This window comes from Chryseobacterium sp. HR92, from assembly GCF_045689405.1.
GTDB lineage: Bacteria > Bacteroidota > Bacteroidia > Flavobacteriales > Weeksellaceae > Chryseobacterium > Chryseobacterium viscerum_A.
Genome location: NZ_CP139139.1, coordinates 892,228 through 949,898, shown reverse-complemented (window position 1 = coordinate 949,898; position 57,671 = coordinate 892,228). Strand labels below are relative to the sequence as shown.

The 57,671-nt window shown below is 36.8% G+C and carries 50 protein-coding genes (2 of these 50 only partly in view); 33 read left to right on the top strand and 17 right to left on the bottom strand.

Annotated elements, in window-relative coordinates; translation table 11 throughout:
- Both SFA27_RS04210 and SFA27_RS04205 read left to right on the top strand, forming a co-directional pair.
- On the top strand, positions 1–1,194 hold the end of the coding sequence (locus SFA27_RS04210; protein WP_047378947.1) for a CusA/CzcA family heavy metal efflux RND transporter. It extends 1,902 nt beyond the left edge of the window; 1,194 of the gene's 3,096 nt are visible here — the last part of the coding sequence; the start codon falls outside the window, past its left edge; it ends in the stop codon at positions 1,192–1,194.
- Positions 1,184–2,449 (top strand): TolC family protein, encoded by a 1,266-nt coding sequence (locus tag SFA27_RS04205; RefSeq protein ID WP_407296549.1) that lies wholly within the window; start codon positions 1,184–1,186, stop codon positions 2,447–2,449. Before SFA27_RS04210 ends, SFA27_RS04205 begins: the two co-directional genes overlap by 11 nt.
- Positions 2,450–2,638: 189 nt before the next feature.
- Here SFA27_RS04205 and SFA27_RS04200 read toward each other — a convergent pair whose 3' ends face one another.
- Entirely contained in the window at positions 2,639–3,094 is a 456-nt protein-coding gene (locus tag SFA27_RS04200; RefSeq protein WP_407296546.1) for a DUF1801 domain-containing protein, read from the bottom strand.
- A 149-nt stretch (positions 3,095–3,243) separates the two neighbouring features.
- Positions 3,244–5,736: a GEVED domain-containing protein gene (locus SFA27_RS04195; RefSeq protein ID WP_407296543.1), complete on the bottom strand. Its 2,493-nt coding sequence runs from the start codon at positions 5,734–5,736 to the stop codon at positions 3,244–3,246.
- A 214-nt stretch (positions 5,737–5,950) separates the two neighbouring features.
- Between SFA27_RS04195 and SFA27_RS04190 the strand changes: the two genes are divergently transcribed.
- From SFA27_RS04190 to proC, 4 genes are all read left to right on the top strand, one after another.
- The gene (locus SFA27_RS04190) at positions 5,951–7,156 is read left to right on the top strand and encodes a pyridoxal phosphate-dependent aminotransferase (protein ID WP_047378951.1); all 1,206 of its coding nucleotides are present in this window, start codon (positions 5,951–5,953) and stop codon (positions 7,154–7,156) included.
- A 10-nt stretch (positions 7,157–7,166) separates the two neighbouring features.
- Positions 7,167–7,652: a hypothetical protein gene (locus tag SFA27_RS04185; protein ID WP_407296541.1), complete on the top strand. Its 486-nt coding sequence runs from the start codon at positions 7,167–7,169 to the stop codon at positions 7,650–7,652.
- Positions 7,653–7,656: 4 nt separating this feature from the next.
- Entirely contained in the window at positions 7,657–8,670 is a 1,014-nt protein-coding gene (gene murB / locus SFA27_RS04180; protein WP_407296539.1) for a UDP-N-acetylmuramate dehydrogenase, read from the top strand.
- Between the two features lie 199 nt (positions 8,671–8,869).
- Entirely contained in the window at positions 8,870–9,673 is an 804-nt protein-coding gene (gene proC, locus SFA27_RS04175; protein WP_047378954.1) for a pyrroline-5-carboxylate reductase, read from the top strand.
- On the opposite strand, the gene SFA27_RS04170 is transcribed toward proC, so the two are convergent.
- Both SFA27_RS04170 and SFA27_RS04165 read right to left on the bottom strand, forming a co-directional pair.
- The gene (locus tag SFA27_RS04170; protein WP_407296537.1) at positions 9,663–10,076 is read right to left on the bottom strand and encodes a VanZ family protein; all 414 of its coding nucleotides are present in this window, start codon (positions 10,074–10,076) and stop codon (positions 9,663–9,665) included. The genes proC and SFA27_RS04170 overlap by 11 nt on opposite strands.
- A 129-nt stretch (positions 10,077–10,205) precedes the next feature.
- Complete coding sequence (locus SFA27_RS04165) at positions 10,206–10,574, bottom strand: nuclear transport factor 2 family protein (RefSeq protein ID WP_407296535.1); 369 nt, start codon at positions 10,572–10,574, stop codon at positions 10,206–10,208.
- Positions 10,575–10,667: 93 nt separating this feature from the next.
- Here SFA27_RS04165 and SFA27_RS04160 point away from each other — a divergent pair, with 93 nt between their 5' ends.
- Complete coding sequence (locus SFA27_RS04160; RefSeq protein ID WP_047378958.1) at positions 10,668–11,009, top strand: helix-turn-helix domain-containing protein; 342 nt, start codon at positions 10,668–10,670, stop codon at positions 11,007–11,009.
- 70 nt (positions 11,010–11,079) lie between these two features.
- Positions 11,080–12,714, top strand: a complete 1,635-nt coding sequence (gene lnt, locus SFA27_RS04155) for an apolipoprotein N-acyltransferase (protein WP_407296532.1) — start codon at positions 11,080–11,082, stop codon at positions 12,712–12,714.
- A gap of 165 nt (positions 12,715–12,879) precedes the next feature.
- Here lnt and SFA27_RS04150 read toward each other — a convergent pair whose 3' ends face one another.
- Positions 12,880–14,589, bottom strand: a complete 1,710-nt coding sequence (locus tag SFA27_RS04150; protein ID WP_407296529.1) for a T9SS type A sorting domain-containing protein — start codon at positions 14,587–14,589, stop codon at positions 12,880–12,882.
- Between the two features lie 243 nt (positions 14,590–14,832).
- Between SFA27_RS04150 and rpmB the strand changes: the two genes are divergently transcribed.
- The 6 genes from rpmB to SFA27_RS04120 all read left to right on the top strand — a co-directional run bounded on the left by rpmB (position 14,833) and on the right by SFA27_RS04120 (position 17,297).
- Positions 14,833–15,075, top strand: coding sequence for a 50S ribosomal protein L28 (gene rpmB / locus SFA27_RS04145; RefSeq protein ID WP_002976757.1), 243 nt, complete (start codon positions 14,833–14,835; stop codon positions 15,073–15,075).
- A gap of 6 nt (positions 15,076–15,081) precedes the next feature.
- Complete coding sequence (rpmG, locus tag SFA27_RS04140) at positions 15,082–15,264, top strand: 50S ribosomal protein L33 (protein ID WP_027373683.1); 183 nt, start codon at positions 15,082–15,084, stop codon at positions 15,262–15,264.
- A gap of 20 nt (positions 15,265–15,284) precedes the next feature.
- Positions 15,285–15,437 carry a DUF4295 domain-containing protein gene (locus tag SFA27_RS04135; protein ID WP_002976755.1) on the top strand — a complete coding sequence of 51 codons (153 nt, stop codon included), beginning with the start codon at positions 15,285–15,287 and terminating at the stop codon, positions 15,435–15,437.
- Positions 15,438–15,526: 89 nt separating this feature from the next.
- On the top strand, positions 15,527–15,994 hold the full coding sequence (locus SFA27_RS04130) for a RidA family protein (protein ID WP_407296525.1): 468 nt from the start codon (positions 15,527–15,529) through the stop codon (positions 15,992–15,994).
- Positions 15,995–16,009: 15 nt separating this feature from the next.
- The gene (gene ftsY / locus SFA27_RS04125) at positions 16,010–16,963 is read left to right on the top strand and encodes a signal recognition particle-docking protein FtsY (protein ID WP_264517025.1); all 954 of its coding nucleotides are present in this window, start codon (positions 16,010–16,012) and stop codon (positions 16,961–16,963) included.
- Positions 16,964–17,036: 73 nt separating this feature from the next.
- Positions 17,037–17,297: a GlsB/YeaQ/YmgE family stress response membrane protein gene (locus SFA27_RS04120; protein ID WP_047378967.1), complete on the top strand. Its 261-nt coding sequence runs from the start codon at positions 17,037–17,039 to the stop codon at positions 17,295–17,297.
- Positions 17,298–17,373: 76 nt separating this feature from the next.
- On the opposite strand, the gene sppA is transcribed toward SFA27_RS04120, so the two are convergent.
- The gene (gene sppA, locus SFA27_RS04115) at positions 17,374–19,131 is read right to left on the bottom strand and encodes a signal peptide peptidase SppA (protein ID WP_407296522.1); all 1,758 of its coding nucleotides are present in this window, start codon (positions 19,129–19,131) and stop codon (positions 17,374–17,376) included.
- A gap of 20 nt (positions 19,132–19,151) precedes the next feature.
- Here sppA and folK point away from each other — a divergent pair, with 20 nt between their 5' ends.
- The 6 genes from folK to fmt all read left to right on the top strand — a co-directional run bounded on the left by folK (position 19,152) and on the right by fmt (position 27,006).
- Complete coding sequence (folK, locus tag SFA27_RS04110; RefSeq protein WP_047378970.1) at positions 19,152–19,568, top strand: 2-amino-4-hydroxy-6-hydroxymethyldihydropteridine diphosphokinase; 417 nt, start codon at positions 19,152–19,154, stop codon at positions 19,566–19,568.
- Positions 19,569–19,585: 17 nt separating this feature from the next.
- Positions 19,586–20,701 carry a hypothetical protein gene (locus SFA27_RS04105; protein WP_047378971.1) on the top strand — a complete coding sequence of 372 codons (1,116 nt, stop codon included), beginning with the start codon at positions 19,586–19,588 and terminating at the stop codon, positions 20,699–20,701.
- Between the two features lie 50 nt (positions 20,702–20,751).
- Entirely contained in the window at positions 20,752–22,278 is a 1,527-nt protein-coding gene (locus SFA27_RS04100) for an OmpA family protein (RefSeq protein WP_407296519.1), read from the top strand.
- Between the two features lie 210 nt (positions 22,279–22,488).
- Positions 22,489–23,928, top strand: coding sequence for an OmpA family protein (locus tag SFA27_RS04095; protein WP_047378973.1), 1,440 nt, complete (start codon positions 22,489–22,491; stop codon positions 23,926–23,928).
- A 77-nt stretch (positions 23,929–24,005) separates the two neighbouring features.
- Positions 24,006–25,910, top strand: a complete 1,905-nt coding sequence (locus SFA27_RS04090; RefSeq protein WP_264517023.1) for an ATP-dependent DNA helicase RecQ — start codon at positions 24,006–24,008, stop codon at positions 25,908–25,910.
- Positions 25,911–26,058: 148 nt separating this feature from the next.
- Positions 26,059–27,006 carry a methionyl-tRNA formyltransferase gene (gene fmt, locus SFA27_RS04085; protein ID WP_407296515.1) on the top strand — a complete coding sequence of 316 codons (948 nt, stop codon included), beginning with the start codon at positions 26,059–26,061 and terminating at the stop codon, positions 27,004–27,006.
- 88 nt (positions 27,007–27,094) lie between these two features.
- Here the strand turns inward: fmt and ribB are convergent, their stop codons facing one another.
- Entirely contained in the window at positions 27,095–28,216 is a 1,122-nt protein-coding gene (gene ribB, locus SFA27_RS04080) for a 3,4-dihydroxy-2-butanone-4-phosphate synthase (RefSeq protein WP_047378976.1), read from the bottom strand.
- A gap of 68 nt (positions 28,217–28,284) precedes the next feature.
- A complete protein-coding gene (locus tag SFA27_RS04075; RefSeq protein WP_047378977.1) occupies positions 28,285–29,289 on the bottom strand; it encodes an LLM class flavin-dependent oxidoreductase in 1,005 nt (334 codons plus the stop codon).
- Between the two features lie 188 nt (positions 29,290–29,477).
- Here SFA27_RS04075 and SFA27_RS04070 point away from each other — a divergent pair, with 188 nt between their 5' ends.
- Both SFA27_RS04070 and SFA27_RS04065 read left to right on the top strand, forming a co-directional pair.
- A complete protein-coding gene (locus SFA27_RS04070; protein WP_264517020.1) occupies positions 29,478–29,927 on the top strand; it encodes a hypothetical protein in 450 nt (149 codons plus the stop codon).
- Positions 29,928–30,179: 252 nt separating this feature from the next.
- The gene (locus tag SFA27_RS04065) at positions 30,180–31,028 is read left to right on the top strand and encodes a M12 family metallopeptidase (protein ID WP_047378978.1); all 849 of its coding nucleotides are present in this window, start codon (positions 30,180–30,182) and stop codon (positions 31,026–31,028) included.
- A 35-nt stretch (positions 31,029–31,063) separates the two neighbouring features.
- On the opposite strand, the gene SFA27_RS04060 is transcribed toward SFA27_RS04065, so the two are convergent.
- Positions 31,064–33,190, bottom strand: coding sequence for a helix-turn-helix domain-containing protein (locus SFA27_RS04060; protein WP_407296510.1), 2,127 nt, complete (start codon positions 33,188–33,190; stop codon positions 31,064–31,066).
- A gap of 82 nt (positions 33,191–33,272) precedes the next feature.
- Between SFA27_RS04060 and SFA27_RS04055 the strand changes: the two genes are divergently transcribed.
- A complete protein-coding gene (locus SFA27_RS04055) occupies positions 33,273–33,725 on the top strand; it encodes a hypothetical protein (protein WP_047378981.1) in 453 nt (150 codons plus the stop codon).
- 274 nt (positions 33,726–33,999) lie between these two features.
- Here SFA27_RS04055 and SFA27_RS04050 read toward each other — a convergent pair whose 3' ends face one another.
- Positions 34,000–34,536 (bottom strand): gamma carbonic anhydrase family protein, encoded by a 537-nt coding sequence (locus SFA27_RS04050; RefSeq protein ID WP_047378983.1) that lies wholly within the window; start codon positions 34,534–34,536, stop codon positions 34,000–34,002.
- A gap of 167 nt (positions 34,537–34,703) precedes the next feature.
- Between SFA27_RS04050 and SFA27_RS04045 the strand changes: the two genes are divergently transcribed.
- The 3 genes from SFA27_RS04045 to hemH are packed head-to-tail and all read left to right on the top strand — an operon-like array spanning position 34,704 to position 37,166.
- A complete protein-coding gene (locus SFA27_RS04045) occupies positions 34,704–35,582 on the top strand; it encodes a NifU family protein (RefSeq protein ID WP_264517018.1) in 879 nt (292 codons plus the stop codon).
- Between the two features lie 12 nt (positions 35,583–35,594).
- A complete protein-coding gene (locus SFA27_RS04040) occupies positions 35,595–36,122 on the top strand; it encodes an NADPH-dependent FMN reductase (protein WP_407296507.1) in 528 nt (175 codons plus the stop codon).
- A 15-nt stretch (positions 36,123–36,137) separates the two neighbouring features.
- Positions 36,138–37,166, top strand: coding sequence for a ferrochelatase (gene hemH, locus SFA27_RS04035; RefSeq protein WP_407296505.1), 1,029 nt, complete (start codon positions 36,138–36,140; stop codon positions 37,164–37,166).
- A gap of 84 nt (positions 37,167–37,250) precedes the next feature.
- Here the strand turns inward: hemH and SFA27_RS04030 are convergent, their stop codons facing one another.
- Both SFA27_RS04030 and SFA27_RS04025 read right to left on the bottom strand, forming a co-directional pair.
- Positions 37,251–39,215, bottom strand: a complete 1,965-nt coding sequence (locus tag SFA27_RS04030) for a M4 family metallopeptidase (protein WP_407296503.1) — start codon at positions 39,213–39,215, stop codon at positions 37,251–37,253.
- 367 nt (positions 39,216–39,582) lie between these two features.
- On the bottom strand, positions 39,583–40,803 hold the full coding sequence (locus SFA27_RS04025) for a DUF5103 domain-containing protein (RefSeq protein ID WP_407296500.1): 1,221 nt from the start codon (positions 40,801–40,803) through the stop codon (positions 39,583–39,585).
- Positions 40,804–40,873: 70 nt separating this feature from the next.
- Here SFA27_RS04025 and SFA27_RS04020 point away from each other — a divergent pair, with 70 nt between their 5' ends.
- Positions 40,874–41,512: an MBL fold metallo-hydrolase gene (locus SFA27_RS04020; RefSeq protein WP_407298159.1), complete on the top strand. Its 639-nt coding sequence runs from the start codon at positions 40,874–40,876 to the stop codon at positions 41,510–41,512.
- 205 nt (positions 41,513–41,717) lie between these two features.
- On the opposite strand, the gene SFA27_RS04015 is transcribed toward SFA27_RS04020, so the two are convergent.
- From SFA27_RS04015 to SFA27_RS04005, 3 genes are read right to left on the bottom strand one after another with little or no spacing between them, the layout of a single operon-like run.
- Positions 41,718–44,147, bottom strand: coding sequence for a TonB-dependent receptor (locus tag SFA27_RS04015; protein ID WP_407296497.1), 2,430 nt, complete (start codon positions 44,145–44,147; stop codon positions 41,718–41,720).
- Between the two features lie 22 nt (positions 44,148–44,169).
- Positions 44,170–45,651: a trehalase family glycosidase gene (locus SFA27_RS04010; protein WP_407296494.1), complete on the bottom strand. Its 1,482-nt coding sequence runs from the start codon at positions 45,649–45,651 to the stop codon at positions 44,170–44,172.
- Positions 45,652–45,653: 2 nt separating this feature from the next.
- On the bottom strand, positions 45,654–46,883 hold the full coding sequence (locus SFA27_RS04005; protein WP_047378996.1) for an MFS transporter: 1,230 nt from the start codon (positions 46,881–46,883) through the stop codon (positions 45,654–45,656).
- A gap of 123 nt (positions 46,884–47,006) precedes the next feature.
- On the opposite strand from SFA27_RS04005, the gene SFA27_RS04000 reads away from it, so the two are divergent.
- Positions 47,007–47,912 carry an AraC family transcriptional regulator gene (locus SFA27_RS04000; RefSeq protein ID WP_407296491.1) on the top strand — a complete coding sequence of 302 codons (906 nt, stop codon included), beginning with the start codon at positions 47,007–47,009 and terminating at the stop codon, positions 47,910–47,912.
- A 440-nt stretch (positions 47,913–48,352) separates the two neighbouring features.
- Here SFA27_RS04000 and SFA27_RS03995 read toward each other — a convergent pair whose 3' ends face one another.
- Positions 48,353–48,907: a thioredoxin family protein gene (locus tag SFA27_RS03995; protein WP_047378998.1), complete on the bottom strand. Its 555-nt coding sequence runs from the start codon at positions 48,905–48,907 to the stop codon at positions 48,353–48,355.
- A 320-nt stretch (positions 48,908–49,227) separates the two neighbouring features.
- On the opposite strand from SFA27_RS03995, the gene SFA27_RS03990 reads away from it, so the two are divergent.
- The 4 genes from SFA27_RS03990 to SFA27_RS03975 all read left to right on the top strand — a co-directional run bounded on the left by SFA27_RS03990 (position 49,228) and on the right by SFA27_RS03975 (position 56,154).
- A complete protein-coding gene (locus tag SFA27_RS03990; RefSeq protein WP_047378999.1) occupies positions 49,228–49,824 on the top strand; it encodes a TetR/AcrR family transcriptional regulator in 597 nt (198 codons plus the stop codon).
- A gap of 363 nt (positions 49,825–50,187) precedes the next feature.
- A complete protein-coding gene (locus tag SFA27_RS03985; protein WP_047379000.1) occupies positions 50,188–51,348 on the top strand; it encodes an efflux RND transporter periplasmic adaptor subunit in 1,161 nt (386 codons plus the stop codon).
- Between the two features lie 39 nt (positions 51,349–51,387).
- Positions 51,388–54,570: an efflux RND transporter permease subunit gene (locus tag SFA27_RS03980; protein WP_407296488.1), complete on the top strand. Its 3,183-nt coding sequence runs from the start codon at positions 51,388–51,390 to the stop codon at positions 54,568–54,570.
- A 171-nt stretch (positions 54,571–54,741) separates the two neighbouring features.
- Positions 54,742–56,154: an efflux transporter outer membrane subunit gene (locus SFA27_RS03975; protein WP_407296485.1), complete on the top strand. Its 1,413-nt coding sequence runs from the start codon at positions 54,742–54,744 to the stop codon at positions 56,152–56,154.
- A 262-nt stretch (positions 56,155–56,416) separates the two neighbouring features.
- Here the strand turns inward: SFA27_RS03975 and miaA are convergent, their stop codons facing one another.
- Positions 56,417–57,337, bottom strand: a complete 921-nt coding sequence (gene miaA, locus SFA27_RS03970) for a tRNA (adenosine(37)-N6)-dimethylallyltransferase MiaA (RefSeq protein ID WP_407296482.1) — start codon at positions 57,335–57,337, stop codon at positions 56,417–56,419.
- A gap of 178 nt (positions 57,338–57,515) precedes the next feature.
- Between miaA and SFA27_RS03965 the strand changes: the two genes are divergently transcribed.
- Positions 57,516–57,671: the beginning of a YicC family protein gene (locus SFA27_RS03965; RefSeq protein ID WP_047379005.1), read on the top strand. It continues 702 nt past the right edge of the window; 156 of the gene's 858 nt are visible here — the first part of the coding sequence; it begins with the start codon at positions 57,516–57,518; its stop codon lies off the right edge, out of view.

Genomic DNA, 57,671 nt, shown 5'->3' with positions numbered 1-57,671 from the left:
AAAGAACTCGCTGCAGATTATAAAAATATGCCGGGCTACACCGTAGGTTTTTCACAACCTATGATTGATGGAGTAATGGACAAAATCTCCGGTGCTCACAGTGAACTGGTGGTAAAGGTTTATGGTGAGGATTTTAAGGAAACAAGACGAATTGCCGAAAATATCTTATCTACTTTAAACACAATTCCGGGTTCGGCAGACCTTGCCATTGATCAGGAACCGCCATTACCACAATTGCAGATTATTGCCAACAGAGACAAGATTGCCCAATATGGTTTGAATGTAGCAGATGTTGCCGACCTTATTGAAGTGGCATTAGGAGGAAAAGCGATCTCCCAGATCTTTATTGGTAATAAAGTATATGATATTTCCTGCCGTTATACGGAAGATAGCCGTGACACTCCGGACAAAATAGGAAACCTTATGCTGACCTCAGCTTCCGGAGCGAAAATTCCACTATCTCAGGTTGCAGAAGTAAAATTAAGTACCGGTGAAAGTACTATTACCAGAGAAATGAACAAACGACATCTTACGGTAAAGTTGAATCTTAGAGGTACCGATCTTTCTTCTTTCCTGAAAAAAGCACAGGAAAAAATAGAAAAAGACATCCAATATGATCATGAGAAATACCAGATCAAATGGGGAGGGCAGTTTGAAAATCAAAACAGGGCCTATTCCAGACTGGCATTTATTGTTCCGCTGGCCTTGGCAATTATGTTTCTGCTATTGTATGGTGCATTCGGAGATTTCAGACAGGCTTTGGTTCTGATGTCTATTGTTCCACTGGCTTTATTTGGCGGAATGCTGGCACTCAATATAAGAGGAATGTCTCTGAATGTGTCTTCTGCAGTAGGATTTATTGCACTCTTCGGAGTTGCTATCCAGAACGGAGTCATTATGATTTCTCATATCAATGATCTGCGTAAAAAAGGATACGAGCTGAAACAGGCGGCTATCAAAGGGGCAAAAGACCGTTTCAGACCGGTACTGATGACCGCAACGGTTGCCGTAATAGGATTATTCCCCGCATCATTGGCCACAGGAATCGGTTCGGATGTACAGCGTCCACTGGCAACAGTAATTGTCTACGGACTGATGTTCTCTACTATTTTAACACTATTCGTGCTGCCGGCTATTTATTTTATGGCCGAATACCGCAACGAAAAACAAAATTTGAAATCAGATGAAAATTAAAGTTCATATTATCATATTATCTGTAGTATTATTGAGTATCACAAGAATAAAGGCACAGGAAAAAGAGCTTTTACAATTTGAAGAATACCTAAGTCTTGTCGGAAATAAAAATCTTGGGTACGCCTCTCAGAAATACAATGTAAGTATGGCTGAAGCAGCAATCCAGACTGCCAATATGTTTCCTGATCCTCAACTGGAAATGGAAACTACCAACAACGGAGTACATCAGAATATGGGATATGTATATGGAGCTTCCATCGGCTGGACGCTTGAACTGGGTGGTAAAAGAAAAGCAAGGATAAATCTGGCCAGAAACCAATCCGAGCTGAGTAAAATACAATTGCAGGATTTTTTCAGGAATCTCCGTGCAGACGCCAGTTTAGGATATATTGATGCTCTAAAGGCCAAAGCTTTGCTTGAAGTACAGCAGGATTCTTATAAAAATATGCGGCAGTTGGCAAAATCCGACAGTATTCGCTACAAATTGGGGACCATATCATTAGTCACGTCCAAACAAAGTAAATTGGAAGCGGCTTCTTTGCTCAATGAAGTATATCAGGCTGAAAGTTCAGAAGAACAGGCTCTCACCAGTTTATCAGTATTTCTAGGAGACGGCAAAATAACAGGAAGAGAGATTGCCGGGGATTTTAATGCCTTCAACAGGGATTTCAGTATGGATGATCTGATTCTTCAGGCATTGAATGAAAGAGCAGATCTTCTGGCAGCCAAACAAAATACAGAAGTTGCCAAAAGTCAGATCAATCTCGAAAAAACCAATCGTATTATAGATTTAGGCATCAGCGCCGGAGCAGAACGGCATACGGAAGCCACCAATGAAATTGCCCCTTCCCCAACCGTAAATGCTGTAAAAATGGGTATTAGCATTCCTCTGAAGTTTTCCAACAGAAGAAATGCAGGATTGAAAATTGCAGAAATGGTACATTCACAGGCAGAAGTTGAATACAAACAGATTGAGCAAGGCATAAAGGCAGAAGTAATGCAGGCTTATCAGCAATATACAGCCACTCAGAAACAGCTCAGACAATTTCATAACGGAATGCTTTCAGAAGCACAAAGCATTTTGGAAGGGATTACATACAGCTACAAAAGAGGAGAAAGTTCCATTCTGGAAGTTCTGAATGCCCAGAGAACATATAACAATGTAAGAAAGGATTACTATCAGGCTCTTGCAGATAATGCTGCTGCTTTAATTGAGCTTGAAAGGAAAGCCGGAATCTGGGATATTCATTTTTAGTTGGAAGAGGGAAGTTTCTGGAAGTCGATGGATAAATAGATGACAGTTTTATTGACCTTTTTATATTCAAAAATACCTGTCAAATACCACCAGTAATTCTAAAAACACAAATATTACTTCCAGCTTCACTTCTTCCCGCGTCCAGCATAAAAAAATGCTCTGAAACCTATCTGGTTTCAGAGCATTTTTTTATTTCTTATACTGAGATACATAAATTCCGATCCAGTCATCAGGAGTCATTTTCTGGCTCAGTTCAGCAATCAGTTCGAAGGGAATATCATCCACTTTTTTGAAACGGATACAGGATTTACCCATATCCAGTTTCTTTTTGGAATGTTTTGGATATTCTCCAACAAACCAGTCGAGAAGTTCAGGTTTTGAATAAAGTCCCATATGGTATAGCGCTATAAAATTCTTCTGGGAAGCAAGATTGATGAATGGCAGCGGTGTACCGGGTGCACAGTGATATCCGGCAGGAAATGTTGTCAATGGAACCACCCAACCTATCATTCCATAATTCGTTGCTTCTTCAAAACCTTGCGGCAAATTGTCATTCACCGTATCAAAAAGTTTTTTAAAGGCATCCTGTCTTTCTTCAGTAATTTTCGAGATATAATCTTCTATAGAAACTGACTGAATCTGCATTTTTTAATTTTTTCTAAAATACGATTATTTTATAAAATTATCCAAATTGAGGTTTATTTCCTGATAGTTCTGATTATCATTTAAACAAATCATAAAAAAGGCAGCCACACGAATGCAACTGCCTACAGAAATTATTAACTCAAAAAATTTTATTTTTTAATGGCTTTTACTGTTGATTTTGAACCGTCTTTAAAGTTCATTGTCACTAAGTATAAACCGGCATTCAACTCCCCTAGCTGAAGTTCTGTAGTTGGGTTGTCAATAGTTTTCACTACTCTTCCCGCTACATCTGTAACCGTTACAGATTTAACATTCTTGATATCAGCAACATGCAGAACATCTTTGAATGGATTAGGATAAACATTCACTTCTTTTTTCTTCAGATTGGTTTCTGAAGTTGATAAAGAGGTTGCTACTTCAAAGGTAAAATCAATAAACTCTCCTCTTGAAATAGCTCCACACGGGTTTGATGGTGCTGTACTGTTATAATCAGTCACCACTCTCATTCTATAACTTCCCAGAGGAGTTCCCGCAGGTACAGTAATAGTTCCGGAAGCATTTGTTATATAAGTAGAAGTCACAAACATTCTCTCTGAAGCTTCAAAAGTTAAATTATTATTCCAGTCTACCCAAACTGCAATTCCGCATGTAGGACCTCCTGCAGTGAAAGACACTGAAGTATCGGATCCTGGAGCATTTATGATCTTGTTATTACTTGTTATTAAATTTTGATATCCACCTGCAATACCTGAACCGGATGAATAAGCCATATTGATCAATCCTCCGGTAGAGCTGAAGTCAGCAAGCCATGAATTCTGAGAAGAAGAAGATGGCAGACAATATCCTGTTCTGAAAGCAATAACATCACTCCAGATACTCTTATCGGAAGCACTGCATACAGATCTTACCCATGCATAATAATTCGTATCAGCAGACAGTGAATTCAACTGTGCGGAAGTTGTAGCAGAAGTTACAGAGTTTGAAGCGTTTAAAACGGTAGTAGCATCAGGTGCAGTATTCGTAGTACTGTAATACACCTCATATCCATTTGCAGGAACTGAAGCAGGAGCTGTCCAGGCAAGTGTTGCTGAGCCTGATGTTACGGCTGATGTTGTAACTGCTGTAGGCTCCAGACAAGAAGGGATATTCTGAACAGTAATATTATCAATATAAAGAGAACGGGCTGAACCTCCTAAACCATGTTTAAATGCTAACTGCAAATCAGATCCCGCAGGAATATTAACAGTATATTGAGTGTGCGTAGTTGTCAGACCAATAGGAGTTCCTATCTGTACAAAAGAAGCAGGATCTGCAGGGTTTGATAAAGTACCCACTAGCAATGTGTACCCATTTGATCCGGATCTTGCATAGAATCTCACCCGTTTAGTACCGTCTGAAAGGTTTACAGTTGGAGGCGAAACTAACATCTGGCTGCCTGTAGTAGCCGTAGAGTTATATAAATAATAAGCATTAGGTGCTGAATAGTTATTCGTTGTAGTTACATATCCATACCCTGCAAATGATGCACTTTCTAAATATACCCAACAACTTGGTGCATTCGTGTTTGAACTGGAACCTGTACTTGTACTATCAAAGTTTTCTGTATACGGAACAGTGAAAGTAGAACAGGCTGTTTTAAATGTACCTGCAAAAGACCATACACTTTGGCCTGTCGCCGTGTTACAGTTGGATCTTACCCAATAATAATAGGTTGTATTTGAATTAAGACCTCCAATAGTTGTACTTGTACCCGTTATTCCCGGATAAGTAGGTGTTACTGAGCCCGCCGGTGTTGTGTTTGAAGTACTGTGGTATACATCATAACTGGCAGCATTCCCTGTCCATGAAACTAAAGCTGAGTTTGCTGTGATTCCTGAAACCGCCTGCAATACAGGAGGCATACAATCCGAATAAGCGTCTGCTGAAAAAGCAAAGATATTAGGCAAACCTGAACCACTGGCTTTGGTAACCGTTACACTTTGTATCAGTTTTGCTTGGTTTGCGGCATCTATAGCCAGTTCAATCTGATATAATCTTGGGTTCGTTCCGCCTTCAGGAGAAGGAACATCATCACCAGCCGCAGGAGTAGCTCCCGGCTTTTTAATCCTTCCTATTCCCTGGATGGCAAAATTGGATCCTCCATACCAGTCTGAAAGACTGATACTTGAAAATGTCTGCGAACTGCCATCTGTAAAATTCACTACTGCATTTACCGTAGAAGTACCACTTCCACTCACGGCAAGCATATACAGTTTGGTAACAGGTTTGGGTGTTGTAAATGCCATAGTTCCGGTATCATTTACAGCAGCCAATCTTAAAGAATTGTTAGCATTCAGATCTGCTAACTGAAACTTCAATCCGGGAGTTGTTGCCACTACAGAATTAATAATTCCATCAACAGGAATCCCATACGTAATAGCAGCACTTGAGGATGTAAGCTGAAAATCTTTAGCTACAAAAGCGTAAGAAACTCCATCTACGTCATTATTTGTACTAATTGTTGAAGAACCTATCCCGTTGGCAATCACATCAGCTGTAAAGCCTGAAGAGACCGGCATAGTTTGATAATTCTGAGCCATCATTACACTGGCTGAAAAGAGAGCGATAGCGGGTACCACTCTAGAAAATAAATTTATTGCCATTTTAATCACATTTGAGGCGAAATTTAGTAAAAATAACAATACAAAAAGATTTTTTTTAAACAAAAACCAACATAAAATAAAAACAAACCAAATATCAACATTCCAAACTATGAAAATTATTAGAGTTTAAAAAATATTGAACCACTTCTAATTGATCCTTAATTTTATTATTGAGAAATTAAATCCTATTTTTGTCATACAAATTTTTTGAACAATGCCGAATATTTCAAACAGAGCGCTGCATATGCCGCCATCGCCGGTAAGAAAACTGGTTCCCTTTGCATTACAAGCAAAACAGAAAGGAATAAAAGTATACCATCTTAATATCGGACAGCCTGATATTGAAACTCCGGAAACAGCTTTAAATGCTTTAAAAAACATCGATTTAAAAGTATTGGAATATGCGCTTTCTGAAGGAAATATAGAATACAGAAAAGCCCTTACAGAATATTATCATTCATTAGGTTTTTCAGATCTTACCCCTGATAATTTCATTGTTACCAATGGAGGTTCTGAAGCTCTGAACTTTGCTATTTCTACTTTATGCGACGAAGGCGATGAAGTGATTATTCCTGAGCCTTACTATGCTAACTACAATGGCTTCACCAGTACATTTGATGTGAATGTAGTAGCTGTATCTTCTACTATTGATACAGGTTTTGCTTTACCTCCTATTGAAGAATTTGAGAAAAAAATCACAGACAAAACAAGAGCAATCATCATCTGTAACCCAGGAAACCCTACCGGATATCTGTATACCCGTGAGGAACTTCAGAAGCTTGCAGACATTGCTTTGAAATATGATATCGTAATCATTTCTGATGAAGTATACAGAGAATATGTATACGACGGAAAACAGCAGATTTCTATGTTTGATTTCCCTGAATTAGCTGAAAACTGTATCATCATTGATTCTGAATCCAAACGTTATTCTATGTGTGGAGTAAGAATCGGATGTATGGTTACCCGTTCCAGCAAAATCCGTAATGCTGCCATGCTTTTTGCACAGGCGAGATTGAGCCCTGTTCTTTTAGGACAGATTGCCGCAACAGCAGCACACCAGAATGATGGTGCCTACATCAGAGCGGTAAGAGAAGAATATACTCACAGAAGAAATGTATTGGTAGATCTTTTAAATGCCATTCCTGGTGTTATCTGCCCTAAACCAAGAGGTGCTTTCTATTGTGTTGCTGAACTTCCCGTAGATGATACTGAAAAATTTGCACAGTGGCTGCTTGAAAAATATTCTCTTAACAACGAAACCATCATGGTAGCTCCTGCAGGAGGGTTCTACAGTGATCCGGAATTAGGAAAGAAACAGGTAAGAATTGCCTACGTTCTGAAAGAAGAAGATTTAAAAAGAAGTGCTGAAATTCTTAAGGAAGCTTTAAAGAAGTACAGAGAAGAATTCAGCCTGTAAAATATATCCTATGCCGACAACAAAAAAACTCTATCTGAAAATACTTTTTTCGATTCTTTTGCTGTCGGCATTTTTTTCCTGTGATTCAAAAAAAACGGAACAGGCTGCTTCTCACAAAAATCCGCACGAGATTACTTTCATCAGTGTATCCGAAATCGGAGGACATCTTGGAAATTACAGAATTATTAAAGTCACAAAAGATTCCGTTTCTGCAGAAAAAGGAATGACAGCCAATCAAACCCATAAAAAATGGGTATCTGCCGTCAGTTCCAACACATGGAAACAGCTTGTATCGTCGATCAGGATTGTAGACCTCGACCATATAAAAAGTTCTCCCAGCCAGCAATCGGTAGATGGAACAGATGAGACTTTCCAGATCCGGACTCCGAAAAAATCACACATCTATGTGAATGCTTATGTGGACACTTTACATTACAAGCAGTTACAACAACTTAAAGAACAACTAGACAAAATTCTTCCCAAAGAATACAAATAAAAACATGCAGGAAAATTTTTCACTAAAGCCTTATAACACATTCGGGGTTGAAGCCAAAGCCCGTTATTTTACTGAAGTCAATACTATTGATGAATTAAAAGAAACACTCGTTTTCTCAAAGACCCAATCTCTTCAGCTTCTGCTTTTAGGAGGCGGAAGCAATATTCTTCTGACAAAAGATTTTGACGGTCTTGCTATCAGACTCAATTTAAAAGGAATTTCCGAAGAGCGCATCAATGAAAATGAAGTATTGGTAACAGCAAACGCAGGTGAAAACTGGCATAAATTTGTGATGTACTGTCTGCAAAAGAACTTTGGAGGACTGGAAAACCTTTCTTTAATTCCCGGAAATGTAGGAACTTCTCCTATGCAGAATATCGGGGCTTACGGAACGGAAATCAAAGATATTTTTGTCAGCTGCCAGGTATTGGATCTGGAAAGTCTTGAACTTACAACTTTCAATCTTGAACAATGCAGGTTCGGTTACAGAGATTCTATTTTCAAACAGGAAGGTAAAGGAAGATACATAATCCTGGAAGTTACTTTTAAGCTGACCCAAAAAGATCACCATATCAAAACAGAATATGGCGCTATCAAATCTGAACTGGAAAATCTTGGTATTGAAAATCCAACTATTCAGGATATCTCGAAAGCGGTTATCAATATAAGACAAAGCAAACTGCCGGATCCTAAAGAAATTGGAAACGCCGGAAGCTTTTTCAAAAATCCTACTATCCCTTTAGTTCAATTTGAAGATTTAAAACAAAGGTTTAAAAATATCCAGGGTTATCCAAATGGTGATATGGTAAAAGTTCCTGCCGGATGGCTGATTGAACAATGCGGATGGAAAGGAAAACAGATTGGAAATGTAGCTTCACACAAACTGCAGTCTCTGGTGATCATCAATGCTACCGGAAATGCTACCGGAAAAGAAATTTTTGATTTTTCTACTGAAATCATCAACTCTGTGAAAGAAAAATTCGGAATTGAACTTGAAAGGGAAGTGAATATTATTTAATCTAAAAATATATAAAGGCTGATTCGATTGGAATGCAGCTTTTTTTATTAATAATTTTCCGCGAATATGATGTGAATATACAGGTTGGTAAGCGCAAGGACGCAAAGATTTTGCGTTTTCCAACAATAACTCATCACAAGTTATAGTTATTCATACATTCCAAAAAATCATTATTTTAGCTTAAAAATTACAATTCACGATGAAAATAGCTATTCTTGGAGCCGGAAATATGGGACTTTCTTTCTCAAAATCATTTTTAAAATATGAACTGATCAAACCTGAACATCTGCATCTTATCATCAGAAATCAGGAAAAAATATCCAAAATAGCTGAAGAATTCCCCAAGTCTAAAATTTCCACCTTTGAAGAAGTAAAGGAACTCGATGCGGATTTGATCATCATAGCTGTAAAACCTCAGGATTTTCATTCGGTTGCCCAAAATATCCAATTCACTTTTAAAGAAAACCAGATGGTTTTATCCATAATGGCCGGAATTAATATTGAAAAGATTCAGAAATTACTGAATCATCCGCTTGTTGTAAGAGCAATGCCGAATTCCCCTACTCTTCTGGGAATGGGAATCACGGGATATACCGCTGCAAACGGAATTTCTTTCAGCCAGTTAATCAATATAGAAAGATTACTGAACAGCACGGGAAGATCAGTTTATCTGGAAGAAGAAGAGCTTCTGGACGGTGTTACAGCACTTTCAGGAAGTGGTCCTGCTTATTTCTATTACATCATTGATGCAATGATTAAGGCCGGAATTGAAATGGGAATTGAAGAAAACCTCTCCAAACTTTTTGTAAAACAGACGATGCTGGGAGCTTATCATTTGATCAATAATTCAGAAAAAAATCTTGAAGAGCTGATTAAAGATGTTGCATCCAAAGGCGGAACTACAGAGGCTGCTTTAAAAACATTTGAAGACAACAGTTTCAAAGAAATTCTGAAACAGGGAATTCTGAACGCCGAAAAACGCGCTAAGGAACTTAATAAGTAATTTTTTTTTCAATACATCTGCAAAGCAACCACCCCAGATACACACCAAAAGTATTCAGGATGATATCGTCTACCTCAAATATTCCCATTCTTGTAAAGTATTGAAGGGCCTCAACAATGATGATACACGAGATAAAACTAAATAGTAATGGCTTTAGTTTTCTCAGGTCGGGAAAAATCCAGCCCAAAAATCCAAAAGGAATAAACATAATAATATTTCCTAAGACAATGGTAACAATATCTATCGTCCTGTTTGGACCCTGAATAAATTTTATTGTAGAAAAAACGGGTTCCAAAGTAAGGAGATTTTCTTCATACTGAAACCTGCCCATTCCCAAAAACATCAGGTAAAGCAGAAACAAAGTATACGGAATAATAATGATTTTATATATTTTCTTTAACATTGAACTGCTAATATATTCATTTCAAAAAACATGATCAGCATTCCTTAAAAACAGATTTCTTTAATTTACAAATACAAAAAGAGAGCATGATTACTCTCTTTTAAATATTGTTTTTTATTCTTAAACAAACTATATTGGAAACATTGAATTTCCATTAGCAGAATTTTCTGCAGTTACCTCCTCCTGCAAAACATCCCAGTGTTCTCTTATTTTTCCATTTTCAACTCTAAAAATATCCACTCCAATCATATTTTTACCATTCCAGTTGGTGTAACGTCCATGTATCATTACTATATTTCCGTTTTCTGTAATAACTCCGGGTTCATATCCAAAATCTGCAGGCAATAATGGCAAGAGCTGTTTCAAAGCATCTGTTCCGTTAGGAATAGCAGGATTATGCTGAATGTAATGATCTCCGAAATATTTTTCAAATGCTGTAATATCACGATCAATAAATACAGCAGTAATTGCTTTTAATACTAATTCTTTATTATCCATATTTTGTAACTTTTATAACTACGAAGTTACTATCTTTGTTATAATAATTAATACTAGTATCAATTATTATTTATAGTATATTTTTTTAGACCAATGGAAAATAAAAGAAAAAATAAAGATTTCAATCCTAATAATTGCCCGGTAACTCATTTCTATAATAAAGTAGGCGGTAAATGGAAAACGGTAATCATGTATGGAATAAGTATGAATATAAACCGCTTCAGCATGCTTCAGAAAGCAATTCCTATGATCAGTAAGCAAATGCTTGTAAACCAGCTCAGAGAAATGGAAGAGGACAGCATTATTAAAAGGACTATTTATGCAGAAATCCCCCCCAGAGTAGAGTATCAACTTACTGAATATGGCAAGACTTTCATGCCGATACTAATGACTATTCAGGATTGGGGAATTAAAGATATGGCCTTAAAAAATTAATTTTTTAATAATTTCTTTTGGCTTTGCGATTCCTTTTACAAGTCTTATTTTTGCATTATATCTTATCTCAATGAAATACGTTCTACTTACACTTATTTCAGCAATGCTGCTGTCGGTTTCATGGCCAACTTATGGAGTTCCGTTTTTTATATTCTTTGCCCTTGTTCCGCTTCTGATGATGGAACACGGAGTTTCAAAGTTTTCAGATTACAAAAGGAAAAGCTGGGTCGTCTTCGGATTATCATACTTATGCTTTATCATCTGGAATGTAGTTACTACAGGATGGCTTTATGGTTCTAAGAATCCTGACGGAAGCCATTCTCTGATGGCTGTTGTATTTCCCGTATTGGTCAATTCTCTTTTATATTCTTTAGTATTCCAATGCTATCACTGGTACAAAAATGCCCAGGGAACCTATTGGGGACTGGGATTCCTGATCGCGATCTGGATGAGTTTTGAAAAATTTCATTTGGGATGGGAATTGACATGGCCATGGCTGAATCTGGGGAATGTATTCGCCGATTATCCCAAACTTATCCAGTGGTATGATACGTTAGGAGCTACCGGAGGAAGCTTCTGGATACTTCTGACCAATGTTCTGATTTTTTATACAGTAAGAACCTGGGAAGCTGGTAGAAAGAGAAAAGATCTGATTAAAAATTCTGCTATTGTTGGAGCTTTAATTGTTCTTCCAATGATTATTTCATTGATCAAATACAATAATTTTGATGAAAAGCCAGCCGGACAGGTGAGTGTTTTAATGCTGCAGCCGGATCTTGATCCTTATGCCGAAAAATATTCAAAAGACAGTCTTACCATTGAGCAGGACTTACTGGCACTTGCTGAAAAAAATTCAACAGGCAAAATTGATTATTATATTGCTCCGGAAACAGCTCTTCCCGGCAGAGGATCTATTTCTGAAACAGCTTTTGAAAAGAGTTTACTTCTCAACAATATCAAAGGATTTTTATCCAATCATCCGGGATCTGTTTTTGCAACCGGAATTTCTTCACACCGTTTTTTTTATAATCCGGCTGATTTACCTAAAGAAGCGTATCAGATCAATAATGGTGTTTGGGTAAGCAGTTATAATACAGCGATTCAATTGGTTCCTAACCAAAAAGTACAGGCTTACCACAAAGGGAAATTGGTACCGGGTGTTGAAATATTTCCTTATATGAATGTTTTAAAACCACTTTTAGGAGATGCCATGCTCAACCTGGGTGGTACTGTGGCGTCCTTGGGAACAGATAAAGAAAGAGTTGCCTTTTCAAATCCTTATAACAAAGGGAAACTGGCACCTATCATCTGCTATGAAAGTATCTATGGTGAGTTTGTAACAGATTATATAAAAAAAGGAGCTAATTTCTTAGCCATTATGACCAATGACTCCTGGTGGGGTGTTACAGAAGGGCATAAACAGCTTTTGTCTTATGCTAAACTTAGAGCCATTGAAACCAGAAGAGAGATTGCCCGTGCTGCTAACAGTGGAATTTCTGCCCACATCAATGCTAAAGGAGAAATTACTGCTGATACTTTCTACGGAGACAAAACAGCTTTATTTGCCAAAGTGAACCTGTATGACACCATGACATTTTATACCAGAGCGGGTGATCTTCTTTCAAGATTTTCAATATTTGCACTCGGATTTTTACTATTTTATTTCTTAATCGAATGGTTCAAAAAGAAAACGAAGAAAACATAGTTTTTTAAACACAAATTGCACGAATTTCTGCACAAACAGCACAAAAAATTGCATTTATAAGCATTATATTTTTCCCGCAGATTTTGCAGATTTATTCTATAAAAAAAGAGAAAAGCCAGCTGGACGTCTGGCTTTTCTCATTGATAGAAGATAGAATTGATTCAATTATTTAATCGTAAGCTTCCTTGTGGTTATTTCGTTTTTTATCTTCAGTTTTAATAAATAGACTCCTTTAGGTAAATGGGATACATCAATAGACTGATCTCCATTCACATTGATATTCAGTTTTTTCCCATCCATAGAATACATTTCAGCTTCTGAAACCTTTCCTCCTCTGATATAGACTTTATCGGATACAGGATTCGGATAGATAATAACTTTTTTATCAGATTTAATTTCTGCTGTTCCCAATACACTTTGTCCGGAAGCATCAGAATATACTTTTGAAGCATCAATAGATTTCACACTCCAATACACATTCTGAATGGCCGGATCAAGATCCAGAAACCATGACGGTGTTGTCACTACATATTTAGCAATATCATGAGCTCCCTGTGCAGATCCTACTGTAATTTCGTAGCGTAATGCATTCACCGGAGTTTTGTCATCTGAAGCACCACTCCATGTAAAATTAAAACGGTTTCCGTTTTTGGTCATGTTCAGTTGAGTTGGCGGTGCAGGCTTTGCGTTTTCAGCAGTAGAATTATTTTTAAACACCTTAGTTAATGAAGGCAGATCAGAAGCCGCCCAGTCGAAGCCGCCCAATAAGATATCCAGCTGGCGGTCATTATTAAAATCAAATAGATTAATCAGCCCCGGACCTCCCAGTGCAGTTATACCCGTTAATGTTCCTTCATTAAAATTATTATTGGAAACATCATAGATATAGGTTTTCACAACAGCATTATAGTTTTCATTTCCTGAAATAATGAAGTCGTAATACCCATCATTATTAAGATCACCAACACTCAGTGAAATATCTGAAATATCAGTTCCGGTAATTGTTTGAGGGGTCAGATTACCTGTACCATCGTTCATCAGAACCGCAAAATATCCGTCATCATTTCCATCTCTTCCAATCACTACAACATCCTGAAATCCGTCTGCATTAAAGTCGGCAAAATCTATTTTCCCAACAGCTACAGGAGCTAGATCCTGCGTATGAGTAAGAACTCCTGCCTGATTCATATATACTTTAGAAACCGGAGCCCCATTAATATCTGACCCAATAATCACAAGATCCAAAAGGTTGTCATTATTAAGATCTACTACTTTAAAGCTTCCGTTTTGAGTTCCGTCAACCCAGTTTGCTGTCACATCAAAACCAGCACCCGTATTTTTATAATAATCCAATGTATTTCCAAAACCTCCCCCATGGCCATATTGAGTTCCATTAATAGCATAATCAGATTTTCCATCGTGATTAAAATCAAAAACTTCTACTGATCCATAAATTTTCCCCGGAAGTTCAGCATCTTTTACAAACCCTGTTCCTGTATTTTTGAACCGGTATTGTTTATAGTTCACAACATCCATATAGCTGAGCCCTGCGGAAATAATATCCATAAGCCCGTCATTATTATAATCAATGAATTTAATATCTCCAAGATGGGTCACATCAGCCCCCAGTCCTGCATATGGTAATAATGTTGTTCCATTATTCTGATACACTTCATTATAAGTACTATCTACATTTCCGTCACCATCAGAATCTATGGCTCCATTGAGCACGATATCCATTGTCCCATTGTTGTCTATATCTGCAATGTCTGCCGCAGAATAATAAAAATTATTCATGCTGGTCTGTACCTCAGTAAAATTCTGAGCCATCAGGCCCACAGGCAACATAGACAATAAAATATAAATCCTCTTCATAGTTGTTTTTATTTAGATTAATTAAAAACAAAGATAGAATATTAAATTCTGAGCTTAAAAAAAAGCCTGTATGAAATATATCAGCACCCATTATCTGCTGTATCCCAAGGATTCTACTATTTTAAAAATTCATGATTATTAATCAGTCACTTATTTGCAAATATTTTCTAAAAGATTTGTCTATCTAAAAAATTCTTCGTTATTTTGCACTCTCAAATATTATACAAATAAGAACATCGAGATATGTCAAGAATTTGCCAAATAACAGGAAAGCGTGCAATGGTTGGTAACAACGTTTCTCACGCTAATAACAAAACGAAGCGTCGTTTTGAAATTAACTTATTAGAGAAGAAGTTTTACCTTCCAGAGCAAGATAAGCACGTAACACTGAAAGTATCAGCTCATGGATTGAGAGTGATTAACAAGATTGGAATCGAGGAAGCTATTGAAAGAGCTACTAGAAACGGATTGATTAAAAAGAATTAATAAATCATGGCAAAAAAAGGAAATAGAGTTCAAGTAATCCTTGAATGTACAGAGCACAAAGAAAGCGGTATGCCAGGAATGTCTAGATACATTTCTACAAAAAATAAAAAGAACACTACAGAGAGATTGGAATTGAAAAAATACAATCCTGTTCTTAAGAGATCTACCCTTCACAAAGAAATTAAGTAATTTATAAATAATAACTTACCATGGCAAAGAAAGTAGTAGCAACCCTACAAAGCGGTCAGTCTAAGAAAATGACGAAAGTGGTGAAAATGGTTAAGTCTTCTAAATCAGGAGCTTACGTTTTCGAAGAAAAAGTAATGAATGCTGACGAAGTAGACGGTTATTTGAAAAAATAATCAGTACTTTGTTTACAATATAAAAAACTACTCATATTTTGGGTAGTTTTTTTGTTATCTTTGTGCACCAGATTATTAATCAGTAAAGTATGAAAAAGATACTTGTTCTGGCCTGCACAGTAATTTTTCTATTTTCATTCAGTCAGAAAACAATGAGTCCTGTAGAATATAAAAGTTCGCCAAAAGTCTTCAGCATAAAAGGCCTTTCACAGTCAGTAAGTATTGACTGCGGGAGTTCTAAAATGATTTTATTATCCGGACAGGTACCTCTGGACCCGGAAGGTAATCTTCTGGGAAATACTATAGAGGAACAGACGCATCAGGTTTTCAAAAATATTGAAAACATCCTGAAAGAATATGGAGGAACAGGAAAAGATATTATCAAACTGGGAATCTTTACAACAGACATCAAAAAAACACCTGATTTCAGAAAAGTCAGGGATTTGTATGTCAATCTTCAAAACCCTCCTGTAAGCAGCCTTGTAGAAGTGAGCAGGCTTTTCAGAGATGATGTGCTTATAGAAATAGAAGCTACAGCAGTGATTAAAAATAAATAAGAATAAACTAAAACTATGAGTTGGTTTAAAAATATTTTCAAAAAGGAAGAAAAAGAAACCTTAGACAAAGGATTGGAAAAATCCAGCCAGGGATTCTTTGAAAAAATGACGAAAGCCGTAGTCGGTAAAAGCAAAGTAGATGATGAAGTACTGGATGATCTGGAAGAAATACTGATTGCATCCGATGTAGGTGCCTCCACCACTATCAAAATCATAGGAAGAATTGAAGAACGTGTTGCCAGAGACAAATATGTAAGCGTAAACGAGCTGGATAAAATTCTTCGTGATGAGATTTCAGGGCTATTGCTTGAAAATCCTCATGCCAATACAGGAAATATTGACACCTCCAAAAAACCTTATGTTATCATGGTTGTAGGAGTGAATGGAGTGGGAAAAACAACAACAATAGGAAAACTGGCTCACCAGTTTAAATCAGAGGGTAAAAAAGTAGTTCTCGGAGCTGCAGACACCTTCAGAGCTGCTGCAGTAGACCAACTTGTGATCTGGAGCGAAAGAGTGGGTGTTCCTATCGTAAAACAGGAAATGGGATCTGATCCTGCTTCCGTAGCATTTGATACTGTACAAAGTGCTGTAGCCCAAAATGCAGACGTTGTCATCATTGATACAGCAGGAAGACTTCACAACAAGATCAACCTGATGAATGAACTTTCTAAGATCAAAAGAGTAATGCAAAAAGTTATTCCTGATGCTCCTCACGAGATCCTGTTGGTTTTAGACGGTTCTACCGGACAGAATGCCTTTGAACAGGCAAAACAGTTTACAGCTGCAACGGAAGTAAATGCTTTAGCCGTTACAAAACTAGATGGAACAGCAAAAGGAGGAGTTGTAATTGGTATCTCTGACCAGTTCCAGATTCCAGTTAAATATATTGGTGTAGGCGAAAAAATGCAGGATTTACAGCTTTTTAATGGTACGGAATTTGTAGACTCATTCTTCAAGAAAAGATGATTTATATCATGTTTTCCCTTATATTAGCAACAAATCAATTTTAAATATTAACAATTAAAAAAAATTTGCAACTATGGGAATACTTACATGGATCGTATTCGGTCTTATTGCAGGTGCAATCGCTAAAATGATCATGCCTGGAGCTCAGGGAGGAGGATGGCTAATCACTATTATCCTGGGGATTCTGGGAGCATTTGTAGGAGGAGCTATAGGAGTTTACATTCTACATTGGGGAGATGTTTCTTCATTCTGGAATCCAAGAAGCTGGATTCTTTCAATCGGAGGAGCTTTAATCATTCTCTGGATTTATGGAATGGCTACCAAGAAAAGCTGATAAATGCTTATAAAAAAAATAAAATCCCGGATCTGAAATTTCAGATCCGGGATTTTTGTATACAATATAAATTTAGTTAGTTGTTGATTCTGATTTGGTAAGACATTTCCATCTTCACCTCAGACTGTAGTTTTTTATCTGTGATCTGCTGCAGAATCTCATAGTTGGATTTACCAATCTTGTTCTTAATAATTCTCGCAGAAACGTCTTCTTCATTCAGATCCTTGAAGATTTGCTCAAACGGTGACATTCTCTTAGGAAAAGCATCTACCTGGTAAGACTTTAATCCTGCTTTTTGAGCAGCAAATTTCACAGCATCATTCAAAGTACCAAGTTCGTCTACTAAACCAATCTCTTTGGCACGAACTCCGCTCCATACTCTACCCCCTCCTACATTATCAATCTGCTCAAAAGTTTTCTTTCTGTTCTGAGTCACAAAATGTACAAATCTCTTATAAGTACCCTCCACACTTCTCGTCATCATATTTACCCCATAAGGAGTCACTCCATTTAATCCTGAATAATACATAGAGTTGGCATTGGTAGCAACAATATCCGCACGGATTCCGTTTTTGCTTGCAATATCTTTATAATAAGGCATTACTCCAAATACTCCGATAGAACCGGTAAGTGTATTAGGCTCTGAATAAATTTTATCCGCTGCCATGGCAACATAATATCCTCCTGAAGCTGCATAATCACCGAAAGAAACCACCAATGGTTTTTTCTTTTTCAGCTGCTGTAATTCAAATAAAATCTCATCTGAAGCATTGGCACTTCCCCCAGGAGAATTGATTCTGAAAACGACTGCCTTCACTTTATCATCCTCCTGAAGCTTTTTAATATACTTCACATATTTTTCAGAATGAATATCATTGTATTCATCTCCATTATTAATAGATCCCGAAGCATAAAGTACAGCAATCTTTTCACCAGATTTGTCTTCATCAGCATAAGAATTTATATAGCTTGTCAAAGAAATCTTGTTCAGCTTTTCTTTATCTTTAACACTTAACTTCGCCTTAAGAAGATCTTCATATTCTGATTTCTGGATCAGTTTATCTGCAAGTTTATATTTTAAGCCTTGCTCAGGAATCATTCCATATAAACTGTCAGTAATCGTTCTGAACTGAGCTGTATCAATTTTTCTTGAAGCAGCCATTTTGTTGGAGGTGTTTTTCCAAAGGTCATTCAAAAGAGTACTTAACTGTTCTTTATTTTCAGGAGAAATATCATTTCTTAAAAAAGGTTCTACCGCTGACTTGAATTTACCGTGACGGATCACTTCAATCCCGATCCCATATTTATCCGCAAAATCCTTAAAGAAAGTAACTTCTGTAGAAAGACCTTTTAGTTCGATCATTCCTGCCGGATGCAGATAATATTTATCAGCAACAGATCCTAAATAATAAGCAGACTGTGATACTCCGTTTCCGTAAGCATACACAAATTTTCCGCTCTTCTTAAAATCTTCAATAGCATTTCTAAGATCATCAATCTGAGTCAGCCCTGCATTCAGATCATCTGCCTCAATACTGATCCCTTTAATATTATCATCTGTCTTTGCTTTATTGATAGCTTCCAATGCATCATATAAAAGAACACTTTTATTTTGGGCACCTATACCAAACAATCCCATCTGCTCTTCAGTAGGACTATCGATTATATTTGTCTTTAAATTAATCGTAAGAACCGAGTTCTTTTTCACGGCCACCGACTTATCATTTCCCATAGAACTGAACACAAGCATCATGATGAAAAAGATGAAAAATAAAGCGCAAAGTATGACAATTGCTACTATATTTGCCAAAACATTTTTGAAGAAACTTCTCATAAATCAATCAATTTTCTAATATGTCGCAGCATAAGGTCGTTTTGTTACTAGGAAGTAACTTAGGAGAGCAAAAAAAAAATGTAGAGCTTGCATTAAAGAAGCTAAAAGATGCTGGAAATCACATTTCACAAACCAGCGAATATTTAATGTCTGAGCCTGTAGAATTTGCCAGTTCCAATATTTTTTGTAATATTGCAGCAATAATATTCACACATCTTTCACCAATTCAACTGCTTGATTGTATTAAGAATATAGAAGTTGAGATGGGAAGAATTAATGATTCAAAAGTATCCGGAGGCTATACTGACAGGATAATAGACATTGATATCATTAAGTATAATGAATTAAATTTTCAATCAGAAAGATTAGAAATCCCTCATAAAAAACATCTTTTTGAAAGGGATTTTTCCAGAATATTATTAAAAGATTTTATTTAAAACATAAAACATATTGTATGAAATTAGGTTTATTATTATTGGCTACTACATTGCCAATTGCAGCTTTCGCACAGAACAGCAGCACTACAGTAAACTCTTCCACAGAGTACCCTAATACATTCTCCTCAGGCTCCGCTAATGTACAAACTTTCGACAATAAAGCCAGACGTTTCAGAGACTGGTCTATTTCTGTCGGAGGAGGTCCCGCATTTATGGTTCACTCCGATTTAAAATCTATCCGCAAGGATAAGATCAATTGGGGATACAATGCCTATGTAAGCGTAGACAAACAAATCACACATGCATTCGCTCTAAGTGTAATGTATATGAGAGGAGAAACGAAACAGACTGCACAGCTTCCCGGTGCAGAAGGTGTAAAATCAGGAGTAGCAACTGCAACAACACAGTTTGATAACATCTCTTTATTAGGAGATATTAATTTCTCGAACTTATTCAGAAGAGTAGACAATCACTCACCATACAGATGGGCATTCCATGGATATATGGGAATTGGAGTTCAGGGATTCAGAACATCATTACATGATAATGATCAATTCAGATGGAGTACAACTCCCAGAAGAATTCCTTTATTCATTAAGCAGGATATCGATATCAATTCTATCTTCTATCAGGGAGGTTTAGGAATCAAATACAACGTTTCTAAACTTATTGATGTTGAAGCAAGAACGATGTACATTATCAGTGGTGATGATGAATTCGATGGTGGCGGATATGCAGATCCTAATGACTATGATCCTTCCACACCAGGTTCAAAATATAACATGCTAAACCCTAGAAGATCAGATAATGCCTGGACCGTAAGTTTAGGAGTATCTTTCAAATTAGGAAAGCAGTTATCTCACCTTGCATGGCATGACCCACTTCAGGAAGCTTACTACAGAACCAGTGTTCTTGAAAATGCATCAACAGATCTTGTTGTGTGCGAAAAAGGAGATGCTGACAATGACGGAGTATGTGATGACTGGGACAGACAGCTTGACACTCCTGCAGGAGCAAGAGTGGATGGTGCCGGAGTTGCTTTAGATATGGATCTTGACGGAGTTATTGACCTTTATGATAAGTGTGTAACTGTTCCAGGACCTGTTGAAAACAACGGATGCCCAATCAAATAATTAACAAATTAAAAAATTCTTTTTCAAAAGAAATCAAATAATATTACACGATGAAATTAAGTTTAGCAATTGTAGCATTTGCTTTGGCAATTCCTTCTGCCAATTATGCACAAGACTCAACGGCAGTTTCAAAAGGAGAATACCCTAATACATTTTCTTCAGGATCTGCTAATGTTGCTCCATTTACCAACCAGTCTAAAAGATTTAACGATTGGTCTATTTCAGTAGGAGCTGGAGTTCCACTTCTTCAGTCGGCAGATTTAACCTCGATCAAAAATGGTAACGGTAAAAACCTTTTTGGATATTCAGCCTATGTAAGTATTGATAAAGCAATTACCCATGCTTTCGGAATCAATCTACAGTATGACAGAGGTGAAACCAGACAAGGATGGTTCAATACTAAAAATGCAGCACCTGATGCATCAGCAGTAGGAGCAAGAACTCAGTATGATGCCATCTCTATTTTAGGAGACATCAACTTTTCTAATTTATTAAGAAGAGTTGACAACCACTCCCCTTACAGATGGGCTCTTCATGGATATGCAGGTATTGGTACTATCGCGTATAGAGCATACCAGAAAACCGGCAACGGAAAGCAGGCCTTAATGACCGAAATAAAACCTTTCCAAATAGGTTCTATGTTTATGCAGGCCGGTACAGGTCTGAAGTTTAAAGTGAACAGAAGAATTGATATTGAGGGTAGATTAATGTATGTGGTAACCGGTGATGATGAATTTGATGGGGGCGGCGATGCTTACAGTGCTATCAACAAGCGTTCTGAGCAGGTTTCTGATAACTTCTTCAACGCAACTTTAGGTCTTACTTTCAAATTAGGAAAACACGAATCTCACTTAATGTGGCATGACCCGCTTCAGGAAATCTATTACAAACTGGATGTACTGGCTAATAAAAACCAGGATATCGAAGTATGTAAAAAAGGAGATGCTGATAACGACGGTGTATGTGATGATTGGGACAGACAGCTTGACACTCCTGCAGGAGCTAGAGTGGACGGTGCCGGAGTTGCTCTTGATGTTGACCTGGATGGTGTAATCGACCTTTACGACAAGTGTGTAACGGTTCCTGGGCCTGTTGAAAACAATGGATGTCCTATCAAAAAAGACAACAAGGAAACTGCTGTAGAAGTAGAGAAAACCCTTAAAGATATTTACTTCAATTTTAATAAAGCGACGATCAGACCTGAATCTAATGAAAAATTAGATCTGGCTGCTTCAATTATTAAAGAAAATGGAGGTAACTACTTATTAACAGGACATACTGATATCAAAGGAAATGCAGCTTACAACTTAAGACTGTCTAAAGAAAGAGCCGCCGCTGTTGTAGGAGCTCTGGAAACCAGAGGTATCAATGAAAATGTACTGAAATCAAGAGGTGTAGGTTCTGCGGAAGCTACTATCCCTGCATCAGCTTCAGATGCTGAAAGAATGGCAGATAGAAAAGTTACGGTAAGATTTGTAGAAACATCAGAATGGGATTCTATCAAAAAGAAAGACTATGAAGATGCGCCTGCAAAAAAAGCAGTAAAAAAAGTACCTGCTAAGAAAAAGAAAAAATAATTTCATAATACAATAAAACCGAAAAGAATTGCTCTTTTCGGTTTATTTTTTTTCTACTACGAATTATTTTACATACCTTTATCATTATTTTCAGGATAGTAGTATGAAACACATTAAAAATCAACTAGTTTGATTTGAAAAAAAATAACATAAAATCGCTTTTTGGCGTAAAAAATCATTTAAAATAACTTAACTTAAAAAAATAACACTATGAAATTAAGTTTAGCAATTGTTGCATTTGCTTTGGCAATTCCTTCTGCCACTTATGCACAAGACTCAACGGCAGTTTCAAAAGGAGAATATCCTAATACATTTTCTTCGGGATCTGCTAATGTTTCCCCATTCACCAGTCAATCTAAAAGATTTAACGATTGGTCTATCTCTGCAGGGGTTGGAGTTCCACTTCTTCAGTCGGCAGATTTGACTTCAATCAAAAATGGTAACGGTAAGAACCTTTTTGGATATTCAGCCTATTTAAGTATTGATAAAGCAATTACTCATGCTTTCGGAATCAATCTACAGTACGACAAAGGTGAAACCAGACAAGGATGGTTCAATACTAAAAATGCAGCACCTGATGCATCAGCAGTAGGAGCTAGAACTCAGTATGATGCTATCTCAATCTTAGGAGACATTAACTTTTCTAATTTATTAAGAAGAGTTGATAATCATTCTCCTTACAGATGGGCTCTTCATGGATATGCAGGTATCGGTACTATCGCTTACAGAGCATACCAGAAAGACGGAAGCAACAAACAGAGATTAATGACTGAAGTAAAACCTTTCCAATTAGGTTCTATGTTCATGCAGGCTGGTACAGGTCTGAAGTTTAAAGTGAACAGAAGAATCGATATTGAAGGTAGATTAATGTACGTAGTAACTGGTGATGATGAATTTGATGGTGGCGGTGATGCTTACAGCGCTATCAACAAACGTTCTGAGCAGGTTTCTGACAACTTCTTCAATGCGACTTTAGGTGTTTCCGTAAAATTAGGAAAACACGAATCTCACCTAATGTGGCATGACCCGCTTCAGGAAATCTATTACAAACTGGATGTACTGGCTAATAAAAACCAGGATATCGAAGTATGTAAAAAAGGAGATGCTGATAACGACGGGGTATGCGATGATTGGGACAGACAACTTGACACTCCTGCAGGAGCAAGAGTGGATGGTGCCGGAGTTGCTCTTGATACAGACCTTGATGGTGTAATTGACCTTTACGACAAGTGTGTAACGGTTCCTGGACCTGTTGAAAACAACGGATGTCCTGTAGCAACAACAGGACCTGTAGTAGAAACAGAAACAAAATTGGAAGGAATCGAATTTGATTTAAATTCTGACAGAATTTTACCTTCAAACACTCCAATCTTAAATAATGCTGTAAACTATATTAATTCTTCAAATGGTTCTTATAGTGTAATCGGAGCTACTGATACAAGAGGTACTGACGCTTACAACCAAAAACTATCTGAAAGAAGAGCAAACAACGTTAAGAACTATCTGATCAAAAACGGTGTTCAAACAGGTAAACTACAGGCAATAGGAAAAGGTGAAAAAGACCTTAAATACCCTGAGTGCGAACCAGCAACGAAGTGCCCTGAATGGAAAAACAGAGCCAACAGAAGAGTATACTTTGAAGCTAAATAATAAACTTATTTATATTTATATGAAAGTCACGCCTGGCGTGACTTTTTTTGTCATAATACTTTCCTTATTTTTACAACATGATTTCGCCGCAGGATTTTCAAAAGCTTAAATATGATACTTTAAAGTATTTCTGGGGTTACACCGAATTCAGGGATGCTCAGGAAGAAATTATTAATGCCGTCATTAATGAAAAAGATACCCTGGTTCTGTTACCCACAGGAGCAGGAAAATCACTGTGCTATCAACTTCCAGCCTTATTGAAAGAAGGAACCTGTCTGGTAGTTTCTCCATTACTTGCATTGATGAAAGATCAGGTCAATCAGCTTAAATCCCGTGGCATAGAAGCAGAATATTTGTCTTCCGAACTGGATGAATATGATGCTGAAACAATTTATGACCGCTGCAAAGAAGGCCTTACCAAATTACTCTATGTTTCTCCTGAAAGACTTACCAATACTCAGTTTATTCAGAATATGCAGGAAATTCAGTTATCCTTTATTGCGGTTGATGAAGCTCACTGTATCTCAGAATGGGGACAGGATTTCCGGCCAAGTTATCAGAATATCAAAGGGTTCAGAAGTAACAATCCTGAGATCCCCTGCCTTGCCCTGACTGCCACTGCAACACCAAAAGTTCTGGAAGAAATCAAAAATAAACTGGAGCTGAAGAAACCTTTTGTTTTCCAAAAAAGCTTTAAGAGAGAAAATATCAAAATATTTACAGATGAAGTTTCTGATAAATTCCAGCGTGTTTTTGATATTTTAAAATATAGTAACGATTCCGGAATTGTATATGTAAGAACCCGAAAAGAAGCGGAACTGCTGGCAGAATTTTTGAAAAAAAATCAACTGAAAAATGTAGATTATTTTCACGCAGGCTTAACAACCAAAGAAAAGAACACCAGACAGAATCTTTGGAATAACAGTGACAATCATGTCCTTATTTCTACCAATGCCTTTGGAATGGGTATCGATAAAGACAATGTACGATTTGTAATTCACTATTCTCCCGCTGCTTCTCTGGAAAACTATTATCAGGAAATCGGAAGAGCCGGAAGAGATGGAAAAGACAGCTTTGCATTCATGCTTTGGAATAAACAGGAACTCCTGAATTTTGACCAGATCTTAAAAAACCAGACTCCCAACAAAGCAGAATTTCTAAAAATCATCAGCTACCTCTACTCTATTTTTCAGGTAGCAGAATTTGAACTTCCTGAAAAAACATTTCAGCTGAATACTCTTGGTATACAGAATTTCACAAAACTGTCGAAAGCTAAAATCAAAAATATACTCAATTTTCTGCACAACCAGGAAATTATCTATTATAATGAAAACAAAAGCCTGTCTTCACTCGAACTTTTTATCAAGGCTGATGAAATAGATCAGTTGCCACAAAAAGATGCTTATTTCATGGAGCTTCTTTTCCGTACAGTATCTGGTATCACCACCCACAAAGTAATGTTCAGTGAACAGCAGGTAAGTAATAAAATCAATGTCAGTGTCCCTTTGATCAAAGAACGTCTTAAGGAGCTGCAACAAAAGAATTATCTTGAATATATTGATGGTGCACTTTCCAGTATTAAATTCCTGAAACCCCGCGACGAAAGAGCAGTGAATAACGCTTACTGGAAGTTATTTGAACATATTCAGAGAAACAAAATCCAGAAATGGGAAGAGATAAAATTTTACGTAGAGAATAATGAATACTGTAAAATGAAACTCATATTAGCCTATTTTGGTGAAAAAAATTCAAAAAACTGTGGCCAGTGTTCTGTTTGTGAAAAAAATAAACAGTCTATGTTTGGTAAGAATATTTCCCAGCAGATCGTTAATTTATTAGCTAAAAAACCAGCAACCATTGAAGAGCTTTCTATACAGCTGAGTTATCATTCTAAAGAAAACATCTTAGAAAACCTTATTTTCCTTTTAGATTCCGGAAAGGTAAGAATGCTGAACTTCAGGACGTATGAGCTGAATCATTAGCCATAAGTAATGAGTAATAAGTAATTAGCAATAAGTAATAATAAGTATAGAGTGAACTTTTAAAATATCCCCATCCTATCTCTAAAACTCTCCCACCCTCCAACCCAAAAGCCTTCCGGCTCTCAGATCAAAAACTTATCTTTGCAGTATGAAATCATTGAAAGTCGTTTTTTTAGGGACTCCTGAGTTTGCAAAAACTTCTTTGGAGGCAATCCATCAATCTCACCATCAGGTGGTAGGCGTTGTAACTGTAGCTGATAAAGCAAGCGGACGTGGGCAGAAGATTCATCAATCACCAGTAAAAATCTATGCAGAGGAAAACAATATTCCTGTTTTTCAGCCGGAAAAGTTGAGAAACCCTGAGTTCTTAGAAGAACTTAGAAAACTGGATGCTGATGTTTTTGTAGTGGTAGCTTTCAGGATGATGCCTAAAGTTCTTTTTGAAATGCCTAAAATGGGAACCTTCAACCTTCATGCCTCTTTACTGCCGGATTACAGAGGAGCTGCTCCTATCAATTATGCAGTAATCAACGGTGAAGAAAAATCAGGAGCGACTACTTTCTTTATTAATGAAAAAATTGACGAAGGAAATATTCTTCTTCAGCAGGAATTAGAAATCTTACCTGATGAAAATGCAGGAAGTCTTCACGACAGACTTATGGAAATGGGCTCAAGACTAGTGGTTAAAACATTAGATGGCCTGGCGGAAAATGCGATTGAAGAAAAACCTCAGCCACAGGTGGAACATCCTAAAAATGCTTATAAAATTTTCAAGGAAGATACCAGAATCAAATGGGACCAAACTTCAAAAACCGTTCATCAGTTTATTCTGGGAATGTCTCCTTACCCTGCAGCTTTCACTACTTTAAAAATTGAAAACGAAGAAAAAGGATTAAAAATATTCGGAGGTAAATTTGAACTTTCTGATCATGGAAAACCATCAGGAACATTGGATATTTCAAAGAACGAATTTAAAATCTATACCCAGGACGGAATTTATTATCCGCTGGAACTTCAGCTGGAAGGCAAGAAAAGAATGATGGTAAAAGATTTCCTGAATGGTTTCAGAAACTTTGATGGAATTGCATTAAGCTAAAATTCATTTTAAATAAAATAAAAAAGGTTTAGAAAAATTCTAAACCTTTTTTATTCTGTAAACAGTCAAAATTATTTTTGACTATTCATTATAGTTGTACCATTTCAGTAACCTCTACATCATATCCTCCAACCTGAGGTTTGATATTAGGGTTTTGAGTGATTACTTTAAACTTGTTGATTCCTAAATTCTTTAAGATCTGCGTTCCAATTCCATAATCTCTGTAATTGTACGCTAACGTAGGATGCTGCTCCTGACCGTCCTGATAGTTCAGGAACTGCTGAAGTTTTCTCAATGTATTTTCAGAATTGGAAACGTTATTAATGAAAATGATTGCTCCTTTTCCAGCTTCATTTACCATACCGGTTACTTTTTCCAGCAATGGTTTTTCACCGTTGTTCAATCTTGTCAATACATCAAAATAAGAATCTGAAGACTGTACTCTTACCAAAACAGGCTCATCTACAGTCCATGCTCCTTTTGTCAATGCAAAGTGGATCTGGTCATTAGAAGTTTCTCTGAAAGCATAAAAATCAAACTCCCCGTAGTGTGTTTTTACTTTCTTCTCCTCAAGTCTTTCAACCAGGTTTCCTTTTTTAAGCTGATAGTGAATCAGATCTTCAATAGAAACAATCTTCATATCATGCTTCTGAGCAAATGCATGAAGTTCAGGCAGACGGGACATCGTACCATCTTCATTCATGATCTCACAGATCACTCCTCCTTCTTTCAACCCTGATAAGTGGGTAAGATCAATAGCAGCTTCAGTATGTCCGGCTCTTTTCAATACTCCACCTTTTCTTGCACGAAGCGGGAAAATGTGGCCAGGCCTCATAAAGTCTGTAGGTTTGGATTTTTCATCCATCAGTGCCAAAATTGTTTTTGCTCTGTCACCTGCAGAAATTCCGGTAGATGTTCCGTTTCCTAAAAGGTCAACTGATACGGTGAAAGCCGTTTCTTTAGGATCGCTGCTTCTGCTCACCATCACTTCAAGACCAAGCTCATCACATCTTTTTTCAGGAAGCGGCATACAAATAAGCCCTCTTCCGTGAAGAGCCATAAAATTGATAATTTCCGGTGTTGTCAACTCTGCTGCACAAAGAAAATCTCCTTCATTTTCTCTGTCTTCATCATCTACTACTATGATTATTTTACCATTTTTAAGGTCTTCAATAGCCTCTGGAATAGTATTTAATTTAATATCGGACATTTTTACTTTTTATTTTTGCAAAGATACTCATAAAAATAAGCATCTTCCAATTAATTATAAAGGGTTTATTACGCTTTGGATAAAGAGTAAACTGCCTCTCTGAAAATTTCGTAAGATCTCAATCGTTTCTGATGGTCGTAGATATGGGAATTGATCATTAGTTCATCAACCTGGAATTTTTCCTGGAAATTTTTTAGCTTTTCCTGAATTTCTGCCTGATCTCCAATAAAAGTATATCTGAGTTTTTGCAGAACCATGGATTTTTCCATTGGCGACCAGATTTCGTCCATATCGTCAACAGGTGGCGCAAAAGGCTTTCTGTCATTTCTTACGATGTTGATGAATGCCTGGAATAAAGTGGTGGAGATTTTATGAGCTTCCTCCGAAGTTTCTGCTGCAACACCGTTTACACAGGCAATGATATAAGGTTTATCCAGATATTGTGAAGGTTCGAAATGCTCTCTGTATATTTTAAAAGCCATTTCCATCTGTTCCGGAGCAAAATGCCCTGCAAACGCATAGGGTAACCCCAGTTCCGCTGCAAGCCATGCACTATCTGTACTTGATCCCAGAATATAAATTGGAATATCCAGCCCTTCTCCGGGAATAGCACGAACCATAGCATCTGAATTTTCCTTAGAAAAATAACGCTGAAGCTCCAGAATCTGTCTTGGAAACTGTTCATTAATAATAGCCGGATTTCTTCCCAAAGCCTGAGCCGTCAATCCGTCAGTTCCGGGTGCTCTTCCTACTCCAAGATCTATTCTTCCGGGAAAAAGAGATTCCAAAGTACCGAACTGTTCTGCAATGATCAAAGAGCTGTGATTGGGAAGCATAACACCGCCAGACCCCACTCTGATTGTCTTCGTTCCGTTGGCAATAAATCCGATTAAAACTGAAGTAGCAGAACTGGCTATACTTTCCATATTGTGATGCTCGGCCAGCCAGAATCTTTTATAATTTAAATTTTCAGCGTGATTAGCTAATGATAAGCTGTCCTGAAAAGTATCATGAATGCTTTTGCCTTGCTTTACCGGGGCAAGATCTAAAACAGAAATTTCAAAATTTTTCATATTGAGATGTTAATTTTTCTTTTAGTCTGAAAAACTATACAAATGTAAAACATAAAAACTGCATTAGTTACTTTTTGTAATTAATAAAACCGATTGGTTAATTCAGGGAAAAACTATTGCATTTCAATTTTTCTTTACCTGATTTTAGTTATACGATTTTTAAGTAAATTGCATCATTATAAAAAACCATGAAAGCAAAAATATTATATATCGAAAACAAATCCTCCGGACATCACGGTTCCGCATGGATTGGTTTTGTTGAATTTTCAAAATCCGGACAAACGGTATATTTCAATAACAAAGCGCTCAAAAAGCTTAAAATCCCAGGAATCAATGCTAATCATTTTGATATAGAAACCGGAGAAGAATATTGGGTTTCCGGTGTAAAGAAAAATGGACAGGACAGACATCAATTCGGAGGAGGGAAAATTATGCTTGATAAAAATTCTATTGATGAATATTTAAAACTGGTAGATTTTACATGTATTGATGAAAATCACTTTGAAATCGTAGAATTTTCCAAAACAGATAAGAATAGATTTACTATAATAGAAAATACAGAAATTGAATTCAGAGATACAAGTTATCATGCTACTTTTTATGATAATAATGTCAGAAAGCTGATTTTTGATATTTAAAATTGAATTAAAAAAATAAAGGTTTTGACTCTCAATTGTCAAAACCTTTTTTATAATCAAGTTTTCCTTTTTTAAACTTTCATTCTTTCCAATTTGTTCAGTGATGTAGAAAGCATTAATAATTTTCTTTATCGCTCATTCAATTCACCAATTTTTCGCTTTACTGGAAAAATGTATACTTTAACAATAATAATTCAATAAAAAGAGAAATATTAATTATATTCGTATACCAAATCTTAAAAAAAATCGAATATGAACAAAAAACCAAACAATCTGCTTTATCAGCAGATTCTAACAGGAAAAACTGTCTTTATGAGTTTTCTTATTGTTGTAGCACTAGCATCCTGCAGTAAAAATAATGAAGAAATCACCTCAGAAGCTCAAACCACTGCTTTCAATGCTGAAAACGTTAAAAAAGGACAATTGAATGGCCAGGATATTATCTATGAAAGAAAAAACGGAATGAATTTTTTTCAGGGAGATATTGTTCTTTCAGACAAACAACTGGCAGAAGGCAGCGAACTTAATAAAGGCGGTGCAAGCTATTCAAGATGGCCGGGTGGCAAAATTTATTATACTATTGCCAGCAATATGGGTTCTATCAACGTCAATAAAATCAATTCTGCAATCAGCGAGTATAATAATAAAACCAATACTCAATGGATTTACCGCACCAATCAATCTAACTATGTTGAATTTGTTTTCGGAAGTTCATCAGGATCAGACGGCTGGGCACACATCGGCTATCAGGGTGGAAAACAAACAGTTTCTTTAGATCAATATATTTCTGTAGGATCAGTAATTCATGAAATGGGGCATACGGTAGGCCTTTATCATGAGCATACCCGTAAAGACAGAGATCAGTATGTAAAAATCCTGTGGAACAATATTCAAAGCGGACAGTCTTATAATTTTAATATCTATAGTTCCGGTACAGATATTGGGCCATTCAATATTAATTCGGTGATGATGTATTGGCCAACCTCATATTCTAAAAACGGACAACCAACTATTACAAGAGCTGACAACAGCAGTTTTACTTATAACAGAACCGGCTTTACAACTGGAGACATCAATACCATTAATGCAATGTATCCTTAGTTCTAAAAATTCATATCAAATCAAAAAAAGAACTCTTATGAGTTCTTTTCTTTTTTATAATTATAATGATTGATTAAAATTCTGATTTCATTAAATTCAAAACTACTTGGCAGAGCATTCTTCCACTCAGTCAACGTTTCGTGTGGATTTTTGTAGAATTCATCTTCAAAAGCTTTGATCTTATCTGAAGTAATTACTCTTGAGATATCCAGCAATCCCTGTTCTGCAAATTTGGCAAGATGACCAATAACGGTTTCTTTTACCAAACCTCTTTCCAAAGCAATTTCTCCTATGGTTTTTCCTTGCTCAAACAACTGAAAAGTTAACACCTGAGACGGAACTTTAGCTATTTTCAGATTGATTTCTTTATCATTCTTTTCATCTAAAAGTTTAGTTTCAAGAAGATAAGTATCTCTTAAGCTATTCAGATATTCTTCAATATCTTCCAGCCAGTTTTTGAATTCCTCGTTATATTGTTTTAAGCCTTTCGCTCCTTTTATTTCAGCATAAAACTCTTTTAAAGGATCAAAAATTTTGTTTCTGATTTCTGTAAAAAAGAAATTAACCGCTCCTTTTGATTTGCTTTCAATCTCAGTCCAGTCTTCTTTTTGTTCAATAAAATTATTAACCTTCTGAAAAATGACACGCTCCAGTTTTTCAAATATTTTTCCAAGATTTACTGCTTCATGTTTCAACTGGAGATAAAGCTGTTTAGTCTTGACATGATCTATATTCTTGGTCACAATAGACAGGTTGTTCCACTCTTCTACTTCTTTTAAAAACCACGTACAATCAAGAGTACGAAGCACTTTTCTGATACTGTAGTCATATTTCTCCTGATTCAGAATAGCTTCCACATTGTCATTGGCAATAGTATCGCTATGAAAATGCAAAATCCTGTTATCCTTGAAAATAACTTCAGGGGTAATTTTTGATTTTAAAACAATCCCCTCCAATGTTCTGCAACGGGACAAAGCCACATAGACCTGGCCGGCCGTGAAACTTTTCCCGGCATCAATAATTACTTTATCAAACGTCAGTCCCTGACTTTTATGGATGGTAACAGCCCAGGCGAGCTTAATAGGAAACTGTTCAAAACTTCCCAATACTTCTTCCTGGATGTTTTTTTCGGTATCAAGGAAATATTTTTTTTGTTCCCAGGTTTCTCTTTTAACCACAATTTCCATCTCACTTTCGTCCAGAACAACACGAATTTCATTTTCATCCAATCCAATGATTTCTCCTAATTTCCCGTTGAAATATTTCTTTTCTCCGGAAATATCATTTCGGATAAACATGATCTGAGCTCCGATTTTCAATTCTAAAAACTGTTCGTTGGGAAACTGGTTTTCTTTAAAATCACCTACAAGTTTAGCTTCATAAATCTGAGGATCTACCTTTATCTCCGCCAGTTTTTCCAGATTGATTTCATCAGCCATTTTGTTGTGAGAACACAGGTATACATAAGATTCTTTCCCCATATCAAAATCAGGATCGTATCTTTCATTGAGGTGGTTAAAATCTATGTTATCCACATCACCATCACGGATAGCATTCAGAATTGCCAGAAATTCCTGGTCAGACTGTCTGTAAACTTTTGTCAGTTCAATAGTAACAATCGGGATTTCCTTAATGGCATGGCTGTCAAAAAAGAAAGGTGAATTGTAATACATTTTCAGAATATGCTCATCTCTTACCACAGGCGGGAGCTGAAACAAATCCCCGATAAACAGCATCTGCACACCACCGAACCTCTGATTATTCCTTCTGATAAATCTTAAAGAAAAATCCATCATATCCAAAACATCTGCTCTCAACATTGAAACCTCATCAATGATAATGATCTCAACTTCTCTCAGAAGTTTCAGCTTATCTTTACGGTATTTGAAATGGGGCATCAGATCAGCAATATTGTTAGCCAAACTGGTGTCTATTCTTTCTGTCGTTGGAAGAAAAGTTCTCAACGGCAGTCCAAACATAGAGTGAATTGTAACTCCTCCTGCATTGATAGCGGCAATTCCCGTGGGTGCTACTACAATATGCTTTTTCTTTGTACGTCTTACAAAATCATTGAGAAACGTCGTTTTACCTGTCCCGGCTTTCCCGGTCAGAAAAACACTTCTGTTCGTATATTCTATTAAGTCAAAAAAATGATTGTTCATCGTTGTCAAAAATACGGAAATGAATTTGAATTTCTTACCTTGGCATAAGTTTTGAAAATTCTTAAAAAGAAAAAAGTTTATTGTGAAAAAATTATTCTTCCATTTCCCGGTGATAGTATTATGTACTACATTAACTTTGGTTTCCTGTAATACATCAAAAAATACCAATACCAATCTCCCTGTAGATATCGCAGACAGACCTGCTGACGAAGACAGCCAGAAGTATGAGCAGGCACAACTCGATAGATTAAAAGCTTCTATTGAGTCTGAAGTGTCAGGAGAAAAATGTACGGATGCCAGTGAATGGGCATTTGCTCCTATGGGGGCAAAATCCTGTGGCGGACCTCAGCAATATATTGCCTATCCAAAGAAAATAGAAACTGCTTTCTTACAGAGAGTAAATGATTATACGGATAAAGTAAAAGCTTTTAATGAAAAATATAATATCATGTCTGATTGTGTAATGATTACACCTCCTACTTCTTTGAAATGTATTCATGGAAAGATCAGACTGATAACACCGGACAATAACTAACAATAAAACAAAGGTTCTATATCAAATCGAAAAAAGCTCTGTCTGTGGACGGAGCTTTTTATATTTATTATAAGGTCAATTGTGAATTTTGCTTCGCAAGTGAATGGTGAATTTCTGTATTAAAAAAATTGACAAGCGCAGCGGATTGACTATTCACTATTCACTATTTCATGGTCAATAAGTGAATTTTGCTTCGCAAATGAATTGTGAATTTTTGCAGTACAAAAAAATTGACAAGCGCAGCGGATTGACTATTCACTATTCACTTGACATCCTAAAATTGATGATCCTTCACATTCTCTTTATACCATGAAGAGTATTTAACATAGTTATCTGCAATTCTGTTTACTTCTCCTTCTAATAACTGTGCGTTGATATCTTTGATTTTTTTTGCAGGAACTCCACCCCAGACTTCTCCTGATTTGATATGAGTACCCTGAGTGACTACAGAACCCGCTCCTACAATAGAATTTTCTTCCACCAGGCAGTCATCCATCACAATAGCTCCCATCCCGATCAGGACATTATCTTTAATGGTACACCCATGAACAATTGCATTATGTCCGATAGAAACATTATTTCCGATATTCAGCGGATGTTTCTGATAGGTACAATGCAGCATTGCATTATCCTGAACATTTACCTTATCACCCATTTTGATATAGTGAACATCTCCTCTGATTACAGCATTATACCAAACGCTGCAGTCTCTTCCCATCGTAACATCCCCAATAATAGTAGCGGTTTCTGCCAAAAAAGTATTCTCTCCGATCTGTGGTGCTTTTCCTAAAAGTTCTTTTATAAGTGCCATAATATTAATTTGAAAATTTGAAAATATGCCCAATTGAAAATAATGATCTTCTGCCTTATAATCTCTGGTATCTAACTTCTAAATTACAGCGATAGCAAAAATCTAACTCTCAATTTTCAGCTTCTAACTTCTAATGCGTATTTTTGTATCTCAAATTTAACGAAAAAATGCGTACCGTACTTATAGAACCTACCGAAAACCCGAAAGTAATGAAATTTGTTACAGATTACAACCTCATTCCCGGGTCTTTAGAGTTGGACAGAAATTCAGATATTTCAGAAATTCCTTTGGCACAGGAGCTTTTCAATTATCCATTTGTGGAAAGAATTTTCATAACGGCTAATTTTGTAGCTGTGGCAAAACAGGATACCATAGAATGGGAACATGTAGCTGAAAGTCTGAAAAATGTAATTGAGGATGAATTATTGGCTAACCCAAGAATCTATCTTCAGAAGAAAAAAGAAATGTATCAGATCTATGCTGAAATGACTCCGAATCCTAATGTGATGAAATTTGTTTCAAACAAATTACTGATGGATGGTTTTGTAGAAGTAAAATCCGCTGAAGCTGCTGAGGAAGTTCCTTTGGCACAGGCCATCTTTAAAGAGTTTGAATTTACAAAAGAAGTCTTCATTTCTGATAATTTTGTAGCAGTTACCAGAGACAATTCTGTAGAATGGCACCAGGTGATGATGACTGTTCGTGCACTTATTGCCGAATATCTTCAAAACGGAGGTGAAATCTCTAAAATAGAACCACAGAAACATGAAAATCCTGTTGAAAAGATTATCAACAGAGATTATACGGAAGATGAGCAGAAAATTTCTGACATTTTAAATGAATATGTAGCTCCTGCAGTAGAAAATGACGGTGGAAAGATTTCATTGATGGAATATGACCAGGAGAGCAAAACTGCAAAAATGCTTCTACAGGGAGCTTGTTCAGGCTGCCCAAGTTCTACAGCTACTTTGAAAAACGGGATTGAAAATATTTTAAAACAATTCGTTCCGGATCTGGTAGAAAAAGTAGAAGCTGTAAACGGATAATTCAGTTCGAAAATGTCTCCCGAAAAGAAAATTGTAGTCATTATTGGAAGTGCTTCGGAAAATTCCAGCAACCTGAAACTGATGGAGCAGGTACTGGAAAATATGAACAGCAGAGATTTCCAGATATACAATGATCTTTCTGTTCTTCCCCATTTTGATACTGCCTTAACGGATGAGAATACTCCTGATGAAGTTCTTAAGATCAGAGAAGATATTGGAAACTCGGCAGGAGTTATATTTTCTACTCCGGAATATATTTTCAGTATTCCCGGCAGATTAAAAAATCTGTTGGAATGGTGTGTTTCCACAACCATTTTTTCTGAAAAACCGGTTGCTGTGATCACCGCATCAGCCAGTGGAGAAAAAGGCCACGAAGAGTTATTGATGATTTTAAAGACTCTCGGAGCAGTAACGGATGATAAACATCAGGCATTAATAAAAGGGATAAAAGGCAAATTTGACAGCAATGGCTTACTTGAAAGTAATACCTTTGCTAAAGTATCAAAATTAGTAGCAGATTTTATAATGTCTGCTTCATAATTAAAAATTAGAATATTGAATAATAAAGGAATTTTACTGGTCAACCTCGGATCACCGAGATCAACCTCCGTAAACGACGTAAAGGAATATCTTGATGAATTTTTGATGGACGAAAGAGTGATCGATTACCGTTGGATCTTTCGTGCTCTTCTTGTACAGGGAATCATCCTGAAAACAAGACCTGCCAAATCTGCTGAAGCCTATAAAACAGTCTGGACAGATGAGGGTTCTCCACTGATTGTTATTACTGAACAGATTCAGAAAAAACTGCAGAAGATAGTAGATGTACCGGTGGAAATCGGAATGAGGTATGCTGAACCGAGTATTGAAACCGGTATTCAGAAACTGGTAGATCAGGGAATCACTGAAATCGTTCTTTTCCCTTTGTACCCTCAATATGCCATGAGTACAACGGAAACTGTCATTGAAAAGGCAGAAGAAGTAAGAAAAAAGAAGTTTCCAAAAGTAAAGATCAATTATATTCAGCCTTTTTACAACAGGGACATTTATATCAACTGTCTGGCAGAAAGTATTAAAGAGAAGCTTCCGGAAAATTTTGATGCTCTTCAGTTTTCGTATCACGGAGTTCCGGAAAGGCATATTTATAAAACAGATCCTACCAAGACCTGTAATCTTAATGACTGCTGTTCCAGAGAGGATAATCCAAGTCATCAGTTCTGTTATCGCCATCAATGTTATAACACAACACAGCGTGTTATTGAGAAACTGAATTTACCCAAAGAAAAAACAATCGTTTCTTTCCAGTCAAGATTAGGAAAAGATAAATGGATTGAACCATATACCGATGAAACATTGGAAACAATTGGTAAAAAAGGGATAAAAAACCTGGCTATAGTCTGTCCTGCATTTGTTTCCGACTGTCTTGAGACTCTGGAGGAAATTTCTGTAGAAGGAAAAGAGCAGTTTCTTCATGGAGGCGGAGAAAATTTCCATTATATCCCATGTCTGAATGATGAAGACCGATGGATTGACGTGGTAAAAATACTTTGTGAAGAAAAGCTGAATGATTTCTATCTGGTATAATGTGATTCACTCAAAATAAACAAAAGGCTGCAAGAATTAACTTGTAGCCTTTTTGTTGAATATATTAAAAATTTGATTTGGTGCTTATTTTTTAAGAAGATTTCCGGCTTTTTGTCCGTTTACTGTTACCACATATACTCCTGGAAGCATATTGGAAGGCAACTGGATGTTCAGCTTATTGGTACCGTCTGTAATCTCAACTTTTTCTGAAATTTCTTTTTTACCTGTAAGGCTTACCAGTTCTACAATTCCTTTTCCGGCTTTACCTTCAAAGTTTATGGTAAATCTGTCAGTTGCAGGGTTTGGACTAATTGTATAAAGCTGAGCATCTGTGGCTGCCACTTTTCCTGCTGCAGAAGTTCCACCTCCTACACCTACTGCATTCCAGGCATTTTTAACCTGAGTTACTTCATTGCTGGTTGCTCCATACAAATCAGTAGCTGCCTGAATAGAATATGTTCTTGCATTTGCATAATTGGATGATGACGTCAGATAAGTAGTTAATGTTCTGTAAGCAATAGCTCCTGCCTTATCCAGCCCGATTCCGGAAACATTATAAGCAAAACTGTTATCATTAGTACCAGAACCACCTGTTACCAGTAAATAATACCAGAAATTAAGTACTCCCGAATTGGTATGAACTCCGCAATAATCGTTATATCCAGGCAGATTAGGATTCCCCTGAGGAGTACAAGAACTGCTTGCATCTTTCCAGTAGGTACCTTTATAAGTATCCGGCTGGTTATAGGCATTAGGGTTTGCCATATCTCTGATGACATAGTTAAAATCTTCTCCCAATGTCCAGCTTGCTTTTGTAGGTCTAGCCCAACGTTCTATTGAGTTTCCAAAAACATCAGAAAAACCTTCATTCAGTGCTCCCGACTCTCTCTGATACGCAAGGTTAGCTGTTTTAGAAGTCATTCCATGAGTAATTTCGTGACCGCAGACATCTATCGCAGTTAAAGGCTTACCACCATTTGTTGTAGAGCTTCCGTCACCATAAAGCATTCTCGAGCCATCCCAATAAGCATTGAAGATATTGGTTCCATAATGAACATATGATTTGATGGCAAAATTGTTATTATCAATACTTTTTCGTCCGTATTTTGTATAGTAATAATCTAAAGTCTTTTCAGCTCCCCAATGAGCGTCTGTAGCATATTGATCTTTATTTGTATTTACATTATTCCATGCGTTATCAGCATCTGTAAAATCAACAGCAGATCCTAAATTTGTCGATTTCTTAGCATTATAGGTCTCTACAGATGTCCCCGCATTTCTTCCCGTTTCTCTCAGCCTGTAACTTCCGTTATAAGAATCAGTCACTATATTTTGGCTTCCACTGTAAACGGTTGTAGCTGTTCCCGGTGTATTTACTTCATGAATAATAGCATCTACTCCTAATACTTTCCCGTTTTTAGCATCTACAAAAACATATTGTCTGCTTAATGGTTTTTCTGCATAAATATCGAATTTATAAGCGAGTGTTAAATCATCCATTTTTTCATCCGTAGGATCTGAATAATATACCAATTCACCTTTAGGGGCGAAACTTTCATTGGAATCATTGGAATCTCTTTTGATGAAATCTTCCTCTTCTTTACTCTGCCATTTGTAGGATTCTGCCCCAATGAATGATAAAGCATTTTGTAATGCGATACTTTCAGAAATATTGGCTTGCTTTTCAACTCCTTTCGGAACATTAAGAACCCATTTTCCTGACTGTCCTACAATTTTCCCTCCTTTTGTCTGTACAGCCATCATTCCGTATTCTACCGGAATACCATTTACAGTCTGTTGAAATCTGTGAGTTTCAAAACCCAACGCATCCTTTTCTAATCCTAATCTGAGTCCTTGCCCCTGAGAAAGCCTTTGTGAAGCTTCATCAAATAAAACCGGACTTCCCTGAAATGCCGGTGCATTTTTTTCAAATCGCATAAAATCTGCGTGTAATCCGCTTTTACCCGGATCTAATTTTGATGGTGTATTTTGTGCAAAAACAAAAGAACAGGCAGCAACGCTTGCCACTAAGATAAATTTCGTATTCATAATAATATTTGGTTGATTGTGTTGACTAATTTATAAACTTTTCGCAATAAAACAATATAAATTATAAATAAAACCCAATAGATATTATAAATTAATAAATAAAACGCAATAATGATTTTAAAACAAAGAAAAATATTTAAATATAATTTTTCTGCAATACAATTTTTAAATTAAAATATTTAATTAAAATCAAAATTTTGTGAATTATTTTTTTTCACTATGTAGTGCATTATAATCAGGAAAAATTATCCTGATCTGATATTTTAAAGTCTGATATTTTCAAAATTGCAAAAAAAATAAGGACCGTCTTAAGAGACAGTCCCAAATTATAGGTATATTTTTATGTAGAATGGTATCAAGTCATGATTTATCTTTTATTGGCAATTGGAGTTCTGAATTCTCCATATCCCATCAAGCCATCATAATTTCTTCCGAAAGGTGCATAATAAAGAAATGCCTGGTAAAGATTTTCCGTCTGCCAGAAATTACCGTTTACCTCACCGAAATTCAATGCACCATTTCCTTCTTTGGTCACTAAAACATAATTATAAAAACCTTGTTTCAGGAATATTTTAGCTACATACTGCTTGGTAGCTGCATCATACTGCATCTGATTTTCTTTACTCGGTTTATAATTATTAAATCCACCCAAAACATAAATCTCTTTATCTACCGGATCCGACTCAAGGTAGAAATGCACCCATGAATAGTCAGCTTCTCTTTCTGCATCTCTTTCTCTCCCTAAATCATTTCTTCTGTAATACCATGCCCCGTTGACATCCGGCTGATATTGATAATTTAATGGAAATGCCCATACAGGATGAAGATAGGTTTGGTTGACATCATCTTTTATTTCAGTTGCCCGCACCATATCCGCCGCCATATTCATGTTTTTATTATCGAAATAATAAAACTCATTGTCTCCCGGAAACGTAAGATTCATCTGCTGGAAAAGCACCTGATTTCCTAAAACACTGCTTGGCTTCAGGTTAGAAATCACCATATTCGGGTTGTTATTCTGCATCACATTCATAGTGATTGAATTGACATTGGAAGAGATATCTCCTCCTTTCGGAGAAACATTCACTTCTACCCTCTGGTTAAGGTTAGGATTTTTTGCATCTGCAAATCTTGATATATTTAATGCCACAGATGTTGCATCTTCCACCAGGTAAAATCTTTTTTTGAAAAGAGGCTGATCTGCAGAATCTTTGTAAACAATCAGTTCATAATTCCCTGAAATCTTCAGCTGGATTTTATCATTCGGAAAAACAAGTTTATAGTGAGTATAAGCCTGTAAGGTATTGAATGAATACTGAAACTGATCCAGAAGAGCATTCATACTTCCGGCTGCAAATTCTGTAAAAAACAGATTATCATCATTCCAGTTCCTGTCATAATGTTTGAACGTATATCGATAGATCTGACTGCCGTTTGTAAGATCATCAAAGCCCAGAACCAACTGTTCACCAATCTTGATAACCGGGGTTTCATCATTGGTCTGAGGATTGAACAGCTGAACACTTTGGATATTTTGTCCAAAAACCAGTCCGCCCAAAGTAAGTAAGAGTATTCGCAAAGTTTTCATTATGACGAAGATAACGAAAAATAGCCATTTTCTTAATAATATCGTATTTTTGAATAAAAAATATTCAGATATGCTTCAGATTCAAGGTTTCGTATTCAATTTTGCGAGCGAAAACACTTACATCATCTATAACGAGAATAAAAATGCTTGGCTAATTGATCCGGGAAATATGAAAGGGCAGGAAACTCAGGCTATTGATAATTTCATTTCAGAAAACGGGCTGAAAATTCAGAAAATACTTTTGACCCACGCACATATTGATCATGTATTGGGGCTTCAATGGGCTTTTGATACGTTCAAAGTACCCGTAACAATGCATCAGGAGGATCAGGAAGTTCTGGATATGCTTCAGGCAAGTGGAATGAGATTCGGAATGCAGGTAGATCCTGTAAAAGCAGATGTAGAATATATAAAAGAAGGGGATAAACTGGATCTGGATGGTGAAAAATTTAAAATTTACCATGTTCCGGGACATTCTCCGGGAAGTGTAGTTTATCATCACGAAAATCAGAAATTCATGATCTCAGGAGATGTTCTTTTTGAAGGCAGTATCGGAAGAACAGATTTATATAAAGGAAATTATGAGCAGTTGATTGATGGTATTAAATCAAAACTTTTCATTTTAGATAATGATACTCAGGTTTTCTCAGGACATGGAAATCCTACCTCGATTGGGTTTGAGAAGCAATATAATCCGTTTTTGAAGTAAGAGAGTCGGAGGGTTTGAGAGTCTGCTCATGTTCATTCAAACTTTAATATGTTCTAAATTCTCTTATTATTTTACCTGTAAAAATCCCGCAGAATAAACCAAATACTATTTAAAAAATTGGCTTAATCTGCGGGAGAACATAAAAATAAAAAAATACAAAACCGTCAGTAACTTCGACGGTTTTGTTGTTATAAAGAAATAGAAATTAGAAATCCAAAGTAATTGAAGCTCTGGCTGCAGCCCCCATAATAGGTCTTGCCATGATGATTCCATCTCCGTTTGGAGAACCCGCTCTTGGGTCACCTTCTGTGATTCCGATTGTATTAAAGATATTGGTTCCGTCCACAGCAAAACGTATTCTTCCTAATTGGTAAGACATTCCTGCCCCAAATTCGGTGAATGAAGGCAATGTCTGCACATTCAGCTCATCCTGGAAACGTTTTCCATAGTAATTCATGCTTACATAAGCTCTCCATGCTTTTGTAATATTGACTGCCGGTGAAATATTGAAGAAAAATTTAGGCATCCTTCTTACTACATTTCCTTCAAGAACACTTCCGGCCTCAAGGTTTTTATATTTAGGACTCTGGATTGTCCCGTTGAATGTTACTTCTAAAATATTATTGAATAAACGGGCGAAACCTTCCACTTCAACTCCATAGTTTTCTGTATTGGCGAAAGTATTTTCGGATTTACCATCGGAGAAAACATCCGTAAATGACAGGTTCTTCAAGGTAGAATAGAACGGAATTACTGCTATATCAAAAGTTCGCGAGTAATATTTGTATCCTACTTCCAGCTGATTAGTCGTTACAGATTTTAAAGGTTTATCGGGATTCGGATTGGAGAAATAGTTGTAATATGCTTCTTCATTCGGTGATCTGAAACCATTAGAAAAACGGGCATACACGGCATTCTCTCTATTGATCTTATAATTAGCCGCAACCGTGAAAGATACTTTATCAATATTATAATTCCAGTAGGTGTATTTATTTCCAAGTACACTCATATTATCATCAGCTGTAGTTGTGTTGAAACCGTGAGTTCCATCGGTTGTTAACCCGGAATTATTTAAATTGGAAGAGGTTGTATTGGCAAAATTTCCTTTATAATAATCATGGCTGTAACGAAGCCCTCCATTCACACTTAAAGCATCGGTGATATTATAATCCAGGTTTACATAAAGATCATTCAAACTTCCCTGAGTCTGAGTATCTCTCTGTAAAAACGTCATATTGGTAACTCCGTTATACGTTTTGGAATATCCAACGTCTGAAGGACTTAAAGAAGTATCTACCAGATTCAATAATGCCGGTCTGTCTGTAGCTGTAGTCAGGATATTACTCCAGTTCCAGTATTGATGCGATTTCCAGTTAGATTTATAAAAACCTGCAGTAATATTTCCCTGGTCAAATTTATAGTTGAACTGCAGATCATTCACAAAATTATTCATTTGTTTGTCAATTGCCCAGAACCCTAGTTTCTGTACATATTCAGGATTAACCACAGCTCCGTTGCTCACCAGTGAATACTGATAATTGTTGCCGGCAATTCCGTTGCTTTTAGCAAATTCTGCCATCGTCTGCGGACCTCCTGCAGGGAAAATCCCTGTATAATTCATATTGATATTGGTGTATCTGGTCTTGTTTAAAACGCTGAAATTGTTTCCAAGATCATATTTAAATTCTGCTCCTAATACATCTACTTTCGGATGAATTCCGTCTTCAAGATTTCTGTTGAAAAATCCACCTCCGGCCTGTGGAATATTCAGCTGGCTGATTGCTCTGTAACTATATGTTCCATAATTAGGATCAAAATTCTGGAATCCTTTCAGCTTGTTGCCGTTTTGCACCAAAGGAATAGGAAGGAAGAATGTATTTCTGTCATCCAGTTTTTTGTAATATACTTTTACATAACCTTTATCAAAGACATACTTCAGGTTCATTCTGATTTGCCCTCCATTATTAGCTTTGAATCCTGTTTTTCTGATCCCGTCATCTGTTCTGTAGAAACCTCCTACATTAAAGAACAATTTATCCTGAACCAAAGCTCCACCTACATTCACATCGGTACGCATCAACCCATAAGTACTTGTTTCCAGCTTTGCCGTACCTCTGAAATCATTGGTCCCTTCTCTGGTAATAAAGTTGATCAAACCACCGGGAGAATTGGTTGCAAAAATGGATCCGGAACCACCTCTCAAAGCTTCCATACGGTTGACCGAATTATCTACACGAAAAAAGTTATCCGCATTGGCAAATTGAAGAGCTCCGTCTTCAAAAACCGGAAGTCCGTCTTCCTGTACCTGTACAAACTCATAAGCTCCTGCGGAAGGAATTCCTCTTGCAAAAAGATTGTTTCCCACTTCCCCACCAGACGTTTCTACAGCAAATCCCGGAACTCTTTGTAATAAAGCAGCTGCACTGATTGGGTTCTGCTTCTGAATTTCTTTGGAACTGAATGTGGAAATCGCTGTACTGGATTCTATTTTTTTCTTTGGATTTGAATTTCCTGTGATGACAATCTGATCGATAGAGGAAATTTTTACAGAATCCTGCGGAGTTTCCTGGGCATAAGCATTATTAAAATATAACGTAGCTGTTGCGGCGATTAAAAAGATTGATTTTTTTTTCATAGCCTTATTTTTATTGTTAGTTTCAGTTTTGTTGTAATTGTAAATACACTCCATTGGTCCAACCGAATCCATCCTGATTAGGGTATTCCCCGCCGCCTGCTATTGTTTCTGTGTCTAATGCATTGTATTTTTCCATTAGTTTTCCGGTATTCTTGTAAACTCTTTCTACATTGGAACACCAGTTATTTTTTATTTTCTCAGCCAGTTCATCAAAGCCATAATTTTTCATTGCTTTAAAGCCCAGCCACTGATAAGGAGCCCATGCATTGGGAAGATCCCACTGCTGGCCTGAGTTTTTAGTAGTTGTGACCAATCCGCCTTTGTAAAGAAATTTCTCAGCTATAGCTTTAGCAACTGCCTCTGCCTGTTCCTGATCTGCAATTCCAAGGAATAAAGGGTAAAGAGCAGCAATATGTTCAGACGGTGTTTTTGTGTTTTTTTTAGTGTGATAATCTTTATAATTGTTAGTATTTCTATCCCAGAAATATTTATTGATCATCTGTCTTCGGCTTGCTGCTCTTTCTGAAAAATAATTTTCTTTGTCACTCAGATTCTGAAGCGCTGAAGATTTTGCCAAAGTCATTTCCAGATGCCACAACAGGCAGTTCAGATCTACTTGTGCAAGATTCAGTGTTTCTATCGTCTGTATATTTTCTCCGTCTGCAAACCATCTGCTGGAAAAATCCCAGCCGGATTCACAGGCGCTTCTTATGTTTCTGTAAAATTCGTCACCTGAAGTGGTCTCATGATCTTCAATGTCGATCAGATAACTCTCAGGGCGTGGTGCATTTTCTGCATCGTAATAGCGGTTCAGAATATCTCCGTCTTTTGTTTTAACTACCCTTTTTACACTGGATCCGTTTTCAAGCCATTCTTCGCCATTCATCCAGAAAGCATATTCTTTCTCCAGAGTTTCGTGGTATTGTGTATAAATTCCTTCATTATGCGTCGTTTCAAAAAGAAGATCCAGCATTAATGAAAAATAAGGCGGTTGAGATCTGCTCAGGAAATGGGTTCTGCTCGCATTAGGAACAAATCCTACATTAAGGATCAGGTAAGAGCAGTTTTCAATGATATTTTCCATCATTTCTATTCTGCCGGAAACTTGTAATCCAAGCATAATAAAATAGCTATCCCAATAGAAAAACTCATTAAAACGACCTCCCGGAACGATATAAGGTTTTGGTAATTTTAAAAGTGTCCCTTTTTCTTCATAGGCTGTACGGGTAAGTTCATCCCATAATTTTTCAATATGTTCACCAATTGGAAGTTGCTCTTCTCTGTGTACAGAAACTCTTGCTCCTAAAAAATCAAAATGGGTCATCACAAAATCTTTCAGGTTAAAACCTTCAGTTTTTTTTGATTTTTCATAATCTTCATTAATCTTTGCAATAGGAAACAGAGGAACTGCATCCGTCATCATTTTCTGATCTTCAAAAATTTCAGATCTCTGCACATCATCAAACAGACTTTGAATTTCGTTTATGTAAAGCTGATTACTCATTATTATTTTTTAGGATTAATTTTTAATTTATTCATGAAAACCGCGGATGTGATCAGTAATGAAAGCGGAATCAGTGAAAGATAAAATGCCTGCTGCCCGCTGAACTCCTGAAATACAAAACCGGTAATAATAGAACCTATAGTTCCCCCGATTGCTGAGAAAACAACTATCAATCCTGACATTGCACTGTGCAAATATTTGGGGATAGATGCCAGAATTACAGAATTAATGCTTGGATAAATAGGTGCCAGCAGACCTCCCATTAAAGGAAATAAATAGACCACCAAAGGGGCATTCATCCAATTTGTATTCGTATCAATATGAATATTATGGGTAAGAGGTAAAACAAGTAGTAAACTGATGGCAAAACCAACCACACAGAAAGAAACTACATAGATCCAGCTGAATTTTTTGGAGAAGAATCCCGATAAAAATCTTCCCAACGCAAAAGCTCCTGCCAAAACCGCTCCCGCCTGGATGCTCATGGATGTAGGCACTTTTAAAATTTCCTTATAAAATGTAGGTGTCCAGGTTTGAAAGCTCTGTTCCACCAATACAAAAAGGAAAGCACATAATAAAAAGCACAAAACTTTTTTATAACTGAAAAGGCTTACACTGTTTCTTAAATCTCCCAAGAGATCTGTTTTCTCACTTTTAGCCTCCTGTTCATTCAATTTTGAAAAGAATAAGAATAAAAAAGATAAGCTTGAAAATCCTCCCAGAATCCAGTATACATTCAGCCATTCTGTAGATTTCGGATTGTGATCATCTATATATAAGCTGAATAAAACATTTCCAGCCAATACCCCAATCATAAAAAAACCTTCCAGAAATCCCATAAAACTGGAATGTTCTTTATCTGTTTCCGTTACCAATCCAATAGAAGTAAAAACCGATATTTTGATTAGTGCAAATGAAACTCCTACGGTTGCAAATAATAATTTAAAAACCCAGAAGTCATTGGTAAACGGCATTACAAAACACATGCAGCTTACCAGCAATAAAGCAATCAGCATCGATTTTTTGATTCCTATCTTCGGAAGAAATGAAGCCAGAATGAAAGAACATATGGCAATCGGAAGATCTTTGAAGCCTTCCAAAACGCTGGCCGAAGATTTTGAAATCCCAAAATTCTGCTGTACCTGTAGAATGACTGTTCCTACAGAATTCAGAAGAATTGCGAAGACAAAATAGTTTAAAAATAAAACGGCCTTGATATTAATATTTTTCATTCAGGTTATTTCTTGTCGGCTAAGATAGAAGCATTTGTGTTAACGATAATTTAACACAGTAAATCAATATTTGAACTATATTAATATAATTAGTATTTTTAGTAATTAAATATGATTAATTAAATGAAAGTTACTTTTGAAAGGGTAATCCCTAATGAAAAGAGCTCGTTCCGCACAATTCATAATAACTCCCCTATTTCAGAATTCAAATGGGAGTACCATTATCATCCCGAAATTGAGTTAGTATGTGTCATTTCGGGGAACGGAACACGCCACGTGGGCTATCATAAAAGTAATTATACGAACGGAGATCTGGTATTAATCGGGTCCAATATTCCCCACTCCGGATTTGGGCTGAATTCTATTGATCCTCATGAGGAAATTGTGCTTCAGTTCAAAGAAGAAATCCTTCAGTTTCCCCAGCAGGAAGTAGAAGCCAGATCTATTAAAAATCTGTTGGAACTTTCAAAATATGGGATTCATTTTCATCATAAAGTAAAAAAAGTAATGCTTCCCAAACTGAAGCTTATGCTTGAATCAGAGGGTTACAAAAGATATTTGCTGCTGCTTGAAATTCTTTTTGAACTTTCAAAATGTGAAGACTATGATCTTCTGAACAAAGAAATCATGCCCTACACCATTATTTCCAAGAATAAAACCCGTCTTGAAAATATCTTCACCTATGTAGAACATCATTACGACAAGGAAATTGATATTGAAGACGTTGCCAAACTGGCCAATCTTACTTTGCCTGCATTCTGCAATTTCTTTAAAAAAGCAACTCAGATTACTTTTACAGAGTTTGTGAACCGTTACAGAATCAATAAAGCATGTCTGCTGATGGCCCAGGACAGGTCTATTTCAGAATGTAGCTATCAATGTGGTTTTAATAATGTGACGTATTTTAACAGGATGTTTAAAAAATATACGGGGAAGACTCCTTCGGAATTTATCAGGAATTACTCTCATAGTAATGTCAATGTAGATTTGAAGGTTGAGAATGAGAGTAAAACTAAAGCAAGCTTTTAATAGATGAACTATACTGAGATTCTTACGAAATGGCAATTCGTATGGTTATACTAAACACTGTCTTTGTCCATTCCGTAGGAATCCAGACTTACTTATGTGAAATTTTGCAGGCAATGATAATAAAAGATCAGCTGTGCAGAGACTCCTACGGAGTGACAATTCGACTGGTTATACTAAACGCTGTGTTTGTCCATTCCGTAGAAATCCAGGCTTACTTATAGAAATTCAGAGGTTAGCAATACAAGAAAGATAAGCTATGCTGAGACTCCTGCGGAGTGACAAAGTGGGTGAAGAAATATACTATGAATTAAACATCTGTGTCATCTGTGAGAAAAAGACAATCAAATAACAAGCTTATGAGAAACAAAAAAGCCACTCTAAAAGAGCAGCTTTGTATTATTAAGTAAAAACCAGTAACTAAATAAACCAGCAACCAGTAATTATTTCCATTTAATATTACATCCCATACTTGGTCTTTGAATTTCTTCCTGCGCTTCTCCAGCCAAAAGATTTTCAAAAGCAATAATCAGATCCTCACCTGTAACATCTTTATTATTTCCAGGTCTTGAATCATCCATCTGACCTCTGTATACAAGGTCAAGTTTATCATCAAAGAAATAAAAATCCGGTGTACAAGCAGCCTCGTAAGCTTTAGCTACAGCCTGGCTTTCATCGAATAAATAAGGGAAATCAAAATTTCTTTCAATTTGGAATTCAATCATTTTTTCAGGAGAATCTGCCGGATATTTTTCAATATCATTAGCATTGATGGCAATGAATTCAATTCCACGTTCGTTATAATCTTCGTATAATTCATTGATCTTGTCGATCACATGAAGAACAAACGGACAGTGGTTGCACATGAAGATCACCAAAGTTCCTTTTTCTCCTTTCAGTTCGTCCAAAGACTGAAGTTCATTCGTTTTTGACGGGTTAGGAAGTTCAAAAAACGGTGCTTTTGTTCCTAATGCCAGCATATTTGAGGGAGTATTCATATCCTTTTTTCTTTACCGCAAAGATAGATATTTCTTTTATTAATTGAGCCGGGTTCTGAAACACACCTTTTATTTTTAGTAGAGGAAGGAAGCTGGAAGCTGGAGGAGGGAAGATTTTTAGACCTCAAAAATAGTTATAGTCAAATTCTATTAATGGTATTTTTTTAACGCGAAACAACTTCCAGCCCCCATTCTTCCAGCTTCCAGCCTTTGATCTATTTTTCTTTAAATAGTTGCCCAATCTATAAAACTCATAATATCCTTTGGAAGTTATATTAAAAAGTTTGTAGTTTTGCTAACGCTGTTAGTAAATAAATATCATGGGTCTACATGAACGCCGTCAACGAGAAAAAGAATCTATCCGCGCAAATATTTTGCAGGCTGCTTTCACGTTGGCTAAAACTGAAGGCTGGGCATCACTTTCTATGCGAAAGATAGCAGACGCTATTGAGTATAGTGCCCCGGTGGTGTATGATTATTTTGAAAATAAAGAAGCTATTTTATTTGAAATTTCATTAGATGGCTTCCACAAGTTACACATAGAATTATTAAAAGCTCAGCAGAAACAGGATACTCCGGAAGAGCAACTCGTTGCAATTGTGGATGCATACTGGAACTTTGCTTTTAAAAATAAGGAATATTACCAGCTTATGTTTGGTCTTGGAATGCAATGCTGTGGAAAAGGGCAGATGAAAAAAGAATTTTCATCATTCCAGGAACTGATCTATGAATGTACCTATGAGATTATTAAGAAAAACGGATCCAATCCGGACAATGCCTGTCATATGTCTCATGCTCTGTTTTCTGCCGTACACGGAATGATCTCTATTATGATGATGCGTACTGCTGATATCCCTTCTACAATGAATAAGACGACATTAGACGAAACTGTTTCGGCTTTTATTAAGTCTTTGTAAATTTTTTTTGAATTAAAAATTAACACCGTTAGGAAATTTAACACCGAATTAATTTAGATAATTTGTGATTCCTGATTAAAAATGAAAACCATTTATGAAGCAATTCATAATATTCAGTTGTTAAAATTAGTCATTTTTTGCTTATTAATTAACACTGTTAGTAAAATTAACACACCTTACACCAACATTATACACTTAAATACATTAAAACAATTTTCAATTATGGAAACAACCGACTTCATTGGACATTAAAAATTCTGTATTTTTTTTTGAACTAATTATTAACACTGTTAGGAAAAAATACAGCATTTATCAAAACACATTACTTACCTCTAACACTTCATTAAAAAAATTAAACCAACAATGAAATTACCTGGAAAAACAAGGTTTATTGTACTTATTGCAAGTATAATTCTTTTACAGAGCTGCACAAAAGCCGCAGAAGGAACCAATGCCGCGCCTCCAGCTCCAGAACTTCCGGTTTATACCGTTATTACATCACCCGCTACTACATATCAGGAATTCCCAACTGCTTTGGAAGGGAAAAACAACGTAGAAATCAGATCTCAGGTAGACGGATATCTGGATAGAATCTATGTAGAAGAAGGAGCTTATGTAAGAGCAGGACAACCGTTATTTAAAATAGATTCAAGAAGCTACGGCGAGCAGATGAATATGGCTCAGGCTAATCTTCAGGCTGCCAATGCCAATATTCAAAAAGCAAGAGTGGAAGTAGACAGACTTCAGCCATTGGTTGCTGCAAAAGTAGTTTCTGATGTACAGCTTAAAACAGCAAAAGCCAATTATGAAGCTGCCGTTGCTGCTGCTTCACAAGCCAGAGCCTCTGTTGGAAGCGCAAGAATCAATGTAGGATTTACAACCATTACAGCTCCTGTAAGCGGTTATATTGGAAGAATTCCTTACAAAAAAGGAAGTCTGATCTCCAGAACAGACCCAAATCCATTAACATTATTATCTGATATCAGTGAAATCTATGCCTATTTTTCTTTAAGTGAACTTGATTTCATTGCTTTCCAAAACAAATACCCGGGAGCAAGCTTAGAAGAGAAACTTAAAAATATGCCGATGGTAGATCTTGTCATTGCCGATAACAGTACTTACCCTGAAAAAGGAAGATTGAGTATTGTAGACGGGCAATTTGATAAAACTACCGGAGCTATCAGTGTGCGTGCCGTTTTCCCTAATACCAACGGAACTTTAAGAACCGGGAATACAGGAAGAGTACGTATGCCTCAGCTGATCTCGAACGCTGTAGTTATTCCACAGGAATCTACATTTGAAATTCAGGATAAAACCTATGTATATGTGATGGATAAAGATAAAAAAGTAATGGGAAGACCTATTAAAATATCTGGAAAAACAGATAGTTATTACTTTATTTCTGAAGGACTTTCCCGTGGCGAAAAAATCGTATACACAGGAATTGGAAGCTTAAAAGACGGCGCATCCATCAGACCAAAAAACATTTCGTCTGACAGCTTATTAAAAGCGAAACCATTATAGTCCTTTACAAAACAGAAGACTTAAAAAAATAAACTTCTTATGTTAAAACAATTTATAGAAAGACCGGTCCTTTCAACGGTCATCTCCATAATACTCTTATTATTGGGAGCTTTGTCTCTCTTTAATTTACCGATTGCCCTCTTCCCGGACATCGCTCCACCGAGTGTACAGGTAACGGCATTCTATCCTGGAGCTAATGCTGAAGTTGTAGCACGTTCGGTTGCCACCCCTATTGAGGAAGCTGTAAACGGAGTTGAGAACATGACTTACATGACCTCAAATTCCAGTAACGACGGTACAATGACACTAAGTGTATTCTTCAAACAGGGTGCTGATGCTGATAATGCGGCGGTAAACGTACAGAACCGTGTATCGAAAGCTATGAGCCAGCTACCTCAGGAGGTAGTACAGGCTGGGATTTCAACACAGAAAGTACAGAATAGTATGATCATGTTCATGGGATTAACCAGTGAAAATGAAAAGCAATATGATGAACTATTCCTTCAAAACTATTTGAAGATCAACGTAATTCCACAGATACAGCGTATTCCCGGAGTTGCACAGGCTCAGGTATTTGGAACAAGGGATTATTCAATGAGAATCTGGTTGAAACCGGATCGTCTGGCATCAAATAATCTTTCTCCACAGGAAGTTTTGGCAGCCATTAAAGATCACAACCTTGAAGCTGCCCCAGGCCGTCTTGGACAGGGAAGTAAGGAAACTTACGAATATATCCTTAAGTATAAAGGAAAACTGAATAAGAATGAAGACTATGAAAACATTGCTATTAAAGCAAACAGTGACGGTTCTTTCTTAAGATTAAAAGATGTTGCACGAGTAGAGTTCGGATCTTATACCTATACTGCCACCAACAGAGTAGACGGAAAACCCGTTGCCGGATTTGCGATCTTACAGACAGCAGGTTCTAATGCCAACGAAATCCTGACAGAAATTGAAAAGCAGGTGAAAGTAATGGAAACCACGCTTCCAAAAGGAGTGAAACCCATTATCATGTATAATTCCAAGGACTTCCTTGATGCTTCGATTCATCAGGTTGTGGAAACACTTGTTATTGCCTTTGTATTGGTATTTATTGTAGTATTTATCTTCCTTCAGGATTTCAGATCTACATTAATTCCGGCTATTGCAGTACCAGTAGCGATTATCGGAACATTCTTCTTCCTGCAGTTATTTGGCTTCAGTATCAACATGCTTACTTTATTTGCATTGGTACTCGCCATTGGTATTGTAGTGGATGATGCCATTGTAGTGGTAGAGGCCGTCCATTCTAAAATGGAACAGACAGGTATGCCGGTAGAACAGGCTACAATGAACTCGATGAGTGAAATTTCAGGAGCCATCATTTCCATTACATTGGTAATGTGTGCCGTATTTATTCCGGTTGGTTTCATGCAGGGACCTGCAGGGGTTTTCTACAGACAGTTTGCTTTCACATTAGCCATTGCGATTTTAATATCAGCAGTAAATGCATTAACATTGAGCCCGGCATTATGTGCGATGTTCTTAAATGATCCTCAGGGAGAACATGGTGAACACGGTCATAAAAAAGGTTTTGGAGCAAGATTCTTCAATGCTTTCAATGCCAGCTTCAACAGCATGACCAGAAAATATATCTACAGTCTTAAATTTTTAATTAAAAACAAATGGGTTGCGATAGGAGGTCTTGTGGTCATTACAGCAGCAAGTGTTTTCCTTATCAAAAAAGCACCATCAGGATTTATTCCTACTGAAGACCAGGGATTCGTATTGTATGCAGTGAATACTCCTCCGGGAAGTTCACTGGAAAGAACGCACAGAGCAACAGCACAAATTGATAAAATTATCAATGGTGAAAAAGCAACCAACCACCTTTGGGTAGCAGATGGGATGAACTTCATCAGTAATGCTAATGCTTCCCCTTATTCCGCAGGTTTCATTAAACTTAAAGATTATGACAAACGTGGTGAAATGAAAGATCCTGATCAGATTGCTGCAACATTAACAGGCAAGGTAAGCCAGGTGAAAGATGCCAATGCATTCTTCTTCAACTTCCCTACTGTACAAGGTTTCGGTAACGTTTCCGGATTTGAATTTATGCTTCAGGATAAAACAAATGGTTCTTTCGAACAGTTGGGAACAACTACTCAACAGTTCATTGGAGAGCTGATGAAAAGACCTGAAATTGCTTTCGCCTTTACAACTTATGCGGCAGGAAATCCTCAGTATACCATTGATGTAGATACGGATAAAGCCAACCAGCTGGGTGTTTCTGTAACAGAATTGATGCAGACTATGCAGATTTATTTCGGAAGCAGCTTTGTATCGGATTTCAACAGATTCGGAAAGTATTACAGAGTAATGGCTCAGGCAGACATTCCTTACCGTACAGATGCCAATTCACTGGAAGGAATTTATGTGAAAAATAAATCAGGAGAAATGGTTCCTGCAAAAACTTTGGTGACGTTAAAAAGATCTTTCGGTCCTGAAACGGTAACAAGAAATAACCTTTTCAACGCAGTAACGATTAACGGAACTCCAAAACCCGGTTATAGTACCGGAGATGCCATCAAAGCAGTAGAAGAAGTTGCTCAGCAATCACTCCCAAGAGGATATGGATATGAATGGACAGGGATTACCCGTGAAGAAATCAAGACAAGTGGACAAACTTCATTTATCTTCTTCCTAAGTATCCTGTTTGTATACTTCTTACTGGCAGCACAATATGAAAGCTACATTCTTCCGTTTGCTATTATTCTTACCATTCCAACAGGGATTTTCGGAGTATTTGCATTCACAGGATTAGCAAGAATTGATAACAATATTTATGTTCAGGTAGGATTGATCATGCTGGTCGGGCTACTGGCCAAAAATGCCATCCTGATTGTAGAGTTTGCCGTACAGAGAAGAAAAGCAGGTAAAACATTAATTGAATCTGCACTTCAGGCATCTAGATTACGTTTAAGACCAATCTTAATGACCTCTTTTGCCTTCATCGTGGGAATGCTTCCACTGGTATGGACGCAGGGTGCTTCCTCAAAAGGAAACCATTCTATCGGTTATAGTACCGTAGGAGGAATGCTTACAGGAGTAATATTGGGAATCTTTATCATTCCGGTAATGTACGTAGTATTCCAGTATCTGCATGAAAAAATGCCAAGCAGAAAAAAGAAAAGACTTCTGAAAAAACAAATGGAGGAAGAACTTTTAGCTGCTAGTCACTAATAAAAAAATGAATAACAAAAACTTAGAGAAAATTTTAAGATCATAGGTTTACCTATTTACCTGCCTGTTCTTAATGGTTTACAAAAGCTAACTATTTTCTCCTACTAAAGACAATTTTTGCCTCAACAAAAACCTCTCTAAGTTTTGTATTCAACTAAAAGTTTAAAAACTATGAAACGAGTAAAAAATATTATTCTAACATTTGTGCTGGCAATCGGCTCTGTTTCGTGTGTGTCTAAATTGGCATACACGGAACCTGAGCTTCCTCTTCCGGAAAAATTCCAGTACACCGCAACTGCCGACACAGCCAGTATAGCCAATCTGGAGTGGAAACAGTTTTTCAGTGATCCTATTTTACAGGGATTGATTGAAAAAGGAATTAAAAATAATTATGACCTTCAGATCGCCTTAAAGCAGGTTGCTGCTTCACAGGAAAAACTGAAACAGGCAAAATATATGCAATATCCGGACGTTGGCTTCGGAGTAAGCGGACAGATTTCAAGACCTTCCAAAAACAGTATGAACGGGCAAAGCTTAAATTTATTTTTAGGATCAAGCCATGTTGAAGATTATAATGCAGCCTTTAACCTTTCATGGGAAGCGGATATCTGGGGGAAAATTAAAAACCAGCAGGAAGTTTCAAGAATGCAATATCTTCAGACCTATGAAGGTTCAAAAGCAGTTCAGACTCAAGTAGTAGCAGCAATTGCACAAGGGTATTATAACTTGTTAATGCTTGACAGACAATTAGCTATTGCAAAATCTAATCTGGAACTAAGCAGCAATACCCTGATGATTACACAGAAAATGTGGGAAAGTGGTGATAACACCTCTTTAGGAGTACAGCAGGCAGCCGCACAGAAACAGGCAACAGAACTTCTGATTGCTCAGCTGGAACAGAATATTGCTATTCAGGAAAATGCATTGAGTATTCTGACAGGCGAACTGCCTAACAAAGTAAACAGAACCATTGAAATGTCTGATACTTCATTACCTCAGAATATTTCCGCAGGGCTTCCGGCAGCTATGGTAAGCCGAAGACCGGATGTGCGCCAGCAGGAATTGGTTTTATTAGAATCCAATGCCATGGTAGGAATTGCTCAGGCGAATATGTATCCGGCATTGAAGATTACAGCCAATGGAGGAGTAAATTCATTTAAAATTGATAACTGGTTTCAGATTCCGGCTTCATTATTCGGATCCGTTTTAGGAGGAATTACCCAGCCTATTTTCCAGAAAAGACAATTAAAAACAGACCTTGCAGTAGCAAAAATTCAAAGGGAAAGAAATGTTCTGGCCTTCCGTCAATCGGTATTGAATGCTGTTGGAGAAATTTCTGATGCTTTGGTATCTAATGAAAATTTAAAAGTTCAGGAACAGAAAGCCACAGAGCAATCTACCACGTTAAAAGATGGAATTAAGAGTGCACAGCTTCTTTACAAAGGAGGTTCAGCCAATTACCTGGAAGTGATTACAGCACAGGGAAATTCCCTACAGGCAGAGTTGAATCTGGCTTCCATTAAAAGACAGAGATTAAGTAGCATTGTAGATTTATACAGAGCTTTAGGCGGCGGTTGGAAGTAGTAAATTAAATTATATTTGTTTTAAGATGCGGCTCTTTTCAGAGCCGCATTTTTTTTTAGTATAAAAACACCCTAATTAATTACCATCTGTACTGTCATTCTGAATGGAACAAAGTGGAATGAAGAATCTTTAAAAACAATCGATGAGATTCTTCCTTCGTCAGAATGACAAACTAAGCGCTTAGTTTCTCCTCGCACTATGTCATTCCGTAGAAATCTATATTTTAAAAACTCCTAAAGTCATTTAATAATGTAAAAGCATCTTATTTTTCAAACTCCTCCGCAATCCATTGAAGCAACTCTTCAAAATCCTTTTCAGAATATCCTAACTGTAAATAATGAATATCATCCGCCTTTCTGTACCATGTCAGCTGGCGTTTCGCATATCTGCGGCTATTCTTTTTAATTTCTGAAACCGCAAAATCAAGATCCCATTCTCCGTCAAAATATTTGAATAATTCTGCATAGCCCACAGTATTCAAAGCGGTCAGATCTTTGAACTTTTCAAGACCTTTCACCTCATCCAGCAAGCTATTTTCCATCATCATATCCACTCTGCGGTTGATTCTGTCATACAGTTCTTCTCTTGGGGCTTCTATTCCGATTCTGATGACATTAAAATCTCTGCCATTCTGAGAAACCGAAATATGTTCAGAATATTTTTTATCCGTTTGCCAGATAATATCAATGGCTCTCAACAGCCTGCGGTGATTGTGAATATCCACCACACTGAAATATTCAGGATCGAGTTCTTGTAAAATTTCCTGAAGTTTTTCTATTCCTGCCTGCTCCATAATAGTCTGAAGTTTCTCCTGATTTTCAGCATTCGCTTCTGGCAAATCATGCAGACCTTCTATCACAGCTTTTTCATACATCATGCTTCCGCCAACAAGAATTACGGTGTCATGCGTAGTAAAAAGTTCATTGAGTTTTTGAAGGGCATCTTCTTCGTACTGTCCGATAGAATAATAGTCTTCCACTGAAAGATTTCCGATAAAATGATGAGGTGCTCCAGCCAGTTCTTCTTCTGAAGGTGCTGCTGTACCTATTTTCATTTCTTTAAAAAACTGACGGGAATCACAGGAAATAATCTCCGTATTGAAATGCTGAGCCAAATCAATTGCCAATCTCGTTTTACCAATTCCGGTGGGTCCTACAACAGAAATCAAATTTTTCTTTTTCACAGCGCTAATTTACGAAAATGAGTTTATTTAATTGACTGGAAGATGGAGGCAGAAAGTGGGAAGATTATTATAAATATAAATTATATCTAATTTTAACTTCCAGCCTCCATCTTCCACCTATTCAACATTAACCAAACTATAGACTTAAATGTTTATCTTTGTAGAACAATAAAAAACTATGATTTTATCAATGACCGGATTCGGTAGAGCCGAAGATGTTTTTGAAGGAAAAAAAATTACTATAGATATTAAATCTCTGAACAGCAAGAGCTTTGATTTGAATATTAAAATTCCTTTACGTTATAAAGAAAAAGAATTTGAAATCAGAAAAATT

Bases quoted from the DNA above. Each gene is read 5' to 3' on its own strand.
- SFA27_RS04075 (WP_047378977.1), bottom strand. From the start codon at position 29,289: ATGAAAAATTTTGAAATTTCTGTTTTAGATCTTGCCCCGGTAAAGCAA.
- SFA27_RS04135 (WP_002976755.1), top strand. From the start codon at position 15,285: ATGGCAAAGAAAGTAGTAGCAACCCTACAAAGCGGTCAGTCTAAGAAA.
- SFA27_RS04120 (WP_047378967.1), top strand. From the start codon at position 17,037: ATGGGAATACTTACATGGATCGTATTCGGTCTTATTGCAGGTGCAATC.
- SFA27_RS04040 (WP_407296507.1), top strand. From the start codon at position 35,595: ATGTCTCCCGAAAAGAAAATTGTAGTCATTATTGGAAGTGCTTCGGAA.
- SFA27_RS03980 (WP_407296488.1), top strand. From the start codon at position 51,388: ATGTTAAAACAATTTATAGAAAGACCGGTCCTTTCAACGGTCATCTCC.
- rpmG (WP_027373683.1), top strand. From the start codon at position 15,082: ATGGCAAAAAAAGGAAATAGAGTTCAAGTAATCCTTGAATGTACAGAG.
- SFA27_RS04010 (WP_407296494.1), bottom strand. From the start codon at position 45,651: ATGAGTAATCAGCTTTACATAAACGAAATTCAAAGTCTGTTTGATGAT.
- SFA27_RS04070 (WP_264517020.1), top strand. From the start codon at position 29,478: ATGAAAGCAAAAATATTATATATCGAAAACAAATCCTCCGGACATCAC.
- folK (WP_047378970.1), top strand. From the start codon at position 19,152: ATGTCGCAGCATAAGGTCGTTTTGTTACTAGGAAGTAACTTAGGAGAG.
- fmt (WP_407296515.1), top strand. From the start codon at position 26,059: ATGAAATCATTGAAAGTCGTTTTTTTAGGGACTCCTGAGTTTGCAAAA.
- SFA27_RS04050 (WP_047378983.1), bottom strand. From the start codon at position 34,536: ATGGCACTTATAAAAGAACTTTTAGGAAAAGCACCACAGATCGGAGAG.
- ribB (WP_047378976.1), bottom strand. From the start codon at position 28,216: ATGTCCGATATTAAATTAAATACTATTCCAGAGGCTATTGAAGACCTT.
- SFA27_RS04195 (WP_407296543.1), bottom strand. From the start codon at position 5,736: ATGGCAATAAATTTATTTTCTAGAGTGGTACCCGCTATCGCTCTCTTT.
- SFA27_RS04160 (WP_047378958.1), top strand. From the start codon at position 10,668: ATGGAAAATAAAAGAAAAAATAAAGATTTCAATCCTAATAATTGCCCG.
- SFA27_RS04065 (WP_047378978.1), top strand. From the start codon at position 30,180: ATGAACAAAAAACCAAACAATCTGCTTTATCAGCAGATTCTAACAGGA.
- SFA27_RS03995 (WP_047378998.1), bottom strand. From the start codon at position 48,907: ATGAATACTCCCTCAAATATGCTGGCATTAGGAACAAAAGCACCGTTT.
- SFA27_RS04100 (WP_407296519.1), top strand. From the start codon at position 20,752: ATGAAATTAAGTTTAGCAATTGTAGCATTTGCTTTGGCAATTCCTTCT.
- SFA27_RS04000 (WP_407296491.1), top strand. From the start codon at position 47,007: ATGAAAGTTACTTTTGAAAGGGTAATCCCTAATGAAAAGAGCTCGTTC.
- murB (WP_407296539.1), top strand. From the start codon at position 7,657: ATGCAGGAAAATTTTTCACTAAAGCCTTATAACACATTCGGGGTTGAA.
- SFA27_RS03975 (WP_407296485.1), top strand. From the start codon at position 54,742: ATGAAACGAGTAAAAAATATTATTCTAACATTTGTGCTGGCAATCGGC.
- sppA (WP_407296522.1), bottom strand. From the start codon at position 19,131: ATGAGAAGTTTCTTCAAAAATGTTTTGGCAAATATAGTAGCAATTGTC.
- SFA27_RS04150 (WP_407296529.1), bottom strand. From the start codon at position 14,589: ATGAAGAGGATTTATATTTTATTGTCTATGTTGCCTGTGGGCCTGATG.
- SFA27_RS04005 (WP_047378996.1), bottom strand. From the start codon at position 46,883: ATGAAAAATATTAATATCAAGGCCGTTTTATTTTTAAACTATTTTGTC.
- SFA27_RS04200 (WP_407296546.1), bottom strand. From the start codon at position 3,094: ATGCAGATTCAGTCAGTTTCTATAGAAGATTATATCTCGAAAATTACT.
- rpmB (WP_002976757.1), top strand. From the start codon at position 14,833: ATGTCAAGAATTTGCCAAATAACAGGAAAGCGTGCAATGGTTGGTAAC.
- proC (WP_047378954.1), top strand. From the start codon at position 8,870: ATGAAAATAGCTATTCTTGGAGCCGGAAATATGGGACTTTCTTTCTCA.
- SFA27_RS04015 (WP_407296497.1), bottom strand. From the start codon at position 44,147: ATGAAAAAAAAATCAATCTTTTTAATCGCCGCAACAGCTACGTTATAT.
- ftsY (WP_264517025.1), top strand. From the start codon at position 16,010: ATGAGTTGGTTTAAAAATATTTTCAAAAAGGAAGAAAAAGAAACCTTA.
- SFA27_RS04130 (WP_407296525.1), top strand. From the start codon at position 15,527: ATGAAAAAGATACTTGTTCTGGCCTGCACAGTAATTTTTCTATTTTCA.
- SFA27_RS04170 (WP_407296537.1), bottom strand. From the start codon at position 10,076: ATGTTAAAGAAAATATATAAAATCATTATTATTCCGTATACTTTGTTT.
- SFA27_RS04025 (WP_407296500.1), bottom strand. From the start codon at position 40,803: ATGAAAACTTTGCGAATACTCTTACTTACTTTGGGCGGACTGGTTTTT.
- SFA27_RS04095 (WP_047378973.1), top strand. From the start codon at position 22,489: ATGAAATTAAGTTTAGCAATTGTTGCATTTGCTTTGGCAATTCCTTCT.
- SFA27_RS04030 (WP_407296503.1), bottom strand. From the start codon at position 39,215: ATGAATACGAAATTTATCTTAGTGGCAAGCGTTGCTGCCTGTTCTTTT.
- SFA27_RS04165 (WP_407296535.1), bottom strand. From the start codon at position 10,574: ATGGATAATAAAGAATTAGTATTAAAAGCAATTACTGCTGTATTTATT.
- SFA27_RS04090 (WP_264517023.1), top strand. From the start codon at position 24,006: ATGATTTCGCCGCAGGATTTTCAAAAGCTTAAATATGATACTTTAAAG.
- SFA27_RS04105 (WP_047378971.1), top strand. From the start codon at position 19,586: ATGAAATTAGGTTTATTATTATTGGCTACTACATTGCCAATTGCAGCT.
- SFA27_RS04190 (WP_047378951.1), top strand. From the start codon at position 5,951: ATGCCGAATATTTCAAACAGAGCGCTGCATATGCCGCCATCGCCGGTA.
- SFA27_RS03985 (WP_047379000.1), top strand. From the start codon at position 50,188: ATGAAATTACCTGGAAAAACAAGGTTTATTGTACTTATTGCAAGTATA.
- SFA27_RS03990 (WP_047378999.1), top strand. From the start codon at position 49,228: ATGGGTCTACATGAACGCCGTCAACGAGAAAAAGAATCTATCCGCGCA.
- lnt (WP_407296532.1), top strand. From the start codon at position 11,080: ATGAAATACGTTCTACTTACACTTATTTCAGCAATGCTGCTGTCGGTT.
- SFA27_RS04020 (WP_407298159.1), top strand. From the start codon at position 40,874: ATGCTTCAGATTCAAGGTTTCGTATTCAATTTTGCGAGCGAAAACACT.
- SFA27_RS04060 (WP_407296510.1), bottom strand. From the start codon at position 33,190: ATGAACAATCATTTTTTTGACTTAATAGAATATACGAACAGAAGTGTT.
- SFA27_RS04205 (WP_407296549.1), top strand. From the start codon at position 1,184: ATGAAAATTAAAGTTCATATTATCATATTATCTGTAGTATTATTGAGT.
- SFA27_RS04185 (WP_407296541.1), top strand. From the start codon at position 7,167: ATGCCGACAACAAAAAAACTCTATCTGAAAATACTTTTTTCGATTCTT.
- SFA27_RS04045 (WP_264517018.1), top strand. From the start codon at position 34,704: ATGCGTACCGTACTTATAGAACCTACCGAAAACCCGAAAGTAATGAAA.